This window comes from Ensifer adhaerens, from assembly GCF_001270265.1.
GTDB lineage: Bacteria > Pseudomonadota > Alphaproteobacteria > Rhizobiales > Rhizobiaceae > Ensifer > Ensifer adhaerens_B.
The window spans coordinates 1-55,146 of sequence record NZ_LGAP01000030.1 but is presented as its reverse complement, the minus strand read 5'-3'; the positions used below and the strand labels follow the sequence as shown (position 1 = coordinate 55,146).

The following is a 55,146-nucleotide window of genomic DNA, read 5'->3' as shown; positions in this document are numbered from 1 at the left end:
AAGAGCAGGATGTAGCGGATCGCCGTCGAGATCAGCCGCAGCCTTGCGCGGCGCGCGGCCTGGAGGTCGTTGAAGGTAAAATCGGTCATATGAGATCAGCTCCGCTTGTCGCCGGCGTAGAAAACCCACTTCTTGGAAGACCAGAAGGCTACGAGGGTCAGGGCGGTGACGATGGTGAAGAGCACCCAGGCGATGGACGAGGCGTAGCCCATGTTGAACTTCTTGAAGGCCTCGTCATAGATGTAGAGCGGCAGCAGATAGGTCGCCTTCAGGGGGCCGCCCTGCGTGATGATGTAGGGGCCGTTGAACTCCTGGAATGCCTGAACCATCTGCATGATGAGGTTGAAGAAGATGACCGGCGTCAGCAGTGGCAATGTAATGAAGAAAAAGGTGCGCACCTTGCCCGCACCATCGATGGCCGCCGCCTCGTAAAGCGATTTGTCGATAGACTGCAGCGCGGCGAGGAAGATCACCATGGCTGAGCCGAACTGCCAGCAGCGCAAAAGCGTGATGGTGAAAAGCGCGTTCGTCGGATCACCGAACCAATCCACCGGGGAAGGACCGACCGTCGCCAAGGCCATGTTTGCAAGACCTTCCGTGGCAAAAATGTAGCGCCACAGAACGGCAATGGCGATCGAGCCGCCGAGGATCGAGGGCACGTAGAAGGCGGTCCGAAAGAGGCCGATGAACATCAGTTTGTAATTGAGGATCGCCGCAATGAAGAGCGCGAAGGCGAGCTTCAAAGGCACCGTCAAAAATACATAGAGCAGCGTGACGTTCAGCGACTTGATGAAGGTGCGATCACGCGTGAAGAGCCGTTCGTAGTTGGCAAGCCCCGTCCATCGCGGCTCGCTCATCAGATCATAGCTGGTGAAGCTCAGATAAAGCGACCCGATGAACGGGATTGCAGTGAAGACAAGAAGGCCGACGATGTAGGGGGTAAGATAGCCCAGCCCCAAAAGACGCTGCATCTTCATAGCCTGCCTCCCGGGCAGCACTTGAGCGCAGTGGACTTAGATGCAATTTTGTACAAATCTGGCTCCCAATTCGGTGCAGAAAGGATGAGCGGCCACGCCCTTACCTATCGTGCGGACCGATCTCCTCCCCAGAAGAAGCGGTCGGTGCAGTGACATTTGCCCTTTTTCAGATCAGAATGAATTCACAAAGGGAAGGAAAAAGATGGACGAAATCGAAGGCGGCATTCTATCGGCAATTCCGCCTGCGGCGTTGACACTCAATCTGACGCGAGCGGCGATCCGCATGGAGCACTCGCAAACCTGGAGGATCGACAAATCCAACCCGGTCGACGATCTCATCATCTGCCTTGAGGGTCGCGGCCACTACCTGATCGATGGCGAGCCATGCGTCATGGAGCCGGGCGACGCCATGCTGATAAGTGCCGGCCAGCGCTTCATTGGCTGGAACGAGGGGCGCGAAACCTATATCGGCGTGGCGCAGCATTTTACGCTCGACATTTATGGTCGTCATAACCTGATCGCGCAGATGAACCTGAGACCGAAACTGCGATTGAGCCGTTGGCCGTTTCTCGAGCCGATTGCCCGCCACTATCGTCAGAGCGCACCTCCCTCCTCCGTCTCGCTCGGTCAACATCATCTTTTCATGGTCCTGCTCATCGCCTTCATCGAGGATGCGTTTCTCGGCTGGCGCGATCATGCGACCTATCAGCCGGAGGGGGCAGACGCGATCGACCTTGCAGTGATGAAGGCTGCAACGATGATCTCGGCCAATCCGCTCGATCCGGAGATTGCCGCAAAGGCAGTCGACGCCTCGCCCTACAACGCCGACTATTTCCTGCGCGAGTTCCAGAAGCGGGTGGGCCGCACGCCGCGCAAGTACCAGGAACTCAAGCGCATGGAGCGCGCCATGCATTTTCTCGAGGGAGGCCTTTCAGTGGCGGCCGCGGCGGCGGAAGTCGGCTATGCCGACCCCTATTATTTCTCGCGCATGTTCAAGCGTACGCTCGGCCTCAGCCCGCGCGGTCATATGAACAAGGTCCACCAGAGCCGGCACGGCGATTTGCTGCAGCTCGACGAGCCGGAACAGGAAATCCGCCTCGCCGCCACCCGCGCAATGGAGAGGCAACGGGCGTAGGACGGACTGCGACCGGATTGGGTCCTTCGTCAGGTTCCCGGCATCTTGAATTCGACGAGCGCATTGCGATTGACCTCGATACCGAGACCCGGCCCGTTCGGAATGGCGACGACGCCGTTGACCGCTTCCAGCGGCGTCTTCAGCACTGCCTGGCGGAACGGGTTTTCCGTACGGTCGAATTCCATGATCGGTTCAATCGGGTTGCCGCGGACCGGATCAGGGACCATCGCCGCCATGAACTGCAGCGCGGCGGCGATCTGCACGCCCGTTCCCCAGACATGGGGAACGATGCGGACGCCATGAAGCGTCGCCAGGCTCGCGATCTTCTGCGCTTCGGAAAAGCCGCCGCAACCGCAGAGGTCCGGCTGGAGAATATCGACCGCACGGCTCTCGAGCGCGGACCACATGCCGTAGCGCGTATGCCAGGTCTCGCCTCCGGCGACCGGGATAGGCTGACCGGCGCGTACATCCCGGTAGGCGGAGAGCTGCTCGGGCACCACCGGCTCCTCGAACCAGTCGATGTCGTATTCTGCCGCTGCCTTGCCAAGCCGGATTGCTTCGGTGACGGTGTAGCCGTGGTTGGCATCGATCATCAGCCGCATGTCGGAGCCGATCGCCTCGCGCACTGCCCGTATGACGTCCAGGTCTTCGTTGACGCCGAAACCAATCTTGATCTTGCACGCATGGAACCCCTGCGAACGGCGCTCGGCCATTTCCATGGCGTTGTCGGATATCCGGTCGACGCCGTCGCGCTTGAAGCTGCCGGTCGCATAGGCGCGCACGCTTTCGCGCCAACGCCCGCCGAGCAGCATGGAGATCGAGGCACCATAGTGCTTGCCCTTGATGTCCCACAACGCAATGTCGATGCCTGACAGCGCGGTGATGGTCAGACCGCGCTGTCCCTGATCGCGCAGTGCATTATAGAGCACCGCCCAGATCTTCTCGGTCTGGCGCGGATCCTGACCGATCAGCCAATTGGAATAGGCTGCGACCACCGCCGCATTGGGCCTGGCCGGGCCAAGACATTCGCCCCAGCCTGTCGTTCCGTCATCGCATTCAATCTCCACCAGGACATGGGCGCGCCGGTCAAAGCGCATCGAGGCGCTTTCGAACGGCGTGTCGAGCCGGTGTTCCAGGAGATGTGTGCGAACGGCGGTGATCTTCATCGCGTTCCTCCCAAATTCGCCCTGTCAGGCCTTGCGCTTGTGCGCTCCGATGAGGGTGTCGAGCATGGCATGCTCCTCATCGGTCAGATCCACGAGCGGTGCGCGCACCGGGCCAGCGTCGAAGCCCTGCAGCCGCACACCCGCCTTGATTGCCGAGACGGCGTAGCCCTTGACCCGATTGCGGATAGCCATGAACGGGTAGAAGAAATCCGTCAGGATGCGCGCGCAGGTGGAGCGATCGCCGGCGCGAAGCGCCACGTAGAACTCGTTGGCAAGACCGGGCACGAAGTTGAACACGGCAGACGAATAGGTGGTGACGCCGGCACCGAGGTAGGCTTCGGCGAAGAGCTCGGCCGTGGGCATGCCGCCCAGATACATCAGCCGATCGCCCATCTTGGCGGTTACCTGGCGCAGCAGGCCGATATCGCCCGTGCCGTCCTTGAAGCCGATCAGGTTGGGGCATTCGTCGCAAAGCCGGGCAAGAGTATCGGCCTGCAGCACCGAATTGTCACGGTTATAGACCATGACGCCGATACCCACCGACTGGCAGACTTTCTTGATATGAGCGTAGAGGCCTTCCTGAGGCGCATCGATCAGGTAGTGCGGCAACAGCAGGATGCCGTCGGCTCCGACCTTTTCGACCGAACGGGCGATATCCACGGCGATATCGGTGCCATAGCCACACCCCGACACGATGGCGGTTTCTCCTGCCGCCTCCTTGGCAGCCGCAACCACGCCCGGGATTTCATCCGGCTTCAGCGAGAAGAATTCCCCGGTGCCGCCGGCTGCGAAAAGCACCGGAGCCTCATAGCCGGCAAGCCACTCGACATGCGCCTTGTAGCTTTCCGGCGCGAAGCGCCCTTGGGCATCGAAATGCGTGACCGGGAAGGAGAGAAGACCGGAGCCGAGAGCGGCTTTGATTTGTTCAGGGTTCATTTCAGTTTTCCTTTGTACGTGCTTCGTGCAAACATTTAGCTACACATACGACATATGTCAATAAGTCATCATACAAGTTGTGTGATGACTCTCTATTCAGCAGGTCAGCGCGCCATCCAGCCGCCGTCGACATTGAGAACCGCCCCATGAATGTAATCGGCTGCCGGCGACGACAGGAAGACCGCCGCACCGGCGATGTCCTGCGGACGACCCCAGCGATTGGCCGGAATGCGATCGAGGATTGCCTTGTTGCGGGCAGCGTCGACGCGAAGCGCTTCAGTGTTGTTGGTTTCGATGTAGCCGGGCGCAACCGCGTTGACGTTGATGCCTTTGGCCGCCCATTCGTTTGCAAGCAATTTGGTGAGACCAGCCACGCCGTGTTTCGCAGCTGTGTAGGATGGGACACGGATGCCACCCTGAAAGGAAAGGAGCGAAGCGATATTGACCACCTTTCCTGGCCGCCCCTTGGCCAGCAATTCCTTCGCGAACGCCTGGGTCGTAAAGAAGAGCGCCTTCAGGTTTACATCGATCACCGCATCCCAGTCTTCCTCGGTAAAATCCACCGCATCGGCGCGACGGATGATGCCGGCGTTGTTGACCAGGATGTCGACGCCCTGATCCTGGAACACGTCTCGCGCGGCCATGGGATCGACAAAATCGAGAGAAAGTCCGATCGCCTTGCCGCCTGCCTCGGTGATTAAATCGAGGGTCTCTTCTGGCGGCCTGCGAGCTGCGCAGATCACCTCCGCCCCGGCTGCAGCGAGACCGATGGCGATCGCCTGCCCGAGACCGGTGTTCGAGCCCGTGACTAGCGCCTTATGGCCTTGAAGCGAAAAGGGATTTTTCATTTCAGGTCCTCCGGCTGAATGAAGTCCATGTCGGTGTAATCAACGTTGTCGCCGGCCATGGCCCAGATGAATGTGTAGGAGCCGATACCGGCACCGGAATGGATCGACCAGGGTGGAGAAAGCGCGCCTTCCTCATTCGAGATGAACAGATGACGGGTCTCCTGGGGCTCGCCCATCAGATGCAGAACCCGGGACTTTTCGTCCATGCCGAAGTAGAGATAGGCCTCCATGCGGCGGTCATGGATATGCGAGGGGATGGTGTTCCAGACGGATCCGTCCTCCAGCGTTGTGTAGCCAAGCACCAACTGGCAACTCTCCATCACGAGTGGATGAATGAACTGGTTGATGGTGCGCTTGTTGGAGGTTGCCGACGTCCCCATTTTCACTTCCTTGCTTTCAGAAGCGGTGATGAGGCGTGCCGGCAGACGACGGTGCGCCGGGCACGACGTGATATAGAACCGGCCCTTGCCAGCGAAGGTGACTTCACCCGTTCCGGCACCGAGGTAAAGGACATCGCCGCGGCTCAAGGTGTAGGTTTCACCACCGGCCACCACGGTACCGGTCTCACCGATATTGACGATGCCCATTTCACGCCGATCGAGGAACAGTGGAGTTTTGGTTTCCTCGACCTTGGCCAGCGTCAGGGGCTGATCGCCCGGCACCGCCCCGCCGATCACGAAACGATCGTAATGGGTATAGATCAGCCGGATCTCGCCGGTCCTGAACATGCCCTGAGCCAGGAAATGCCGCCGGAGCCCTGTTGTATCGAGTGTCTTGGCATATTCCGGGTTGACCGCCTGTCTTGTTTCCACAGTCAGCATTAATTCCTCCATCGAGTTGTAGACAACACATAATATATGTTACCGTTATTGTATGATATGTTGCCAGAGGTCAAGATGCCGGAAGGAGCGATGCGGGAATGTGCGTGATTTGGAGTGAAGCGATCATGGGATCATTGGACACGGAGCCATGCGAGGCCGTCGCTCGATTGAACGTCGGTCAAGACCGCAACAAGGATCGGCCTGACGACCCTTACGCTGGGACCGGGGTTTCGCCAGCGTTAACCGCACTTCGCTTCGGTCAGATCGAAGCGCGCGGCAGCGCCGTTCTTGCTGACGGTGTCGTCTGACATGGGGCGCATGCCCGCACGGGGCGGTGCTGCGATTTATAAAAGGAAACCGGAATTGAGACGCCTTCTGCTCACCGGCGCGGCCGGCCAGCTCGGCCAGGTGATGCGCAAACGCCTTGCACCACTCGCCAAGACGATTCGCCTCGCAGATCTTGCTCCTCTCGATTCCCCTGAGGAGAATGAGGAGTGCATATCCTGCGATCTTTCCGACGCGGCCGCAGTGCACGAAATGGTCGCCGGTTGCGACGGCATCGTCCACCTCGGCGGCGTTTCCGTCGAACGGCCGTTCGACCAGATTGTTGGCGGCAACATCGTCGGTCTTTACAATCTCTATGAGGCCGCCCGCGCCCACGGCCGGCCGCGCATCGTCTTTGCCAGTTCCAACCACACCATCGGCTACTACCCACAGACCGAGCGCCTCGGGCCGGACGCGCCCTTTCGCCCTGACGGGCTTTACGGGGTTTCGAAATGCTTCGGCGAGGCGCTGGCTCGTATGTACTTCGAAAAATTCGGGCAGGAGACTGCGCTGGTGCGCATCGGCTCCTGCACACCGGAACCCACCAATTACCGCATGCTGTCGACCTGGCTTTCCCATGACGATTTCACCTCGATGATCGAGGCGATCTTCCGCGCGCCGACACTCGGTTGCCCGGTCATATGGGGCAGCTCGGACAACGACGCCGGTTGGTGGGACAACTCGCATCTCGGCTGGCTGGGCTGGAAGCCCAATGACAATGCCGAGGCCTTCCGCGCGCGCATTGCAACCCACACCCCGAAACCCGACCCGAGCGACCCGATGGTCCGCTTCCAGGGCGGCGGCTTCGTCAACAATCCGATCTTCAAGGAGTAGAGAATGACCTATGTGCCCCATGGCAAGCATCTGGTTGCGGGCGAATGGCTCGCAACGCAGCCCACGTTCCGCAGCGAGCCTTCCCACGGCGATGCCTTCGAATTTTCCGTCGGCACGGTCGAACTGGTGAACAAGGCGGTCGAGGCCGCCGAAGAAGCCTTCTGGTCCTACGGCTATTCCTCCCGGGAGAAACGCGCCGCCTTCCTTGACACCATTGCCGATGAGATCGAGGCCCGTGGTGCCCAAATTACGGAGATCGGCACGTCGGAAACCGGTTTGCCGGCTGCCCGCCTGGAAGGCGAACGCGGCCGTACAACGGGGCAATTGCGCCTCTTTGCTTCGCATATCCGCAAGGGTGAACATCTCGACAGACGCCGTGACGAGGCGTTGCCGAACCGCACACCCCTGCCCCGCCCCGATATACGCCTTATGCAGCGCCCGATCGGCCCCGTCGCCGTCTTCGGCGCGTCCAACTTCCCGCTCGCCTTTTCGACCATGGGCGGCGATACCGCCTCGGCGCTCGCCGCCGGTTGTCCGGTCGTCGTCAAAGGTCACTCCGCCCATCCCGGCACAAGCGAGATCGTGGCGGAAGCCGCCGATGCCGCCATCCGGAAAAACGGGCTCAATCCGGGCGTATTCTCGCTGATTCAGGGCGGCCGCCGCGATGTCGGCACGGCGCTCGTCACACACCCGCTCATCAAGGCGGTCGGCTTTACCGGTTCGCTTGCCGGTGGCCGCGCCCTCTTCGATCTCTGCGTCTCGCGCCCCGAACCCATTCCCTTCTTTGGCGAGCTGGGTTCGGTGAACCCGATGTTCATATTGCCGGAAGCGGCGAAGGCCCGTGGTGCTCAGATCGCCCGGGGATGGGCGAACTCGCTGACGATGGGGGCAGGTCAGTTCTGCACCAATCCAGGCATTGCCGTGATCCTTTCCGACCACGCCGATGCATTTGCCGAGGCGACCCGCGCCGCGCTGAGCGAAGTCGGCCCGCAGGTCATGCTGACAGAGGGCATGGCCAAGGCCTATCGCGAGGGCAGCGTACGCATCGCGGCCGGCGCCGGCGTGCGCGAGGTCCTGAGCACCGCCTGCGATTTGCGCAACGCTACGCCCTACCTTTTCCGTGTTTCCGCCAATGACTGGCTCTCCAACCACGGGCTTGCCGAAGAGGTGTTCGGTCCGCTCGGCCTGATTGTTACGGTCGAGACCATCGAGGAGATGGTCGCCGTTGCGAAAAGCTTTGCCGGTCAGCTCACCGCCACGCTGCATCTCGATGAAGCCGACACACAACTGGCGCGCAGACTGTTGCCAGCCCTCGAGCGCAAGGCAGGTCGCGTGCTGGCCAATGGTTATCCGACCGGCGTCGAAGTCTGCGACGCCATGGTCCACGGCGGCCCTTATCCCGCATCCACCAACTTCGGCGCGACTTCCGTCGGGACCCTCTCGATCCGAAGGTTCCTCAGGCCGGTCGCCTACCAGAACATTCCGGAGGCGTTGCAATGCGAGGACCTCAAATCGATCTAGCAAAAGATTGCGCCATTGCCCGGCAATGGCGTATCCACGATCAACAGCGGATTACCGCCCCACTCACCGAATGGCTAAGTGCATGACAAAAGCGACCGCACAAGATACGGCTCCCCAGCAGGCCACGACGCTGGTGGTAAAGGTCGCAGATGCGCTTCGCGCGCGCATTTCCAAGGGCCATCACAGGCCGGGCGACCGGCTTCCCTCGGAAGCCCAGCTGACGCAGGAATTCGGCGTAAGCCGCACGGTCGTGCGCGAGGCGATCGCCGCCCTTCGATCCGACGGCCTGGTGGAGCCGCGCCAAGGCGCGGGCGTCTTTGTTCTCGACCCTGCCCTGACCGAACGCCGTCCGTTTCAGAATGTCGACCTTGCCCGCGTGTCGTCGCTGATCGAGATGCTCGAACTTCGAACGGCGGTTGAGGGCGATGCTGCGGGCCTTGCCGCGCTGCGGCGCTCGCCGGGGCAGGAAGAAAAGATCATCGAAGCCCTCGACGCTTTCCGCACGAGTTCGGCCGAAGGCCGACCGAGCGCTGAAGCCGATTTCGCCTTTCACATCGCAATTGCCCAGGCGACCAACAATCCGCGCTTCGGCGAATTCCTGCAGATGCTCGGCCCGACGCTAATACCCCGTCGCGCGGTGACCGAGAGCGGCGAGGAGACGGCTCTCCCCCCGGCCGATATCGAGCGGCTCGTGGAGGAACATGAAGCAATCCTCGTTGCCATTCAGAATGGCGACGAAACGGCGGCTCGCGCCGCCATGCGCGCTCACCTGAAGAACAGCCAGGCGCGCTATCGCGCCATACTGCGAACATCTCGCTGAGTACAGGTCAAGACAGCCCTCCCTTGCATTCGGACAGATAACCGATAACATGCCAGACAGGTTCAATGCAGGTGGAACAGAAATGGAAGCCGAGAACAATCACGCCAGAGGCACGTCGCTGGCCGCGAAAATCAGCACCGACCTGCGTCGCGAGCTGGCCGATGGCGTATTCAAACCCGGCGACCGGCTTCCGAGCGAAAGCGCGCTGACCCGCGAGTATTCCGTCAGCCGTACCGTGGTGCGCGAGGCGATCGCAATCCTTCGAGCCGACGGCCTGGTGGAGGCACGCAAGGGTGCGGGCATCTTCGCGCTCGAGACCTCAGAGGGCAAGAAACAGCCGTTCAAGGATCTGACCACCGAACGGATTTCTTCGGTGATCGAGCTTCTGGAACTCAGGACGGTCTTCGAGGTGGAATCGGCGGGACTTGCCGCGTCGCGCCGCTCCGCCGCACAGATTGAAGCGATCCTTGAGGCCCACCATCACGTCGGCGAGTGCCTGGCTGCCGGAAGCCCGACCCGAGATGCGGATTTCGAGCTGCATCTCGCCATCGCGGAAGCCACGCAAAATCGCCGCTTTCCCGAATTTCTCCAGCTGATCCGATCCGGCATCATCCCGCGCGGCGAGCTGCAAGGCTCGGCCCCCGGCTCGCGCCCGAAAGACTACAACCTCCACCTTCAGGAGGAGCACGCCCTGATCGTCGATGCCATCATCGAAGGCAATGCCGAGGCAGCACGCGAGCGTATGCGTGCCCATCTTCGCGGCAGTCTCGATCGCTACAAGGTACTGCTGCGCTCACGCACCCTGGCTCCCGAAGATATAAATCTGTCGTAGCTTGTCATACAGATATAAGTACATGTATGTTAATGATGTCATACATCATTAACGAGGCCTCCATGACCCTTCCCGCCTTTCCCATCACCCCAACCGACACGGGCATCACCCGGCAGGTGCTTTCTCACTCGCCGGAGATCATGGTCGTGTCCTTCCGCTTCGAAAGCGGCGCCGAAGGCAGGCTGCATAGTCATCCGCACGTGCAATCCACTTATGTCGCACGCGGCCGCTTTCGTTTTTTCCGCGGTGGCGAAGCCTATGATTTGAAAGCTGGCGACAGTCTGGTCATCCCGGGCAACACCGAGCACGGCTGCCAATGCCTGGAGGCGGGAGAGCTGATCGACTGCTTTACGCCAAGGCGGGATGACTTCCTCTGAGCGGATTGCCTTGACAGCATCAACAACCTGTGACAGGTTTCATTAAGTTGTCATACAGGATAGGAGCCTGTACCGCCTCACCGTCTGGCGAATGACAAACGGAGGAACCATGTCACACCGTCGCATACGCTTCTACGGCGCGGCCGGGCAGGTCGGGACCATCGCGGTCACGCTGCTCGGCCTGCTTCTCCTGACTTTCTTTATCGGGCGGCTGATGCCCGCCGATCCTGTCCGCGCCATTATCGGCGAAGATGCGACCCGTGAAACCTATGAGCAGGTGTATCGCTCGCTCGGTCTTGACCGTCCGCTCTGGGAACAGTTCGCCTATTACCTCGGCGACGTCTTCACGGGCAATTTCGGCACCTCGATCCGTACCGGCCAGCCCGTCATCCAGGATATTCTGCATGTCATGCCGGCGACCATCGAACTCGCCACGTTCGCCATTCTCATCGGCGCCGGCCTCGGCGTGCCGCTCGGCGTCTTTGCAGCCGTCAACAAGGACCGCTGGCCGGACCATGTCGTGCGCGTCTTCAGCCTCTTCGGCCATTCGATGCCGATTTTCTGGACGGGTATGATCGCGCTTATCGTCTTTTACGCCCACCTCGGACTGGTCGGCGGCAGCGGGCGAATGGACCAGTTCTATATCGGTCTGGTTGAGGAGCGCACCGGTTTCCTCTTGATCGACAGCCTGATCGCCGGCGAAATGGATGTCTTCTGGTCGGCGGTAAACCACATCATCCTGCCGGCGGCGCTGCTTGGCTATTCGTCCTCCGCCTACATCACCCGCATGACCCGCAGCTTCATGCTCGACCAACTCGGCCAGGAGTACGTGACGACAGCCAGGGTGAAGGGGCTTTCGCGCAACCAGACGATCTGGCAGCACGCCTTCGTCAACATCCGCGTCCAGCTCGTTACCATCATCGCTCTTGCCTACGGTTCGCTGCTCGAAGGTGCAGTCCTGATCGAGACCGTCTTTGCTTGGCCGGGCTTCGGCCAGTACCTGACCAACAACCTCATCACCGGCGATATGAATGCCGTCATGACCTGCGTGCTGATCGTCGGCGTCATCTTCATCGGCCTCAATCTCCTGTCCGATGTTCTCTACCGCATCTTCGATCCAAGGACGCGCTGATGTCTACCCGCACCGAAACCACCTTCCGTCTGCCGGCTCCGCTCCTTGCACTGAAGAACATCGTGCTCTTCCTGCTGAAAAGTCCGACCTCGACATTCGGCCTCGCAGTCCTGGCGCTGCTCATCCTGGTCGCTGCCTTCGCGCCGTTGATCGCCACCCACGATCCCTATGCGCAGGACCTTGCCCTGACGCTGCAGGCACCGGGCAATGGACACCTCTTCGGCACCGACGAGCTTGGCCGCGACATTTTCAGCCGTCTCGTCTGGGGCGCCCGCATCACGCTGACGATCATCTTCCTCGTGTCGGTTGTCGTCGGCCCCATCGGCCTCATCATCGGTACCACCGCCGGTTATCTGGGCGGCAAGGTCGATACAGTGATGATGCGCATTACCGACATTTTTCTGTCGTTCCCGAGCCTCATTCTCTCGCTCGCCTTCGTTGCAGCGCTTGGCCCAAGCCTCAACAACGCCATTGTCGCCATTGCGCTCACCTCCTGGCCGCCGATCGCCCGGCTCGCCCGGGCAGAGGCAATGACTTTCCGCAAAGCGGACTACATCTCCGCCGCCAGGCTGCAGGGCGCATCGCCGGCGCGCATCATCGTTAAGTCGATCATGCCCATGTGCCTGCCCTCGGTCCTCATCCGTCTGACGCTCAACATGGCGACCGTCATCCTCACGGCCGCCGGCCTCGGTTTCCTCGGCCTCGGCGCCCAGCCGCCGCTGCCCGAATGGGGCGCGATGATCGCGACCGGTCGCCGCTACATGCTGGACAGCTGGTGGCTCGTCACCTTCCCCGGCATCGCCATCCTGTCAGTCAGCCTCGCATTCAACCTGCTCGGCGATGGCTTGCGCGATGCGCTCGATCCCAAGCAGATGAACCGGAGGTAGGCCCGATGGAAAAGCCCATTCTCGAGGTCGACAATCTCCGTATCCGCTATGGCGGCGCTTCGGCCGAAGCCGTACGTGGGGTCTCCTTCACCCTTGGCCGGGAACGGCTGGGTATCGTCGGCGAATCCGGCTCCGGCAAGTCCACCGTCGGGCGTGCCCTGTTGCGTCTGCTGCCCGGCGCGACGATCACGGCCGACAAGCTGCGCTTTGGAGAGCTCGATCTCCTGACGCTCTCCGAAAAAGAGATGCTGAAAGTCCGCGGCCGGCGCATGTCGATGATCCTTCAGGATCCAAAATTCTCGCTCAACCCGATCCGCCGCGTCGGCGACCAGGTGGCAGAGACCTATCTGCGCCACTTCAGGTGCTCGAAGGCAGAGGCTCGTGACAAGGCGCTCGCTATGCTGGAAGCGGTCAAGATTCGGGACCCGGAGCGCGTCTATGACCAATATCCGCATGAAATATCCGGCGGCATGGGCCAGCGTGTGATGATCGCCATGATGCTGCTGGCGGACCCGGACCTTGTCATCGCCGACGAACCCACCTCCGCGCTCGACGTTACCGTCCGGCTTCAAGTGCTGAACATCCTCGACGGCCTCGTGCGCGACCGTGGCATCGGCCTCATCATGATCAGTCACGACCTGAACCTCGTGCGCAATTTCTGCGACCGCGTGCTCATCATGTATGCGGGTCGCGTGGTCGAAACACTCGCCGCCCGTGACCTCGACAGGGCCGAACACCCCTATACGCGCGGCCTGTTGGCAGCTCAACCGCGGATCGGCGGCGGGCGTGCACCCCTCGCCGTGCTCGACCGCCAACTCGAATGGCTGGAGGAGAAAGCCTGATGTCCGTTTCCGTCGAAACTCGCGATGTGTCCATCACCTTCGGCGCCGGCCCTGCCGCCGTCAGGGTCCTGCCGAGTGTCAGCTTCTCGGTCGGTCCCGGCGAATGCTTCGGCCTCGTCGGCGAAAGCGGCTCGGGCAAGTCCACCGTGTTGCGCTGCATCTCGATGCTGACCGACATCTGGACCGGCGACATTCTCATCGACGGCAAGCCGGTACGCGAGATGCCGCTTATCGAGCGCTGCCGCACGCTGCAGATGGTGTTCCAGGATCCGTACGGCTCGCTGCATCCGCGCCAGTCGGTGCGCACCGTGCTCAGCGAGCCCCTCGCAATCCATAGGCTCGGCGACCGCGAAGAGCGCATGCGCAAGGCGATCACCGATGTCGGCCTGCCCGTTTCCTTCCTCGATCGCTTTCCACACCAGCTTTCCGGTGGCCAGCGGCAGCGGGTCGCCATCGCCCGGGCGCTCATCCTGGAGCCATCGCTCCTGCTTCTGGACGAGCCCACGTCGGCGCTCGATGTCTCGGTGCAGGCAGAGATCCTGAACCTGCTTCAGCGCCTGCGCGAAGAGCGCGGTTTCACCTACATCATGGTGACGCACGATCTGGCCGTGGTCGACCACATGTGCGACCGGTTTGCCGTCATGCTGCACGGCGAGATCACCGAAGTGCTGCCACGCGAAGCGATCCCTGCAAACGGCGCTACCCACCCTTATGCCCGAGAGCTCATCGGCGCCTCGCTTGAATATGAAAGCGCACATTGATCGACCTCACACAGTTCGAGGTCTGGTAATCTTGACGAAGCGCCCTTGAAGCTCCAAGGCGCTTTTTGACGTCCCGGTCAATCCAACGACCTGTCGCTGATACGTGAAGTGACCAGAAGCGGCCGCGTTTGCGGCAACTTTGTCCCCGCTCCCAAGGCAGAGATCGCGGCGCGCTTGCTGGATCACGCGGCCCAACCCGAACGACGAACGAAGTCTAGCACTGGCGTCTGCGCCGAAACGGCTAGCGACGCGATCTTGCAAAACGACTGCCGTCAACGCGGTGCGGGTCGACGGATCCCTTTGACTGGTACCCTCGAGCTCCGGGGCTGTGCCACGGTATTTGACGTGCGCCCCAAGCCAGCATCCTCTCGGCATTGCGGAGCGCGCCCCAAGAGGCCCACCTTGTGCGTCTGTCCTTCTCACGTCGACTTGTCGCAAGTGCGCAGAATGACGCCTGACGTGAATTCGACGCGCCGTTCGTTTCCCCTGCGGACTGTAATTGTGAAGCCAGAGACGAGCGCGCAGCGGCGCTCCGTGGACATGTTCGCTCTCGCTGATGACGGCGGCGATCTTTGTTCTCCGGTGTGCCGACGAGGTGCCGGTTCGGGTTGCTGTCGCAGCTTTTGCCTCGCGAACGTGAAAAGGCGCGTGTTGCCACGCGCCTGTTGCGTACTCGCTGAGAACACCAGGAAGGATCAACGCTCCTTGGCGACGCCCTCGAAGCGGGAAAGCCAGGGACTGACGATCATGCCCTTCACATCGCTTCGGAACGCAGCCGTATCGACCACTTCCGAGAACGGCTGGATCGACATGACGATCTCGTCCATGTAGGCCTGCACGCCTTCATAAAGCTTGGCCTGCTTGGCGGGATCGCGCTCGACCAGCGCCTCCTCGATCAGCTTGTTCAACTTTTCGTCGTGGAAGCTGGTACGCCAGCTCTGGTAGTTGGTAAGCTTCGCATCGTCGGAATTGTCGGGATTGTAGGCGATGGAGCGCAGGTTATTGTCCGGATGCGGTTGCTGACCGCCGCCACCGCGACCAAGCAGCAACTCGAAGTTTCGTTCGCGCATTGCACCATAGATCTGATCACCCGAACCGCTGATGAGCTCCGCCTGGATACCGGCCTGGCCGAGCGTGTTCTGGATCGCGGTCGCCGCCTTCATGAACGGGTCTTCGGAAAGGACCCTGAGCGTGGTTTTAAACCCGTCGGGATAGCCGGCTTCGGCGAGCAGCGCCTTTGCCTTTTCCACGTCCAGCTTATAGCCCTGATCCGGGAGCGCGCCGATAACGCCGGTCGACAGCGGCCGTTGATGCAGCTTGCCGTAATAGGGCATGACTGCCTTGTCGAGGCCTTCATAGTCGATAAGGTAACGCAGCGCCTCGCGTACCTTTTTGTTGGCGAAGCGCTCATCCTTCATCGACACGCTGAGATAGTAGAAGCCCGACCCCGGCGTCGATGCGATGGTAATCGCCTTGTCGGCCTCCAGCGACTTGAGATCCGGCGCCTGAAGGGAATAGGCAACATCGATGTCGCCTTTTTCCAGCAGCAACCGCTGCGACTGGGATTCCGGCAGATGGCGCATCAGAACGCGCTTCATCGCGGCCTTTTCGCCCCAATACTCGTCGTTCCTCGTCAGGATGATGTATTCGTTCGACTTCCACTGCGTCAGTGTGAAAGGACCCGAGCCGGCAGAGTTCAGCGTCAGCCATGCCGCACCGAGGTCGCCGTCCTTTTCGTTCTCGAGTGCCGTCTTGCTGTCCAGAATGGACCCGGGACCATTCTGCCCCAGGATCATCAGCAGCAGGTTCGGGTCATCGGGCTTCGGCGAGTTAATGACGAAGGTGCGATCGTCTTCGGCTACAAGCGCCTTGTCGGCATCCTCGAGCGTGAAGCCGCGTGTCTTGAGGAAGGACGACTGCGCCAGGTTGCGGGCAAGCAGACGCTTCAGGCTCCAGGCAACATCGCCGGCCGTAACGGGATTGCCGGAAGCAAATTTCGCATCACCACGCAGGTGAAAGCGGATCGACTTGCGATCCTCGGCGATCTCCCAGCGCTCGGCAAGGCGCGGCTGGACGCTACGGTCCTGCGGCGAAAGGATGACCAGCGTGTCGTAGATGTTGTTGAGCACTTGCACGGTCTCGCGGCCGGTGATGGCCGCGGGATCGAGCGTCAGAATGTTGCTCATGGTCGTGGCGACGACGAGTTGGTCGGCCGGTGTCTCGGCGAGCACGCCGATCGGCGCGGCCGTGGCGAGAAGCGCGCCGAGCGCGGCTCTTATGAAAAAGTGTCTCATACTTCCTCCTTTTGCGGCCATCCCTGCGGATTGTGGCCTACCAGTTCCACGATCCGCCCGCCTGCTCCTCCGCAAGCGTTGAAACGGATCAGCCAAGAATTGCGCCGACGGGGGCTGCGAGTGCGCGGCCGATGGCTGCAGTCGCGGCCGCTTCCAAATGCACACCGTCGATCTCAGAGCCGCGAGCGACTGCGCCAGCATCGAAGAACGCGTGGCCGAGTTCGCAGGCGAGCTTGCGGTAAAGCGGGGAAAGCCGCTCGGATTCCGCCACGCTTCGCCCCGCCGCCGGGTACCCGCCTGGGCCGGGCGAACATGGCGGCGGTGCGACGATCAGGACCTTCGGCTTCGCCCCGCTCGGTTTGTAAGGAAAGGTGTCTACGATCTGCGCCAGGCGGCGCATGCCGGAAACCGCTCCCTCGGCGCGCCCACCGTGCACCGGCTTGATGTCGTTGGTTCCGAGCATGACGATCACGAGATCGAGCGGCATGTGGCTGGCAAGCGCCACCTCCAACGCCTTGGCGCCATTCCGGCAGGCGGGTCCGGCATGGTCGTCATAGCAGGGGGTGCGCCCGCCGAGCCCTTCCGATACGATCTTTGCCGAGCCGCCAAGTTCCCGGCTGAGAACTTCCGGCCAGCGACTTTCGGGGGGATGGCGCAGACCTGTCGCCGGATCCGCACCCCATGTCAGACTGTCGCCGAAGGCGAGAACTGTCTTCATTGCCCAATTACCTCGCTCGTCACCGCACGCGGTTGTTCTCGATGAAGTCGAAATCGATGTCCTCGCCGAGACCTGGCCGATCTGGCACATGGACGTACCCGTCCCGGTCCATTGGATCGGAGAGCGACTTCAGGTAATCGTGGCCGTCGTCATATTCGAGGAACGGATGCAGCAGGCCGCGCTCGTACCAGCGGCAGTTCTTGGTGGCAGCCACCACATGCAGGTTCATCGCAGTGTTGCCGTGCACCTCGCATTCCATCCCGAAGGCCTCAGCGAGATGCATGGTCTTGAGCGCAGGCGTGATGCCACCGACGTCGTTGACGCCGGTGCGCAGTATGTCGCAGGCGCCGGCCTTGATCCACTCGGCGCGATGCCAATGCTTGCCCGCAGCGCTTTCCGGGCCGACCACGGGGATGTCGAGATTGTCCGCAAGCCACTTGTAGGAAGAGAGCGACTGCTCATCCATCGGCTCCTCGATCCAGTCGAAGCAGAGCTTTTCAAGGCCACGCCCGAGTTCGAGCGCATCCGTGCGGGAATACCAGTGGAAGGCGTCGATCATCAGGCGGATATCCGGCCCTACCGCTTCGCGCACGGCGGCACAGGCCTTGATGTCCATCTTCACGTCAGGCGCCCAACTGACGGGCGGCATCCAGGTGTGTAGCTTGATGCCCTTGTAACCGCGCTTGACCAACGTCTCGGCGAAACGACCGTAATCCTCCGGTGTCGCCAGGCCATTCTCCAACTCATCACCGCACATGATGGAGCCATAGGCCAGCACCTTGTCGCGGTAACCGCCGATCAACTTGTATACAGGTTGATTGAGTGTTCTTCCTGCAAGATCCCACAAAGCACAATCGACAACCGCAAGCGTACGATCGGTAAGTTGCGCGGCCGACCCGCGCTGCCAGTGAGCAAGATCCTGCCACAGCCGTTCACGATCGCGATGGTCCTCACCGACGAGAACCTTCTTCACGAACTTCTCGATCAGATGCGGTCGAACGATTTCCGGCGCGGTAAAGGAGTGCCCTTCCTGACCATCTTCCGTGCGAACGGTCAGCATTGCTTGCTCGACCTGATGCGGCGGGCCTGGATGTGCGTGACCGGCACTATCAGAATGGCGGCGCGTGGTCGTGCGGAAGACCCGCACGTCGACGTCGGTGATGATCATTGTTCCTCCGGTATGCGAAAATGGCCGGCTCCCCGCCATCCTGTATGACACATACTTAGACAGATGCGCGCAAACTTGTCAAATCTGTATAACAGGTTTATTTAAATAACTGACAAGCTCCTGCCAGCGTTCAACCAAAAGACATGGACCAGTGGAGGGTGCCCACACCAAGGATGCCCGGGGGATGCCGGACCTGCGCCATCCGATCTGGCGGCAGCGTTTGCACGCTGAGGAGAGTGGGAAGATAGGACGGTCGCCGGGACACCAGCCATGAGGATGTGCCATCGCCGTGCGTTGTCGATTACGCCGCGTCCTCGTCGGCAACCTTGCTTTCAAAAATCGCTCTAGCGGCCGCAGCTAACAGATCGGTCTGAGAGATTAGCCCCAGGACATGGCTGTTTTCATCGACGATGATGACCGCGTGTATCCTGCCGCTCGTCAAGGCAGGCAGAAGGCTCATGGCCCGGTCCTGCGGACCGGCGGTTACCGGCACCGCGAGACTGTTGGAAAGCGTCGTACCGGCTTGTGAGAGCTCTCTCAGCCCAACTGTGCCCACGAGCCGATCTTCCCCGTCCTTGACCGGCAGAATGCGAACATTGTGCTTGAGCAGAAGCGAGCGCGCCAATTCACTGTTGTCTTCATCACGCACGCTGATGACGTCGCGCGACATGATATCCCGGCACAGAATATTTGGTGTCGCGCGGATCGCAGCTTGCAATTCCACCTGCCGCAACAGCCGATCGAGGTCGTCGCGACTAATGTCGAAAGTCTCCTCGAGCGCCTCGAGTGCCGCGTCGACGTCAGCACTCGTAAAACCGACACGTCGATCAGACGGTGGGTCAACTGTCTGATGGGCATTCGAAACAGGCGCTGCGACATGAGGGTAGTTGCGTCTGGCGAGCTTGTGAAACAGGACGCCGAGCGCAACCAGCAGGCACGAATTGAGTGCAACGGGCACCAGGGGGAACCAAAGGCCCCAATTTGCAACGACCGGACCCCCAAGCACCGCAGTCAAGGCGGCAGCGCCGCCTGGCGGATGGAGGCAGCGGGCAAACGACATGGCAGCGATTGCAAGCGCGACGCCGATACCGGTCGCAATTAGCGGGTCCGGTATAAGCATCGCTGACAGGACGCCGATAAATGCCGAGATCGTATTGCCCCCGATGATTGACCAGGGCTGAGCAAGTGGACTGGCCGGCACAGCGAACAGGAGGACTGCGGATGCACCCATGGGCGCCACGATCAGCGGAAGGCTGGCACCAGCGCCGAAAAAGCTGCCGCTAATCATACCGGTCAACAGGATGCCAACCAGTGCCCCGAGGCACCCGAGCAGACGCTCGCGCAATGTGGCTCCGGCAAGGATTGGCACAAAGAAACGCCGGGGCGGCCCTGCGGGCGGCATGATATTGGGTGAATCGACCATGGGGTTTTCCGTTACTGGCGGCGCGTTCGAAATCGAGATAGCCGATTGCTGGTTCGAGAAATCAGCGTGCGGACGGGCCGGGATTGGCCAGCATCGCCTGATGCAGGATCTCGACCGCCGGGGAGCGACTGCCCTTGCGGCAGACAAGCAGTGTCTGGACAGCGCGCAACGGGTGTATCCTGACCGCACCCGGCCAATCCATGAGATCAAACACGGATCTCGGCATCACACCGATCGCGTCGCCGGCTGCGACGCTTGCCAGTATCGCGTGGTAGGACGAGACTTCCGTGGTCCTAATCGACCCGGCTGGCCTGGTCCAAGTTTCCGCCACGCGCCGATAGGTGCAGCCGGGCTCAAGCGCTGCCAAGGAAGTGACCCGCACGTCGGCAACCGTCGTGATCGGCGGGTGGGACGCGGGCAATACGATGAGCACCTCCTCCTCATAGATCGGCTCGGCATCAAGATCATCGAGCATCTCTGACCGTGCATCGACAATGTCGGCTGGCATCCGTGCGATCAAGGCGCAGTCGATTTCCTCGGCAAGGACAGCCCGGGTCAATTCCTCTGACGAACCCATTGTCAATCGCACGGCGATATCCGGATGGGCCAGATTGAATGCCTGCAGTACCAGTGGCAGACGTGTGGCGGCGGTACTTTCCATGCTGCCTACTCGCAGCATGTTGGGCATCGCCGAAGGCTTGAGCGCGTCGCGCGCTTCCTTGCCTAGCGCGAGCAGACGGCTGGCATAGGACCGAAACGTTCGACCATCGCGCGTCAAGGTCATCTTCTTGCCTTGGCGACTGAAGAGTTCGACGCCGAGTTCCTCCTCAAGGGCACGAACGCGGTTCGTCACATTGGATGGTGCGCGACCCGCCGCAGTGGCTGCCCGCGTCACGCTGGCATGCTCGGCGACTGCCAGAAAGATTTCGAGACTCGTGAAATCCATTATTAGCCTGCAAGAAGAATGAAACTGCCTTATTGTTCTCGATATCGGAATGACAATCAAGGCGGCCGCAGGAATTGGATTTCGAAACTTCGCCGGATCAAGAGAAAGGCAGACGATCATGAACGGAAACAATGAGGACGACATTCCGCCAACCTATTCGTCGCCGCCATGTCTCATGAACGAGGTGGATCCTGTCTATATGGGTCTCGAAGTGGCCAAACCGAACTCGACCTACGAATGGCGCAAACAGTTGCGTCAAGCGCTGATCAATTCGAGACGGGCCACACTTGCTGCGGAACGCGCAGTGTGGACACAGGCGATCCAGGCGGCGATCGATCCACTCGTGCCTGACGTCGAGGGCAAGGCGATTGCTCTTTACTGGCCGTTTCGTGGCGAACCGGACCTGCGCCCCTGGATGAACGCGCTCGTTGAACGCGGAGCCCTCTGTCTGTTGCCGGTCGTTGTTGCAAAAGCGCAGCCGTTGAGTTTTCGATCGTGGCGACCGGGCGAACCGCTAGAAAGAGGCGTCTGGGGCATCCCGGTGCCGGCCGCCGGACAGCCTGTCGAACCATCGGTCGTCGTTGCACCTGTGGTGGGTTTCGACAAGGACGGTTTTCGCCTGGGCTACGGCGGCGGCTATTATGACCGCACGCTGGCCGTTCTCAGGCCAAAACCATTTGTAATCGGAGTGGGTTTCGAACGGCAGAAGATCGAGAGCATTCGTCCGCAATGGCACGACATTGCCATGGACGCGATCGTCACCGAACTGCGGACACGGTTGCGAACATGAGGCCAGTGGACGGGCCTGCGCCGGTTCTCCGGCCAGCGGTCAAACGGTTGAAACCAACGGTCCCCCTAGCTGCAAATAGAAGCAGAGAGCCACAGTCGAGATGACGAGCGAGACCGTCTGCGAAACCAGTCTGGCAACCACGAACGAAAGCCCGATTCCGAGTAACACCGCCGCAACGCCAAGCCAGAGACCCTGATAGCTGAACACCAGTCCGAGCGCGGTCAAGCCGACGGATGTGGCGACCGTTGCCCGCACCGCATTGCCGCGCACCTCCTCAACGTGTTCGCTCAAGCCGGAAGTAACTCCCTTGAAACTGAACCCCATCGAAACGCTCAGCAACAGGGATAGCAATAATCCATTCCACATCGTCTGCCCAACCCTCGAGTTCGTGCTTCAGACAGAGGAAAGCAAAAGCCGGGCCATCCGGTAACACCCCGGCTTCGGCGCGTTCGAACCTATGCGAGGAGAACGATTTGCAGGAAAATCCGGCACGCGGCCGGGCAGATTGCCCGTTCGTTGTGCAGATCAAGCAATCGCAGCGAGGGCTTCCGCAAGATCATCCCTCAGATCCCGCTCGCTCTCCAACCCGACGAACATGCGCAGCAACCCATCACCGATCCCTGCAGTTTTACGCGCTTCCACGCCCATCGATGCGTGGGTCATGGTGGCGGGATACCCGCCGTATTCGACCTTGCTTCAGGTTGCCGATTTGATTGCGTTTTGAAATTGTGCGAGCAACGCAATCACACTTGAGGATGTAAAACAATGCCATCCATCACAATCCGCAACGTTCCAGACGAGGTGCATCGCGCCATCCGCTTCCGGGCGGCACTGCACGGCCGCAGCCCCGAAGCTGAAATCCGCAGCATTCTGGAACAAGCCGCCAAGCCCGAAGGCCGTTTAAAGCTCGGCGCATTACTGACGTCCATTGCCCGCGAAGCGGGCGGGCTGACCGATGCCGAAGTGGAGCGCTTCAACCAGCTACGCGACAAGATCCCGGTCGAACCGATGAGCTTTGATCGTTCTCGATACCAACGTGATTTCCGAGCTGTGGAAGGTCGAGCCAGATTCCAGCGTGCTGACCTGGATCGACACGCAAATAGTCGAAACCCTCTATCTGTCCACGATCACCATCGCCGAACTAGACGCCTGATTGGCTATGCGCGCGTCTCCACAGACGAGCAAGCGACAGAAGCGCAAGAGATCAAGCTGCGCGCGGCCGGTTGCGCTCCGATCGTGCAGGAACACGGCTCCGGCGCCTCTCGTGCTCGTCCCGCCCTTGCAAAGCTTGTCTGAGATATTGGCGCCGGCGACACCCTCGTGGCCGTGCGCCTCGACCGTCTGGCGCGCTCGGTCAGCCACCTACAGTACGATCGGAGCTTGTCGGTGATCATGGCGCGTGGTGGGTGCCCTTGGCTCTTGAGCAGCTTTCGCATCAAACGCTTTGCAGCCCTGGCATTGCGACGGCTCTGGACCAGGACCTCAAGCACGAAGCCGTCCTGGTCGACGGCGCGCCACAGCCAATGTTTCTTGCCGGCGATGGTGATGATAGCCTCATCGAGGTGCCATTTATCGCCGAGCCTGCCCGCCGATCGCTTCCGAATATCTTTGGCGAAATGCCTGCCGAATTTCTCCGCCCAGAGCCTCACCGTTTGGTGAGAGACTAGGATGCCACGGCCGCCAGCATATCCTCGACCATCCGCAGACTGAGCGGGACCGGAAATACAGCCAAACGGCATGGGCAATCACGTCCACTGAAAGTCGATGACGACGACATAGAGGATCACGGGCAAGTCTGGTCATGCCGCCAGATCCCACATCTTGATCGATGACCGGTTAACTTGACGGTGCCGTCATGAGGGCGGCGCGGCGCCCTCATCTTCCCCAAGGTAGGAGAAACGAGGAAACAGAACCTTGTTTTCCAGATGCATATGCGTGACCAGGTCGTCTGAAAATTTTCGAAGGCCAACGTAAAGTGCCGTCCAAGAACGGCATGCATCGCCCGGAAGCGTAAAGCCGTGCGTCAGATGCTCGATGGTGGCGAGGCTTTCGCCTTCGCATACATGATCGTCTCGCATTCTGCCTATCAAGTGTTCGATATCCGGGTCGGGCTCGTTACGCATCATCGGAAATAGGGCGAGCTCCTCGCGAGCCATATGGGGGACAAGCTGGTCTTGAAGATCGACAAGTGCCTTTGCAAGGCCGAGTGGCGCGTCCGGATGCGCAGCGTGAACGTGCTCGACTTTCTGCGCCAGCGGGATCAGCCATTCGAGGTCATTTCGGTGTGTTTGATGATACCGCTCCAGTATATGAGCGATAAGCTCGTTTGTGCCGTCCGGCGCATCGCGCCTTGCCGCCTGCTCGAGCGCCTGAAGGCGCTCGAGCAGATCTCTCGCGACAATCCCGACTTCCACCGCCGCATCCGCTAGCGAAACATCGCCGTCACAACAAAAGCCGATGCCATGCTGCCGGAAGAGTTCCGCCGCACCTGGAAGTTCGCATGCGATCGCGCCCACGGTCGTGTCCAAGTTCAGTTTAGTCAAATGTGCTCTCCTTGATGCAGAGAGGCCATGATCCGCGAGAGAAGTTGACGCGAAACCGATTCATGACCCGTTGATCAAGTGAGAAGCTATGCAATTCACCTGAGCGTTCTTTGTTGGAACGCAAGTTCAATTCGGCAAGATCGCGACCACTGCCGCTTTTCCGCCCGCTCTGGCACAGATGCACTGCAGACAATGGATCGCCGCTGCTGCAAAGGCTTGAGCGCGTTGACGCAGATGCTCTTCGCGCTCGCGCTCGGAAAGGTGAGGTATCGCTCAATCAGGAATTCGCAGAGCACCGCTGCCGAAATTGTCTGGTAGCGGCACGAGCACCGACGGCGCGGTGAAGAGAATATCGGTCGTCTCGCCAATGGCGAACGCTTCTGGACCCATGCCTTCGAATAAACGCGTGGCGTTGTTGCGGATGACGCAGTGAGCGCGGATGCATTGTCGACCGCCCTCTGCCTCATGCAACCGACAGAGATAAGCAGCTTGATCGAAACACGGGCAGATCTCGGCGTCGACATTTTGAGTCAGACGGGCAATCGGGTACGCTTCGGTCTCGGGGCGCTGGAACCGGGCGCAACGGAAGTCAAGGCGACGTTGGCGGTCGTCAGCGACCCGAACCGTGGATACCGTGACGGCGGCGCCAACTGGCCAGACGCTCGCGATCAAACGAGAAAACTTCGTCCATCACCATTCCGTCGGCAGAAACCGTCGCGGTCCAGAGGCGACCGCCGCATCGCAACGTCAGTCTGAATGTTCCAGAGTGCTCACCTTGACCGATCTCGACCTGGCTTTTGACTTCCCCGCGGCTCAGGCGGTTCTTCAACTCCGTCGGCGGCAGGCGAAGTGCTGACGACATCGTTGCTGCCGGAACGGAAAAATCACCGCCGGCATCGCGCTCGACACGTAAAACTCGCCTGTTTGTCAACGTCAGCATCGGACTGCTCTTCCTGAGGATGCGGCTCTCTCGATGAGGCGCAAAGCGCCGGTGATCGCCCTCTTCGAGGTTTCGATTTTCGCGCTACCAGCCAAGCCAATGCAATAGCGAATGGTCGTAAAAAAGGATCTCAGGCCTGTTTCCACCGATGAAGGACTGTTGTGACGAATAAGGGTGCGCGGGCATCCATCCTGATCACCAGGGTCATCACGGCATGCGAGCTCACAGATTACAACAATACGGATTCCGGCCATCAGAAGGTCGTCGCCGAAGGTGACGACTGTAACCGTGGCCCGTTGACGGGTCGCTGCAGAAGGTCGCGTGACGCTTCGAGGCGATGCGCTAGGAGATCGAGCAATTGCCCATCAGTGGCGGCCGATGGCGCGCCAGCAAACAGCTCGGCGATCTCCACCGCACTGGCGCACAACGTTGCATCCCTCGTCTCTGTCTTGATCATCTCTTGAACCTTGGCTGCGTCAGATAGCGATGCAGAGAGGAGCTCTGCGGGAAACCTGTTTGATCCTTGGTAGGCTCGAGATGTCGTCTCCTCGTTGCGCCAACGCAAGCTGCGGAAGATAGGCCTAGTTTGGTTTGGCGCAGGCCAACACGACACGATGCCGCATGGCTACGGATTTACAGCGTTGCTCCCGTCGCCTAATGAATGCCCAATCAGAATGCATCGATGGAAACATCATGAGTGCGACACTGCTCCCCACCACCATATCCGAAGAACTGCTCAAGGCGATCGTTCACGACTTTTACGGCCGCATCCGACGCGCCCCCCTGCTCGGGCCGATCTTCAACGCGCGCATCGGCGAGCATTGGGATCTGCACCTTTCGACGCTGGTCGACTTCTGGTCATCCATTGCGCTGAGATCTGGGCGCTACGGCGGGAAGCCGCACGTCGTCCATCAGGGCCTCGACCTCTCGCCCGAACACTTCCAGCACTGGCTTGTAATGTTCGAAGCGACCGTCTTCGAACATTGCGCCGGTGAGGCGGCAAATTTCCTGCTCGACCGCGCGAGGCGTATCGCCGACAGCCTGCAGATTGGCCTCAACATCGGACCGAATGCGCTAAGCCTGCCGCCGAAGCAGCCCGCGAGGCAGTTTTAACGAGCACGCCTTCATAAGCGCCGCGGCTGCTTACCGACAGGTGCCTCCTCGGCGCGGATGGCTGGGTTGCGAGATATCTTAGCATTGAACCGCTGGCCCATCCGCTCTCCCCTTTATCCGTCACCCCACCGCCTGCGCGCCGGTTATCTCCACCAGCGAACCGCACATGAAAGCAGCTTCTTCGGAGGCCAGAAACGCCACCAGCGCGGCGACCTCGTCCGGTTTGCCGATGCGGCCGAAGGGGACGAGTTTGTCGAGGTCGGCGATGGTGCGGCCGGAGCGTTTCACACCGGCCTCGAGCATCGGCGTGTGTATCTCGCCGGGGCACACGGCATTGACTCGGATCTTGTCCGGCGCGTAGTCGCGGGCGAGGTTCTGCGTGAACGCAGCCACTGCCGCCTTCGTTGTGTTGTAGGCAATATGGTTCGGGGCAGGATAAAGGCCCCATTGCGAGGCGGTGTTGACGATGGCGCCGCCGCCGGCTGCGATCATGTGGGGAAGGACCGCGCGGCACAGATGAAACATCGAATCCAGGTTGACGGTGAAGCTCACATCCCAGTCCTCGTCGGAAAGCGACAGGAGATTGCCGCGCCGGTTGATGCCGGCATTGTTGACCAGCACGTCAATCCTGCCCTGAAGCGCGAAAGCCTGTTCGATGAGACCAAAGCAAGCGTCTTTTTTCGCCATATCCGCGGCGATCGCTTTCGCCTTGCCGCCGCCCGTCACGATATCGCTGACGACCTGTGCGGCGGCCTCGCCGTTGACGTCGGTCACGACGACCAGCGCGCCCTCCTCCGCCAGACGCCGGGCAATGGCGGAGCCGATGCCGCCGCCCGCACCGGTGACGATGGCGACCTTGTGCTCAAAACGTTTCATGGACATCTCCTCCTTGCATTAACGGATATAGCTGCCGCCGTTGACGTCGAGCGTGGCGCCGTTCAGCGAGGCCTGCGAGGGGCGCAGCACGAAGGCGACGAGTTCGGCCACTTCGCACGGCGCCGCCATCTCGCCGATCGGAATATCGGCCACGGCGGCCTGTTTGCCGTGCGCGGCGATGAAGTCCTCGGCCATGTCCGTCCGCACCCAGCCCGGCGCTATCGCAACCGCGGTCACGCCATCGCCGCCGAACGAGCGTGCTATCGACTTCGTCAGGTTCACCAAAGCTGCCTTCGTGGCGCCGTAGGGCATGGCGTCGGCGGCATAGCCGCGCTGCCCGGCACGGCTCGCCATGTTGACGATCCGCCCACCGCCTTGCGCTTTGAAATGCCGGATCGCTTCCTTGCAGAGATCGGCAGCAGCGAAGACATTGACCTGGAACTCCCTTTGCCATGCAGCCTTCCAATCGTCGGCCGGGGCCTCGATGGAAATCTCGGTGCGTGTGCCCGCATTGTTGACGAGGGCGTGAATGCGGCCCGCCGCACCCACGGCCCTCTCCCACAGTTCGAAGGCGCCTTCGGCTGCCGAAAGATCGGCCTGCACGATCAGACCGTTGCCGCCGATGCGCGCAAGCAGGGCCTCGGCACTTGTCTTGTCTCGCCCATAGTGAATGATCGGGCGCGCGCCCTCGGCGGCAAGGCACTCGACGATGGCGGCGCCTATGCCGCCCGAGGCTCCGGTAACGAGAACAGTTTGCCCTTGCAGTGACCTGTTCATCTCTCCCCCTATCTCAAAAGATTGACCTGCGGGCCCCATGTGTCGGACAGCGCAAAACCGGCCTTGAATGGATCTTCCCGGTCGAGGCGCAGTTCCGTGCGACCATAGACGTATGCACTACCCGTGATGCGCGGCAGCACGGCCTTGCGGCTGCCGACCTCCGTTTCGCCGATGGCCTCGGCGCGAAACTCCCCGCCAATAATCGAGCGCGAAACGCGCGTGTCGCCTACCGACAGGAGTCCACGCGCATGGAGTGTCGCCAGATTGGCGGAGCTGCCCGTGCCGCAGGGCGATCGATCGACCCGACCTGGCTGCAGCGTCGTGCACGTACGCACGGCCCCGTCCGGCTCATGATCCCGGAACATGACGTAGGCGATCCCCTCCACACCGGGCAGCGTCGGGTGCCGGACCTTCACCTGGTCGACCAGCAATCGTTTGAGCTCGATGCCGGCTTCGGCGAGCGCCCGCGCATTCGCCGGCTCGATGGCAAGCCCGATCTGCTCCACATCAACCAGTGCATAATAGACACCACCGAAGGCGATATCGACCTTGATGCGGCCCCATTGCGGCGTGTCGATCTCGTGATCCAGCAGCTCCGCAAAGCTCGGCACATTGTCGAGGCTGACCGAAAGGCAACGCCCATTTTCGCACCGCGCCCGCGCCACGATCAGGCCGGCCGGCGTATCGAGCCGCACCATTGTTTCCGGCTCCCGTATTGCCACGCGCCCGCTTTCAAGCAGGGCGGTGACGACGCAGATGCAGTTGCTGCCGGACATCGGATGCGCGCGGTCAGCCTGCAGCACGATGAATCCGGCATCCGCATCGGCGCGCGTCGGCGCGAGCAGGAGGTTCACCGACATGGCAACATGCGCGCGCGGTTCGAAAGTGACGAAGCGGCGCAGGCTGTCGTCCACCTCGTTGATGTGGTTCATCTTGTCGAGCATGGTGCTGCCGGGCAGCTCCGGCGCGCCGCCCACCAGCACATGTCCGAGTTCGCCTTGGCAATGGACGAGTAGCAATTCCAGCGACTTTTCGAAACGCATCGCACCGGCTCCTACTTGATGTACCAGCCCCAGGGATCTTCGCTCATGTATTTCGTGATCTGCTTGGTCTCCAGGTAGTTGTTCAGACCCCAGCGGCCGAGTTCACGGCCGATCCCGGATTCCTTGTAGCCACCCCAGGGCGCTTCGGTGAAGGTGGGCTGCGAGCAGTTGATCCAGACGATGCCGGCGCGGAACGCCTTCGCCACGCGCTCTGCGCGCGTGTCGTCCCTGGACATGACGGCAGCTGCAAGGCCGAAGCGGGTATCGTTGGCAAGTGCGACCGCCTCCTCCTCCGTCTTGAAGGGGCGCACGCAGACGACCGGGCCGAAGATTTCCTCGACCCAGGCGGCGCTGTCGAGCGGTACATCGGTGAGGACCGTGGGGCGCAAGTAATAGCCCCTGTCAAAACCCTCCGGACGCGTGCCCCCGCAGGCGACCGTCGCGCCGGCCGAGTTGGCGGCATCGATGGCTGCGACAACCTGTTCATATTGCCTTTTCGAGACGAGCGGGCCGAGCAGCACGCCCTCGTCAAGGCCGTCACCGATACGGATCTTGTTTGCCTCCTCGATCAGCCGTTTCAGCAACGCACCATAGATCCCGTCCTGCACCAGAACACGCGAGGTTGCCGAGCAGACCTGACCCTGGTTCCAGAAGATGCCGAACAGGATCCACTCGACCGCCTTTTCGATGTCCGCATCGTCGAACACGACGAAGGGCGACTTGCCGCCGAGTTCGAGGCTGACCCGCTTGATGTCGCGAGCGGCTGCAGCCATGATCTTCGAGCCGACAGGGCCGGACCCGGTAAAGGCGAGTTTGTCGACTTGGCTGTGGTCGATGATCGCCTGGCCGGCGACAGAACCCGCTCCCGGGACGATGTTGAGCACGCCCGGTGGCAGGCCGATCTCGTCAGCGATGGCTGCGAGTTCCAGCGCCGTCAGCGAGGTCACTTCGGCAGGCTTCAGCACCACAGTACAGCCGGCGGCAAGCGCCGGCGCGACCTTCCATGAGGCCATGAGGAGCGGGTAGTTCCACGGGATGATGGCGCCTGCGACGCCGATCGGTTCGCGCACGGCCTTTGAAGTGAAGCGATCGTCCGCAAGTGCAATCGCTTCTTCCGGATCGTTGTCGAGTTGTTCGGCAAGGCCCGCGTAGAAATCGAAACAGCCGGCTGCATCGGCGATGTCCCAGTCAGCTTCAGGGAGCGGCTTGCCATTGTCGAGCACCTCGAGGCGGGCGATTTCCGCCTGCCGGGCGCGGATGCCTGCCGCGATGGCACGTAGATATCGAGCGCGCTGGGCACCGGTCAGCTTCGGCCAGCCATCCCTGTCGAAAGCACGCCGAGCGGCCTTGACGGCGCTGTCGACATCCTTGGCGGTCGCTGCCGAGATCCGGTGGATGACCTCTTCCGTTGCCGGGTTGACGACTTCAAACGTCTTGCCGTCGGACGCGGCGGTCCACTTGCCGTCGATATAGAGTTCGCTTCGCATGGTTTTTCTTTCCGTTTGCCCTGCGCCAATCTCAGAAACGGTCGACGCGGTAGGGTTTAAGATCGATGGGCGGGGTTGCGCCCATCATGAGGTCGACGATCAGGCGGCCGGTCGTGGCAGCATAGGTGAGACCGAGATGGCCGTGGCCGGTGGCATAAAAGACGTTCTTGCGCTTGGCCGAGGGGCCGATGACGGGAACCGTGTCCGGCAGAGCAGGACGATGCCCCATCCATTCACTCGTCTGTTCGACTTTTAGGGCGGGCAGCGCTTCGATTGCCCGCTTCACCAGCACCTTCGCGCGGCGATAGTCAGGGGCTGCATCAAGCCCCGCCATCTCCACGGTCCCGCCAACGCGGATGCCACCCGCCGTCGGCGTCACCATAAAGGCGCGCGCCGGCCAGATGATGGAATGGTCCAAGGAAATGCCGGGCGCCATGATCTGCGTGTGATAGCCGCGCTCGGTTTCGAGCGGGATCGGCTCGCCGATCAGACGCGACAGCCGGCCGGTAAACGCGCCGGCCGCCAGGACCACGCGATCCGTCGCCAACCGGCGTCCGTCGGCAAAGCGCAGCGCCGAAACGCCGCCCTCGCCTTCCTCGAAGCTGACGACCTCGCCGGACTGAATGCGGCCGCCGAGCGCCTGTAACTTCTCGGCAAGCGCCGCCACCAGAAGGTAAGGGTTGGCCACTGAACGATTGTCGGGAAGCAGCACGGCCTTGGTGATCTTCCTGGTCAAGGCAGGCTCGATATCGCGGATGGCGTTGCCGGCGAGGATTTCATGGCGGAAGCCAAAGCGCTTCAGAACTTCGATGTGGTCGCGGTCGGCGTGAAACTCCGCCTCGTCGGCATAGAGGCTAAGGCAACCTTTTGCGCTCAACATGGAAGTGAGCCGCGTTTCCTGCAGCAACGCATCGAGGTCCTCATGCACGCGGCCACAAAGGGCAGCCCCCGCCGCCTCCAGTTCACGCAGCTTCGAGGGCCGGCTGGCGGCAAGAAAACGCACGAACCAGGGGATCAGCTTCGGTATGTAGGCCGGCCGGATGCGAACAGGCCCTTGCGGATCGATCAGCCATTTCGGCATCTGCGCCCAGACGCTGGGGCGCGAGGCCGGCATGAACTCCGTGACGGCGATGCTCGCCATGTTGCCATAGGATGCGCCCCTACCCGGCGCATCGCGATCGATCAGCGTCACCGTGAAGCCGCAGCGCTGAAGTCGGTAGGCGATTGTTGTGCCGATGATGCCGGCGCCGACGACGGCGATGGATGACACGGGGGCTGCTCCTCGAAAGCTCGGGGAGCCGGAGGGAAAAGCCTCCGGCTCAGTCCTGTCAGTTCAAGATCGGCGCGACCGCCGCGCGGAAGTCTGCCTTCTCCTGCTCGGTCAACTCACCGAGCGGCGCACGGCACATGCCGACCGGTGTGCCCTGAAGCTCGCAGCCGTATTTGATCTTCTGCACGAACTTCCCGCTTTCGAGGATGTTCATCGCCCGATAGAGCGTCGTCATCTGCTCGCGGGCCTTGGCGAGATCGCCGGAACGGAACGTGCGGTCGAGATCAACGCAGGCCTTGGCCATGCAGTTGGCCGGGCCGCAGATCCAGCAGTCGGCACCCCAGAACATAAAGTCGAGGGCAATGTCGTCGGAGCCGGAAATCAGGTCGATTCGACCGTGATAGCGCGCATGGATGTCGACGGCGCGCTGTAGAATACCCGAGCTTTCCTTGATTCCGATTACGCGCGGATCATCTGCGAGTGCATCCAGCAATTCGAAGGATATCTCGATGCCGTCCTTCGGCGGATAGTTGTAGAGCACGAGGTTGACGTTTGTCGCATCAAGTACGGCTTGGTAATGGGCAAGCAGTTCCTCCTGCGTCGGGCGGGTATAGAAGGGGGTCGCCAGCAGCACGGTGTCGTAGCCGATTTCTTTCGCCCGTACTGTGTTCTCGATCACCTCGCGGGTGGCCGGCGCATTTGTGCCGGCGATCAGCGCCTCGCCTTCGTTGGCAAAATCCTTGACGAACTTCAGCACGTCCTCACGTTCTGCGTTCGACATGGAGAAATATTCCCCGGTCGATCCCATCGGCACCCAGCCGGTGACGCCGGCCGCGCGAAGCGCCGTCATGTGCTTTTCCAAAGCTTTGAAATCGACCCGGTTGTTCGCGTCGAAGGGAGTGACGAGGGCCGGCATGACGCCTGAGAGTTTCATGAGTGTCTCCTGTCTTGGGATTCGGATCAGATGGCGAGTTTCTTGAGGATGCGGCCTTCGACGAGCGTGACGGCCCGTGTCAGCGGAAAAGCGATGGCGAAGTAGATGAGGGCGACGATCGTCAGCACCTCGACGGGCCGGGCCGTGTTGTTGGAAATGTTCTGGCCGACGAACATCAGATCGGCCATGCCCACGGCCGAGACCAGCGCACTTTCCTTGAACAGGCTGATGCAATTGGACAAAAGCGTCGGCGCGGCACGAAGCACCGCCTGCGGCAGGATCACATTCGTCACCTGAACCCGTCGCGGTAGGCCGAGCGCGATGCAGGCATCCATCTGCTCGCGCCCGACGGATTTGAGCGACGCGCGAAACGTCTCGCTGGTTATCGCGCCCATGTAGAGCGTCAGCGCGATGACGCCGGAGGCCAGATTGGAGAGTTCCACGCCGAGCACCAGCGGCAGGCAGAAAAAGATCCAGAAGAGCTGGATCAGCACCGGCGTCCCGCGGAAGAACTCCACATAGATACTGGCAATGCCGCGCACGATCGCACTCGGCGACGTTCTGGAAAGACCGACGAGGAAGCCGAGCGAGCACCCCAGCACGATGCAGATGAGCGTCAGCTTCACGGTCGTCCACAGACCAAGCGCGAGCGCTTCCTGGAAGCGCAGGAGAACTGAGAAATCGAGCGACATTGGCTGCCTCCTAGCTCGTCATGACCTGACGGCGGCGTTCGAGATGACCGACGATCTGCGTGACCGGGAAAGATACCGCGAAGTAGATGAGCGCAGCGATGGTGAAGGTTTCGATCGGCCGGTAGGTTTCGGTCGCCAGCGTCTTTGCCTGGTACATCAGGTCCTGCACGGCAACGATTGCAACCAGGGCGCTTTGCTGGAAGATGACGATGCCGTTGGTCAGCAGCACCGGGACGGAGGCGCGCAGCGCATTGGGCAGCACGATGTAAAGGACGCGCTGGAGCGGATTAAGCCCAAGAGCAATGCCGGCATCGACCTGCTCGCGCGGGACCGCCTGGATCGAGGCGCGATAGGCCTCCGCATTGAAAGCCATAAGGTTCAGGCCGAGCGCCAGGATGCCCATGGTCGTTGATCCGAGGAACACGTTGAAGAGCATCGGCACGCAATAAAAAAACCAGACGATCTGAACGATGGCCGGCGTGCAGCGGAAGAACTCGACGAACAGCATCGCCGGCATGCGGATGGCCGAAACACGGCTCATGATGAGCAGTGCCAAGGGGAAGCCGAGCACGACGCCGATGATGTTGGCGGCGACCGTCAGTTTCAGGGTGACTATCAGCCCATCTAAAAGCGGACCGAGGGAAACGGCGTTGAAGTCGAACGTATAGTTCACCGCCATCTCCTATTGCTTGATGTGAAAGACGCGGTCGATGAAATCGCGCGTTCGTTCCTCGCGCGGCGAGCCCAGAACCTGTTCCGGTGGGCCGTCCTCCACGACCACCCCGCCGGCGCAGAATATGACGCGGGAGGCGATGTTCTTCGCGAACCACATGTCATGGGTGACGATCATCATCGGCAGGTTTTGCTCGGCGAGCTGGAGGATCACCTGCTCGACTTCGGCCACGAGCTCCGGATCGAGCGCCGAGGTCACTTCGTCAAACAGCATCAATTTCGGATCGAGCATCAGGGCGCGGGCGATCGCGACCCGTTGCTTCTGCCCGCCGGAGAGCTGGGCCGGAAAAGCGTTCGCCTTGCCGCCAAGGCCGAAGCGTTCAAGCAGGGCCTGCGCCCGCTGTGTGGCGCTCGCCTTCTTCTCGCCGCGCACCTTGCAGGGGGCGAGCACGAGGTTCTGGATGACGCTGAGATGCGGAAACAGCGTATAATGTTGGAACACCATGCCGATGGAACGGCGGACGTCGGTGTTGATGGCGGTCTTCGCGTCAGCGTTCGCGGACGAGATATAGGGCTTTCCGCCAAAGGTGATCGAGCCGCTGTCGATCTTTTCGAGGCCCATCATCACGCGCAGAAGCGTCGACTTGCCACCGCCCGAGGGCCCGATGACGACCACGCGCTCGCCGGGCTTCATCTCGATATCGAGCCCCTTGAGCACCTGAATATGCGGACCGTAGCTCTTGTGAAGCGAGCGGATCGAGACGAGCGGAGCGGATGCGGACGTCATGACATTCCTCCTTGGCCGACAAGTGGTGTAGAGCCGGGACATCCGCCCGGCTCCGTCATCGTTCAGTTCGACGCTTTCAAGACGTCGTCGACGGCCTTGCGGATCAGGTCCTGCACGTGACCGGTGGCGACCTTCTCCTCGAGGAAGATGTTGACCACTTCGACATCGGCCGCCGAAAGCTGGTGCGGTAGCCCGAAGGCAACGCCTTGCTTGGCAAGTGCCGGGGTAGGGTTCAAAGCGACCGCCCAATCCGGGTTGGACTGCGTGAAGAGCTGATTGGTATCCGAAGCATCGACGAGGATGTCGGCGCGGCGGGAGACGACGGCCAGACGAGTTTCGTCGTTGCCGGGGAGCCGAAGGATCGTTGCATTCTTGATTGCCGCCGAGATGGCCTTGTCCTGTGCCGTTCCCGACATGACCGCAAGCGTGACGTCGGCCTTGTCGATATCGGCGACTGCGGCCGCACCAGCCGGGATCTTCGGGTTGTCCTTGTTGTAGGCAAGTGAGATCTGATACTCCATCGCCGGAACGGAGAACTGAACGGCCATGGCCCGTGCCGGTGTGCGGTTGAGCGCCAGCGACACGTCCCATTTGCCGGCCTGAAGTCCGGCGACGATATTGTCCCAGGTCGTGTCGACGAATTCGGGCTTCACCTTCAGGACTTCCGCGAATTCCCGGCAGAGGTCGGCGAAGAAGCCGGAATACCCCCCGCTTGCCGGACCACGCATGACATAGGGCGGGCCCCCCGCCGCTCCGCAACGCAGCGTCCCGGTCTTCTGGACGCCCTGCCAATATCCTTCTGCGGTCTCAGCCGATGCGGCCGTAGGAGAAAGGCTCGCCACCAGGACGAGCGCCGCCGTCGCCCGCAGCGCGGACGTCATCACTCTCGAAAGCATGTGCATACCCCATTTTTGCGCGCGTTATGCGCTGTTCCACCGGTCGGCTGCGGCCGTTCTTTTGTCTTTTTGTGTCGGCTACGTGTCGACTGACAAATTTATGTCGTCTCCGTGTCGACAAAGTCAAGCGGAAATTTTACAATTGCTGCGCGGTCGTTTTTCTGGCCCAATGCCGGTGAAATACGGAAAGGGACGTAAGTGTCTGACGAAATTGAATCGAAACGGGTGCGCGGCACCGGCTGGAAAAGCGTCTATGACACGCTGCGAAACGAAATCCTCGCCCTCGCCCTGCCCCCGGGCCAGCTCCTGGATGAGACGACGCTTGCCGAACGCTTCGACATGTCCCGTTCGCCCGTGCGCGAGGCGCTGATCCGGCTGGCGGGCGAGGATCTGGTGGTTACGCTTTCCAATCGCAGTACGATCGTCGCCCCGATCGAGGTCGCCAGCTTTCCAAAGTATGTCGAGGCGCTCGATGTCGCCCAGCGCATGAACACGCGGCTTGCCGCAGCGCTTCGGACCGATGCGGATCTGAAGATCATCGCCAAACGCCAGAAGGAATTCGAGGCCGCGGTCAGGACCGGCCTTCACCTGAAGATGTCGGAGGCCAACAAGCAATTCCACATGGCCGTCGCCTACGCCGGGAAGAACACCTATCTCGCCTCCTTTTACGAGCGGCTGCTCAACCAGGGTCAGCGCATGCTGCACCTGCATTTCGAGTATCTCGAGCGCACGGGCGACGGCTATCTCTTGACCGACGAGCATGAACTGATGCTGGAGGCGATCCGGGAAAAGAACGTCGAGCGCGCCGATGAACTGGCGCATGCCCATACCCGTCAATTCCAGGACAACTTCATCGCGTTCCTGCGCGAAAACTACACGACCGACGTCGCTTTCGGTCCCCTCGCGGCTGCGGAATAGACCATGCCCCTCCCTCAGAAGATCGGATTCATCGGAACCGGCACGATCACCGACGCAATGGTGCGTGGCCTTCTCGCCAAGCCAGTCGCCGTGTCGCAGGTCATGCTTTCGTCGCGCAATGCGGAAATTTCCGCAAAACTCGCCGCCGATCTCCCCAACGTTGTCGTCTCAGTCGACAATCAGACGATCATCGATGAGTGCGATACCGTCGTCCTTGCGATCCGGCCGCAGATCGCCGAAGCGGTCATCCGCCCCCTCCGGTTCCGCGACGGCCAGAAGGTAATCAGCGTCATCGCAGCAACCGGCCGACCCACGCTATCGGACTGGATCGGGGCGGACGTGCACCTGACCCAGGCTATTCCACTGCCTTTTGTGTCCAGGCGGAAAGGTGTCACGGCCGTCTATCCGCCGGATCATCAAACCGCTGCGATCTTCAATGCGCTCGGCAACGCCGTGGAATGCGATACCAGGGAAGAATACGATCTCCTCGCAGCGGCGAGCGCCCTGATGGGCACCTATTTCGGGATCATGCAGCGCACGACGGAGTGGCTCGCCGATCGAGGGCTGCCGGAAGAAAAAGCCCGCGCCTATCTCGCTCCGCTGTTTGCGGAGCTGTCGCAAACGGCGGCTGCGGCGGGCGAGGATGTTGCGTTCATCGAGCTCAGCCGCGAGTTTTCCACCAAGGGTGGATTGAATGAGCAAGCTTTCCGGGACTTCGAACAAGAGGGCGGATCAGACGCCTTGGCGCGAGCGCTTACCAATGTACATGCGCGAATTAAGGGTTAGTTTTCGAGAGGATCGCCTTTATCGCCGCGAGCGATGATCCGGAAAAATCCTGTGTCGTCCGCCTTTCACAGTTGAACTGCTTTGCCTAGCATCCGCCGAGCGCGTGCCTTTGCATATCGGGCCAATGCGATCTTGATGCCGACCAGCACCGGGGCGGCAACCAAGAAAAGCAGTGCGACTGCGGTGAATGCAGTGTCGAAGGCAATCACTGTCGACTGACCTGTCACGACCCGGCCCAAAAGGCTTGTCGCTGCCCGGCTTGCGGCGGCTCCTTCCATCCCTTTCGCCATCAGCATGGCCGTCGTGGTCTTCAGCCGTTCGAGGACCGCAATCTCCCCTGCGGTCACGTCGGCGGCAAGCACTGCGACATTGGCGGCGACGTTATGATCGATCAATGTCTGGAGGCCTGCGACCCCGATTAGTCCGCCAAGCTGGCGACCCGTATTGAAGAGGCCGATCCCAGAAGCAAGGTTTCGGCTGTTGAGGTTGCTGAAGGCAATCAGGGTAATCGATAGAAACAGGAAGCCAAGACCCAGACCGCGCAACAGGATCGCTGCCATCATGTCGTCCGCACCACTCTCGCTGGTCGAACCGGACAGCATCCACATCGCCACCATGATCATCAGGATTCCAAAAGGTACCGTGGCGAAGGGCGGAAGATGGCGAGCCTGCATCAGATAGGCCGCAAGGAGGAGTGCGCCGATGAACAGTGCGCCGCTCGGCAACAGGAGCTGCCCGGCGTCGGTGGGCGTGAACGCGAGAACGGACACGGCAAATGACGGAATGAGGAAAGCGCTGCCGAACAAGGCGGCGCCGGCGACGAAACTGACGATGAAGGCGAAGCTGAAATCCTCCGACCTAAACAGGGTAAAGTCGAGCATGCCCCGCCCTTTTGCCAGCACCTGTTGGCCGAGAAACGCCAGCAGAGTGACCATACCGATCACCGTCAACCACAGTATGCGGGGCTCCTCGAACCAATCCCATCGGCTGCCCTGGCTGAGGACATAAGTGAAACAGGAGAGCGCGACGGACATTAGTGCGAAGCCAATCCAGTCAAACGGGCGATGCGCCGTTTTCGCGGGCATTGGCCCGTCTGCGATCAGCAGAAGGCCCGCAGCCGCAAGCGCCACCGGGACAATGCTGAAGAAGATCCACATCCAGGATTGGCTGTCCAGCAACCATCCCTGAAGCGCCGGGGCGATCGTCGCCGGCGCGACGACGGCTCCGATGGCGAACAATGCTTGCAGCACCGGTTGATGGGTTCGTGGATAGGCGAAGAAGATAATCGCCTGGCCGCTAACCAGCAGGGTGCCGCCGGACAAGCCCTGAATCAGACGAAGCACGACCAGCAGGTCCAAGCGAGCAACTGCGGCGGCAATGCCGCACGCCATGCCCATGGCAAGTGTTGAGGCAATGATCAGGTGGAGCGGATTGATCCGGCTTAGCAGCCAAGGGGCCACCATGAACCCGATGAGTTTGAAACTGGTGTATCCGACATCCAGCCAGGCGAACTGATCTGGCGTCGCATATGTGTCGCCGATGATATCACCACGCCCGAGCGACAGGACGGTGCTGGCGATCGCCTCCGTCAGTGCGGCAAGCACGATGCCCGCGACAAGAAGGGCCCCCGCCGTCGATCTCTCACGGCTCGGGACCGCAGTGACGGCCGTGGTCATGATCCCCTCCCCAGATCGATCGCGACGCGCGCGGAAAGGCCCGGAACCAGACGACCGAGCAGCGGATTGCCGGCAAGCCGGATCTTCACCGGGACGCGCTGGACGACACGAACGAAGTTGCCCGTCGCATTGTCGGTGGGGAGCAGGCTGAAGGCAGACCCGCTGCCAGGCGCAAAACTGTCGACTACGCCCTCAAGGGCATCGTTGGGATAACCGTCGATGCGAATGCGTACACGCTGGCCGGGCTGGATATGTTCGAGCTGGGTCTCCTTGAAGTTCGCCACGACCCACACACCGGCGACCGGAACGATATCGAGCAAGGCGTTGCCCGGCGCAACAAGCCTGCCGACGCGAACCTGACGGTTGCCGACAACACCGGCAACAGGCGCGCGAACCACGGTGCTTTCGAGATCGATCTGGGCCAGATCGCGGGCGGCCTCCGCCTGTGCCACGGCGGCGACGGCAGCATCGCGCTGGGCGCCAAGGACGGCGATGCGTTGCTGTTGAGCCTCGACCGTCGCGGAGGCGGCCGATACGCTCGCCTCGGCCCTCGACCGTGCCGCGTCACTTTCATCGACATGCGCCTGGCTGATCGTGTTGCTGCGGATCAGTTCGCGCCGGCGGCCAGAGGCCTTGGTCGCCAGATCCATCTCGGCGACAGCCGAACGTTTCTGTGCCTCGGCCTGTCGAATGAGGGCGTGCTGAAGCTCTGTCTCTGCGTCGACATTGATGAGGCGGGCTTGAGCAGCTTCCACATTCGCAACCGCCTGGGCAAGCCGTGCCCTGTAATCTCGATCATCGATCCGGAACAGCACCTGTCCTGCGCTTACGGTTTGGTTGTCGTCGACCTCAACCGCCATGACATAGCCTGCGACCTTTGGGGCAAGCGAGGTCACATCACCGCGCACATAGGCATTGTCGGTCGACGCCTCGCCGCTCGGACGAGCCCAGGCCCATCCGCCGGCAACGGCGATCACGGCACCGAGGCACAAAAGCAGACCGACGACCTTTTTCTTTTTGCCTTGCGTCGCGGCGCCACCAGTTGCGGAGCCTTCAACGAAAGCCAGCTTGTCCTCGAGCGAATCCATTTTCTCAGTTCCTGTTGAATGAAAGTGACCGCGGGCAGCCCTGGACTTGCGTCCAGGGCTGCATACGCCGAAACGCGTTCAATGCGTCACTCGCCGATAGGCGTCGTCAGTTCCTTCTCGTCGGTGTCGACGATGAACACCGCGAGCAGTCGCGCCGGCTTCGTGTCGCTGGCGTTCGCGCTGACGCCGTGACGGGCGCCGGGCTCCTCGTAGAAATTGTCGCCGGCCTCGTAGACCCTTTCCGGCGACCCGTTGACGCTGCTGCGGATCGAGCCTTCAAGCACGGTTGCATAGATGAAGGATGAGTCCGGGTGCGTATGGCCGGGCGATGCGCCACCCGGCCCGTATTCAACGAGCACGCCCTTCATGCTCTTGCCGGGGACGTTGGGAAGGGCGTGGTCGAAGACGATCGTGATCTTGCCCTCGGGCCGGTCGGCGGCCGACGCCGCGGTGATCGAGAGCGCGGTCAGGGCAAAGGCCTGAAGCAACCGTGTAAGCATTGTCATTCTCCTTCGAGAGTATTTGTCGGGAAATGGTGCCAGGTCCCGGGCGAGACTTTTCTGTTTTGCCGGCGCAAACCTCAATGTGCGGCTTGCTGGCCGAGCCAGTCCTCGAAGCGGATCCTGCCGAGGCGCGGTTTCTCGCCTGGTGTCAGCGACTGATCGTTAAGCACGGCGCCGAAGTAGCGTGCGTGAACGTCGGGCACGACCTTGCGCGTGTCGCGCTTTGCCAAGAGGAAGCGCCTCACCAGCTCATCGAGCGGAACAGCTTCCGGGCCGGCGACTTCGACCGTGCCGTTGACCGGCGGTGCGAGTGCGACATCGGTGAGCGCGGCCGCCACGTCGTCGGACGCGATCGGCTGGAAGAGCGCCGGCGACAGGCGGATCTCGCCATCGACGGTGGCCGATTGCGCAATGCCGTCGACAAACTCGAAGAACTGCGTGGCGCGCAGGATGGTGTAGGGAATGCCGGACGCCTTGATAAGGTTTTCCTGTGCGATCTTCGCCCGGAAGTAGCCATTGTCCGGAAGCCGTTCGCTGCCGACGATCGACAGGGCAATGTGGTGGCGAACGCCCGCCGCAGCTTCGGCCGCCAACAGGTTACGACCCGAGGTCTCGAAAAACTCCAGCACGGCCTTGTCTTCCCAAACCGGCGCATTCGCCACGTCGACGACGATCTCGGCGCCATCCATCGCTCCTGCGAGGCCCTCGCGGGTAATGGTATTCACGCCCGTGTTGGGAGAGGCAGCGAGTACGTCATGACCGCGCTCGCGCAGGTTCTTCACAAGTTTCGATCCGATGAGGCCGGTGCCTCCGATGACGACGATCTTCATGGGCTTTCTCCGCTTTTCTCGACCGCAACCATTGCCGTCTATGCAAATGGAGAGTACCTGCGGGTTTGCGGGAAGTCCTTGCGGCAAGCTTGAATTGCCCTTGGAGGATGCTTGAATATATGTCCAAGACGCCTGCCTGGCCGACGCCCTTTCAGGCGGGTGGGCGGTCCAGGCGTTCGCGATCGATGTCAGATATTTTTCGTCAGTTGCCTCGGCCACCAGCCGATGGCACTCGGTCAGGGATACCGGCCTTGCAGTTCATGTTTGGAGACTACGTGCTCGATCAGGAGCGCAGGGAACTGACCTTGCACGGGCAAGTCGTGGGCGTTGGACCGCAGGTCTTCGACCTTCTGCTGCACCTCGTGGCGAACAGCAACCGGGTCGTCAGCAAGGACGACCTGCTGGAGGCGGTGTGGGGCGGCCGGGTGGTCTCGGAATCGACGATCACCAGCCACATCAACGCGGTTCGCAAGGCCATCGGAGACAGCGGCGAGGAGCAGCGCCTGGTTCGCACGATCGCGCGCAAGGGCTTCCGCTTCGTGGGCGACATCGCGGCCGGTGAGACCGGACAGGCACGCCGGCCTGGCGGGGCTGGCGCCACTGAACACGACTCCGACAGATTGAAGGAGCAACCGTCTGCGCTCGTACTTCCGGACAAGCCATCCATAACCGTGCTGCCGTTCCAGAACCTGAGCGGCGATCCGGAGCAGGAGTATTTCGCCGACGGCGTGGTCGAAGACATCATCACAGCGTTGTCGCGCATCCGCTGGCTGTTCGTCATCGCGCGCAACTCGAGCTTTACCTACAAGGGCCGGGCGGTGGATGTGAAGGAAGTCGGCCGAGAACTGGGCGTGCGCTATGTGCTCGAAGGCAGCCTGCGCAAGGCCGGCAACCAGGTGCGCATCACCGGGCAACTGATAGACGCCACGACCGGGGCGCATCTGTGGGCAGAGCGCTTCGAGGGCGCGCTCGACAACATCTTTGAACTTCAGGACCAGATTTCGGCAAGCGTCGTCGGCGCGATCTCGCCGCAACTCGAACGGGCGGAAATCGAACGCGCCAAGCGCAAGCCGACGGAAAGCCTGGATGCCTACGACTACTACCTGCGCGGCATGGCGAAGCTGCATATCGGCACCCGCGAAGCGATCGAGACCGCACTCACCCTGTTCTACAAGGCAATCGAGCTCGACCCCGAATTTGCATCAGCCTATGGCGGGGCGGCCTGGTGTTATTTCTGGCGCAAGCTGAACGGCTGGATGGTCGACCGCCCCCGCGAGATCGCCGAAGGCGTGCGGCTGGCCCGGCTGGCCGTGGAACTTGGCCGGGATGATGCGGTCGCGCTGACACGAGGCGGGCACGCGCTCGGGCATCTTGCCGGCGATCTTGACGGCGGCATCGCGCTCATCGACAGGGCACGGCTGCTCAATCCCAATTTCGCCCCCGCCTGGTTCCTTGGTGCGGCCCTGCGCGTTTTCCGTGGTGAAACGGGTGGCGCGATCGAGGATCTCGGCCATGCCGTTCGTTTGAGCCCATTGGATCCAGAAATGTTTCGCATGCAGGCGGCGACGTCTCTCGCGCATTTTTTCGCCGGGCGCTTCGATTCCGCCTCTGCCTGGGCGGAAATGGCGCTCGGGAACTTGCCAAGCCTCCTTGTAGCAGCCGCTCTGTTGGCGTCGAGCCAAGCGCTTGCGGGAAGACAAGAGGAAGCGCGGCAGGCGATGCAGCGCCTGCGCACCCTCGACCCATCCTTGCGCATCTCCAACCTCAAGGACTGGCTTCCGATCCATCGCTCGGAGGATTTTGCGCGGTTCGCCGATGGCCTGCGCCGGGCGGGGTTGCCCGAGTGACCACGGCGCGATTTCTCCCCCCCCCGACGCTTCGCGGATCACGGTCCCCCGCCCGCGCGCAAGTCAGAACTTGAGCCGGTGTTGCAGCATGTGCACCAAAAACCGCACTACGGCACCTTGATCTCGCTTTCGCTGGCACCGGCGTCGGCAGCGCGCATGGGGTTTCCGTGGATCGCCGTGTGCGGACCACCGTGCTGGTGTTCCGCCTCAAGAACGCGATCAGCGCATCGTGCTTCCCGGGTTGGCCTTCAGCAGATTGATCAAAATAACGGACTCGTCGGACATGATGGCAACTGCCGTTCAGAAGATCGCCTTGTCGTCCTCGTGCGACATTCCCTTCAACAAGCTGGTGCTCAGCCAGTCGAACGTCCACTTGGCACTTGGGTTTTGCTAAGCCGATGTTATGGTTAGCAGGATCTCGTCGACGATGCCGTCAAGAGCCTTGTCGATATCGACGGTTATCGCGCTTTCGTCCGGGGTTGGCGGTTCGAGGGCTTCGAACTGGCTGTCGATCAGGATCGTGGGCATGAAGTGGCCCGCGCGGGCGGCCATGCGAGCGGAGATCAGCTCCTTCGAGCCGGAAAGGTGGACGAAGGTGACGGGACCTTCCGCCTCCTTGCGAATATGGTCGCGATAGCGGCGCTTGAGCGCCGAGCAACCGATGATGAGGATACCGTGCGAAGACGCGAGCCTTTGCCCGACGAGCGTGAGCCAGGGCCAGCGGTCGTCGTCGGTGAGCGGTTCGCCGCGGCTCATCTTCGCGATGTTTTCCGGTGGATGCAGATCGTCGCCATCAAGATAGTGCACACCGAGCCGCGTCGCGAGCGCCGCACCCACTGCGGACTTGCCGCAACCGGCGACGCCCATCAGGACGATGCGGCCTCGACCGGAATGAGGGCGCGCCTCAGAGAGAAGCCGTGATCCCGCCGTCGACATAGAGCACGTGTCCGTTCACAAAAGAGGAAGCATCCGAAGACAGGAAGATGCAGGCGCCGACGAGTTCCTCGACCTTGCCCCAGCGTCCGGCCGGCGTGCGCTTTTCCAGCCAGGCGGAAAAGGCCGGATCGGCGACGAGCGCGGCGTTCAGCGGCGTGTCGAAATAGCCAGGCGCGATGGCGTTGCATTGCAGACCGTACTTCGCCCAGTCGGTCGCCATGCCCTTGGTCAGATTGCCGACCGCGCCCTTTGTGGCCGTATAGGGCGCAATGCCGGGGCGAGCGAGCGCCGTCTGCACGCTGGCGATGTTGATGATCTTGCCGGAACCGCGCTTTATCATGTGGCGGGCAACCGCCTGACCGACGTTGAAGACAGTCGAAACATTGGTCTTCAAGAGCCGCTCGAAGGCATCAGCCGGAAAGTCCTCCAGCGGCGTGCGGTGCTGCATTCCGGCATTGTTGACGAGAATGTCGATTGCGCCGACTTCAGCTTCGAACGCGTCGATGGCAATGCGCACCGCATCATGATCGGTGGCGTCGAAGGCGAGTGTATGCCTTGCTCCGAGGCTTTCGGCCGCCGCCTTCAGCTTTTCCTCATCGCGCCCATTGATGATGACCTCGGCGCCTGCCTCGGCCAGGCCGCGCGCCAGCGCAAGGCCTATGCCCTGCGACGAGCCGGTGATAAGGGCGCGTTTGCCCGTCAGGTCGAAGAGTTGGATGCTCATGTTCCTCCCGGAGCGGTTTGTCGCTTCGCATATCAGCTGAAATCGATCTGCGCCTTCATCGATTGTCCCTTGTCGGAGGCAATCTCGAAAGCCCTGAGCGCATCCGACAGTGGCAAGGTATGGGTGATCAGCGGCTTGACGTCGATCAGGCCACCCTGCATCAGCTTGACGGCGACAGCAAACTCCTCATGGAACCGGAAGGAGCCGCGAAGATCCAGTTCCTTCGCCGTGATCGCCATCATCGGGATGCTCATGTCGCCGCCAAGACCGAGCTGGACGACGACCCCACGCGGCCGAAGGGCCTCAATGCCGGCAACAAGCGCCGGGGCGGCGCCTGAGCATTCGTAGAGCACATCGAAATAGCCCTTGTTCTGGCTGTAGGCGACAAGCCCGTCCGATGCCTCCGACAGGTTGATCGTCCGATCGGCGCCGACGGCACGGGCGAAGCCGAGCGCCTTTTGCGAAAGATCCGCCGCAACGATCTCGGCCGCCCCCGCACGGCGGGCGGCAAGGATCGAGAGCGTCCCGATCGGGCCGCAGCCGGTGACGAGGACGCGCTTGCCGAGCATCTCTCCGGCCCGGCGCGTGGCGTGCAGGGTCACCGAAAGCGGCTCCGCCATCGCCGCCTCACCAGCGCTTAAGCCCTCCGCCTTCACGCACTGACTTGCCTTGGCGACGAGCCGTTGACGAAAGGCGCCCTGGATGTGCGGAAAGGGCATGGCCGAGCCGTAGAAGCGCATGTTGAAACAATGGTTCGGCAGACCCTTGTGGCAGTATTCGCAAGAGCCGCAGGGGCGCGAGGGTGAGACGGCGACAAGATCGCCGATCGCGAGATCCGACACGCCTTCGCCCAACGCCGCGACATGGCCGGAGACTTCATGGCCGAGGATCATCGGCTCCTTGAGCCGTACCGTGCCGAAGCCGCCGTGGTTGTAGTAGTGAAGGTCCGAACCGCAGATGCCGCCGGCGGCAAGGCGGATCTCGACCTCCCCCGCGCCGGGCGCCTCGAGGCTACTCTCCTCGATACGCAAGTCCTTGGCCGCATGAATGACGATCGCTTTCATCGGGCCGCCCTCACAGAACCGCGGTCGGCAGCGCGCGGCCGTCGAAATGGGCCGACAGGTTGTCGAAGACCAGCGCGCCCATCGCCTTGCGGGTCTCGACCGTGCCCGACGCCATATGCGGCTGGAGCAGGACATTGTCGAGCGCCAGGAAGCGCGGGTTGAGGTTCGGTTCGCCCTCGAAAACATCAAGGGCGGCAGAACCGAGGCTCCTGGCCTCCAGCGCGTCGAGCAGGGCTTCCTCGTCGATGTTGGAAGCGCGCGAGATGTTGATCAGCATGCCCTCCGGTCCGAGCGCCTCGAGGACCTTGCGGCCGACGATATGACGGGTCTCGACCGAGGCGGCGAGCGTCACGAAGAGGAAGTCGGAACGGGCGGCAAGCTCGACCGGGTCGGCGACGAAGGTCCAGTCTTTCGCATAGTCCTTCGGGCCGGTGTCGCTATAGGCGACTTCCAGGTCGAAACCGGCAAGGCGTCTGGCGACCTCGAAGCCGATGCGGCCGAGACCGAGGACGCCAGCCCGCTTGCCGTGGACGCGCGTCTTCAGCGGATAAAGGCCCTTTTTCGCCCAGTCGCCGCTCTTTACCCATGTCTCGCCGCCGATGACGCCGCGCGCCTGCGCCAACATCATGGCGACGCCGAGATCGGCAACGTCCTTGGTCAAGACATCAGGCGTGTTGGTGACGCGGATGCCCCGTTCGCGCGCCGCCGAAAGATCCACCGCGTCATACCCGACACCGTAGACCGAAATGATCTCCAGCTTCGGCAGCGCCTCGATCATCGCCCGGCTCGCCCCAAGCTCGCCCCGCGTCGCAATACCCCGGATGCCACCGCCATGCTTTGCCAGAAACGCCGCCTTGTCCGACGCCTGGAAATAGGGGTGCATGGTGAAACTCGCGTTCAGGCGTTCCTCGTCCCACGCGGGATAAGGGCCGACCTGAAGGATTTCGATCTTGCTCATGATATTTCTCCGACAGTATTCAGGGCATGCGGCATCGACGCCCAAGCCCGCGCGGTTGCGCGGGAGGTCGGCACCCATGCCAGATGTGCTCCACACTCACGCCTCGACGACGAGGCCTTTCGCCTTCAGCACCGCTTCGAGATTGCTGACTTCGATGACTGATTTGCCCGCCTTGTATGCCGCAATGTACTCGGCTTCGGCCGCTTCGCGCGCCTCCGACAACCTTGCCACTTCATGGGCCTCTTCCCGCCTGACAACGACCAGGCCGTCGGCATCGCCAACGATGATGTCGCCGGGATGAATGAGCTCGCCTCCGACCACGACGGGCTCGTTGGTGGCGGTCAGTGTCTCCTTGACGGTTCCCTTGATGCAGACGCTGAGCGAAAAGACCGGGAAGCCGAGGTCGCGCAATTGCAGCGTGTCGCGCACGCCGCTGTCCGTCACCAGTCCGCCGATGCCTTTTGCCAGGCAGGCATTGGCGAGCACGTCCCCGAAGGAGCCCGCTTCCTCATATTCGCCGGCTGAGACGACGATGATGTCGCCGGGCTTGGCGTAGTTGATCGCAAGCTGGAGCATGATGTTGTCGCGCGGCGCGCAGCGGACCGTGAAGGCCGGACCACAAAGCTTCATGCGATAGTCGACCGGCTTGATGCGGGACGACAGCGCGCCCCGCCGGCCTTGAGCCTCATGGATCGTTGCCGGCGAGAATTTGGCAACCGCTTCAACTTCGGCGGCCGTCGGGCGTTTAGAAACCTGTTTGATGTGGCTCATGGTGACCTTCGAATGTTCTTGAGTTGCTGCGTTCAATGGATCGAGGACAGAAAGCCCCGCACATCCGGGTGGGTATTGCTGGAGAAGAAAAGGTCGGGCTTGGCCTCGAACGTCAGTTCTCCGTTCCTGAGAAACCAGATGCGATCGGATACCTCGCGGGCAAAGCCCATCTCGTGGGTCACGCACATCATGGTGATGCCCTCGCTCGACAGTTCGCGCAGGAGCTTCAGGACCTCCCCCACCATCTCGGGATCAAGCGCGCTAGTCGGCTCATCCAGGATCAAGACCTGAGGTTTCAGGATCAGAGACCGGGCAATGGCCACCCGCTGGGACTGGCCGCCGGAAATGTCGGCCGGAAGGGCGTTGGCCTTGTCCGCGAGGCCGACGCGCTCGAGCATCAAGAGCGCGGTCGGCAAGGCTTCCTTGCGCGATTGCTGGCGGATCCGCTGCAACGGCAGCATGACATTGTCGACGACGCTCAGGTGCGGAAAAAGATTGAACTGCTGGAAGACGAAGCCGATTCCGGTCCTCAACGCATTCACGTTCATCGATTTGGCGTGAATGTCCGTGCCATCGATCTTGATCGTGCCTTCCTGGATCGGCTCCAGCCGGTTAACCGTGCGCGCCAGCGTCGACTTTCCCGAGCCTGACGGACCGCAAAGGACGATGGTCTCTCCCTTTTCGACCTTCGCGGAAATGTTCCTGAGGACCCTGACGGCCCCGTACCACTTCGAGACACCATCAAATTCGATCATGCCACGGCCTCCACGACCACGCGCCCTGTCCGCTTGCTTGCGATGCCCCGTTCCAGCCAGCTCGTTGCCTGGCTGAGCGCGAAGCACAGGATGAAGTAGGTGGCGGCCAGGATCCCGAAGATCTGCAGCGGCTTGGTCACCTCGTTCGAATTGACCTGCAACATCACATAGGAAAGCTCGGAGACTGCGATGATCGAACCGAGCGACGATTCCTTGATGATGGTCGTTAGCTGATTGACGATGCCCGGAATGACATTGAACAGCGCCTGCGGCAGGATTACGCGAAAGGTTGTCGGGATATAGCCGAGGCCGAGCGCCTTGGCGGCCTCCATCTGTCCCTTCGATAGACCTTCGATCCCCGCCGCGATGATCTCGCCGAGATAGGCGGCCTGATAGATGACGATTGCCAGGATCAGCGTGTAGGTGGCGTCGATCGGAAAGCCGATGACGATCGGGAGCGCAAAATAAGCCCAGAAGATCAGCATCAGAAGCGGTACGGCGCGCACACAATGAACGAAGCCGCTTGCAACCGCCTTGAAAGGACGAGACTGGCCGGTTCGCGCCAGCGCGATCATGACCGCGCAGGGAAAAGTAATGACAAGGCTGGCGATCGAGATGATCAGGGTCAGGGCCAGGCCGCCGAGCTTGCCATGCGGATATTCGCCGACCAGCAGCATGAGACCGTATTCGCGAAGGATCTCGAGCATTATTTCACCCTCAGCCGGAAGCGCTTGGAGAGAGCCGAGGAAAGCCACATGATCGCGAAGGAAATCAGCATGTAGATGGCCGTTGCGATGCCGTAGGCCTCGAATATCCGGAAGGATTGTTCCTCGATGTAGCGTGCCTGATAGCTCAACTCCGCAACGCCGATACCCGCGGCAAGGCTCGTGCCCTTGAAGAGAATGAGCGTCTGGCCAAGAAGGGCCGGCAGCGCCAGGCGCCATGCCTGAGGCAGGATGACCCAGCGCATCGCGCCGAGATACGTCAAGCCGATCGAGCGTGCCGCCTCCATCTGCGCGGGGTGGATCGATCGCATGCCGCTGCGGAAATCTTCCGACATATATGCGGCCTTGTTCAGCGCCAGAGCCACGATCGCATAACCGATCTCCGCCCCGATATCGTTCAGATAGTCGTTGACGACGTCGGGCAGCACGACCGCGAGCCCGAAATACCAGACGAACAGCTGGATGAGCACCGGAACATTCCGGTGATATTCGACGAAGGCCGCGACGAGTAATTGCGTCGGCCGAAACTCGATCGCCCGAACGACGGTCAGGACGATCGCGAGCACCAGCCCGAAAATCCACGACAGCACGAAAAGTACCATTGTGGTCTGAACCCCCTGCAGGATGAGTTCGAGATACTCACCCTGCAGGACTTTACCAAAATCGAGCTGGTAGCCCATGTTCTTGCAAGCCCACGCCGTTCCTCAGGATCAGTTCGCGAACCACGTCTTTTGCGGCTTGCCGAAATCGAATTTCCGCGTTGCCTTCAGATCGGAATCCTTGCCAAGCCACTTGTCATAGAGCTTCTGTCCCTCTCCGTTCTTCTCGATGCTTGCCAGGAATTCGTCCGCGGCTTTCACGAGTTCAGGAGATCCCTTGCGGAAGGCAAAGCCCGACGGCATCGACAGGAGCGGCTCGTCGAGGAAACGCAGGCCCTTGATGTCGTCACCCGCGTTTCGCTGGACCGCCTTGCCCTCGGAATAACGATAGACGGTCGCCTTGACCTTGCCCTGCTGGAGGGCGAGGAAGGATGCGGCGCTCGTCTCGAACGACAGCACCCGTGCGTCGGGAAGCCTCTTTTCCGTCAACGGGATGAGTACCGATCCCTTGACGAGACCGATGCGCTGGTCCGACAGATCATCGACTGACTTGATGTCCGAGGCATCGAGAACGACAAAATTGAAATCTTCCGCGATGTAGGCGCCGCTGAAATCAACCTGCTCCGCGCGCTCCTTGCTGTAACTAAGGAGCGACGCCAGAATATCGACGCGGCCCTGGGTCAATTCCGCCATCCGGGTCTGCGGCGAAACCGGAGTGAGCTTGGGCTTGACGCCGATATATTCGGCGAACATGCCGCAAAGATCGATCTCATAGCCAGAAGGCTCACGTGTATTGGGGTCCTGGAAACCGAGTGGCGGCGAGTTGGTCAGAACACCACAATTCAGGGCACCAGCGGCCTTGATGTCATCAAGCTGGCCGGCAGACGCGATCGTGGTGTGGGAAGCTGCGGCGGCAAAAAGCGCAGCAACCAGGAATAGCTTCAGCTTCATATTCTCCTCCTCGGCAGCGCATCCTCACGCTGTCAGGCTTTTTTAGATTTGAAGGGCAATTCAAACAAATATATATTGAAGATATTGGCTATATCGATTCGGTATAGATTTTCCTGGAGCACGCCTTGGCTCTCGACCTTCTGAAAATGCGCTATTTCGCGAAGATTGCCGAGCTCGGATCGTTTACACGTGCCTCCAGCGAGCTCGGTGTCGCGCAGCCGGCACTTAGCCTGCATATGCGTGGGCTCGAGGAACAGCTGGGCGTGCAGCTCCTGAACCGGACGCCTCGGGGCGTGACCGCCACCGAGGCGGGACAAACACTGCTTTCCCACGCCCAGGCCATTCTTCGTGCTCTCGATCAGGCGGAAGCCGCCACGAAGGAACAGGCGAAATATCCGACTGGCGACGTCTCGCTTGGCATCTTGAGTTCGATCTGTCCGACGCTTTCGGTCCCTGTGATCGAAGAATGCTCCCGTCGATTTCCGAAGATACGCCTGACGGTCAGCGAGGGTGACAGCCAGGCGCTTCGCGCGGCCATCGATACGCGTGTCCACGATCTCGCGGTCACCTTGGACAGTGTCGCCAAAGCGACCTCCGTGCCCCTCTTCGATGAAACGCTTTATCTGGTCGGCCCTTTCGGGCAGCTTTCTCCCGATGCCGAGGTGACGGTGGAGCAGGTGCTCGGCATGCCGCTGATCATGCCCACCCGCCGCCACGGAATCCGCATTCTTCTTGAACGGCAGGCGCTGATATTCGGACGAGAGATGAACGTCGTGCGCGAAATTGAAGGAGTGGCAAGCACGAAGGCGGCAATCCGCGCCGGTCTTGGCCTATCGATCCTTGGCCGGGGTGCCGTCCATGACGATCGGGCAAAGGGGACCCTGTCGGCCGTCGTCCTGACGCGTCCCGGCCTCACCCGCCGACTTGTCCTCGACATGCCGGTCAACCATCCGCCGACGCGGGCGGCGATTGAGGTACAGAAAATCTTGCTCGCTGTCGTCAGGAAGCTCGGCGCGGAAGGACATTGGTCCTGTACACTGCGCGCAACTTGAACGTCGCACCAGGGATGTCGCAGAAGAAGTCTCTGCGTGCTTAAGCTCGTCGTTCACCTTAAGGCGCGAATGGACCATGAACGATAGGCGCTCGAAATAATCGGCCTTCCCGGCCTTGCGCTCCGCTGACGATGTCCGATTCCTGGCGAAGAGTTTTTCAATCATCGGCAACTCCGGTCTGTAAGGGATGGATGAGCCTATCTGTTTTTGCCTGACCGGATCGGGACTGCGACGCTTTGGCACTTTCAGGGCAGCGGTCCTCGCGCTAAAAGTGACATCTGAAATACCTCTTTAATGCACCTTCGAAAAGCCGGATTTGCCGATGCGAATGACGCTCCACACGGACTATGCCCTGCGCATGCTGATCTACGTCGCCGCGCGACAGAATGGCGTGTGCACCGTGAACGACGTGGCGAAGGCCTACGGGCTTTCGCGCAATCACCTCCTCAAAGTGGCGCAGACCCTGCGCGACCTCGGGCTGGTCGAGACGACACGCGGCCGGGCGGGCGGCATCCGGCTTGCCAAGCCGCCGGCTGAGATCGCCATCGGCGCGCTGGTGCGCGCAACGGAAGAGGATTTCTCACTGGCCGAATGCATGCAGGCGAATGGCCGGGCCTGCGCGATATCGCCGGCCTGCCGGCTCAAGGGCATGCTGCACGAAGCGCTCGCAGCCTTTCTTACAGTTCTCGACAAATACACGCTCGCCGACATCATCCAGAACAAGGCTGTTCTCGGTTCGCTCTTGCGCATCGACGCGCAGGCAGCGTGAAACGCAAAAAGGAAAACGACACCGATTAGACCTGGATCAGAGCGCCCCTCAGCGGGTCGCCGGTGTGACGGCGTCGCGCTGATCCCGCTCTTGCAAGCCCCCCTAAACCGACCGCGCTAATTGCCCAAAGTCGGGCCAGAAGCGCATGCGAAAAGGAGAAATCCCATGCTGACGCAAAAAACCAAGGATATCGTCAAGGCAACGGCACCCGTATTGGCCGAGCATGGATACGCCATCGTCCAGCATTTCTATAAGCGCCTCTTCCAGGCACATCCCGAATTGAAGAACATCTTCAACATGGCGCACCAGGAACGAGGCGAACAACAGCAGGCGCTGGCCCGGGCGGTCTATGCCTATGCGGCAAATATCGAGAATCCCGAAAGCCTTTCGGCTGTGCTGAAAGACATCGCCAACAAGCATGCGAGTCTCGGCGTGCGGCCGGAGCACTATCCGATCGTCGGCGAAAACCTGCTTGCAGCCATCAAGGAGGTGCTCGGGGCAGCCGCGACGGACGAGATCATTTCGGCCTGGGCCCAGGCGTACGGAAACCTGGCGGACATCCTGGCCGGCATGGAAAGCGAACTTTATGAGCGTTCCGCGGAGCGATCGGGCGGATGGACTGGCTGGCGCAGGTTCGTCGTCCGCGACAAGCGACCCGAAAGCGACGTCATCACCTCGTTCGTCTTGGAGCCGGTTGACGGCGAGCCGGTTGCGAGCTTCGAACCGGGCCAGTACATCAGCGTCGCGGTCCAGGTCCCGCAACTCGGCTTGCAGCAGATCCGGCAGTACAGCCTGTCAGACGCGCCGAATGGCCGGAGCTACCGCATTTCGGTAAAGCGCGAAGATGGCGGGCCGACTACGCCTGGCTATGTCTCCTGTCTGTTGCACGATCAGGTCAAGGTTGGCGACGAAATCAATCTCGCCGCTCCGTACGGCAGCTTCTTCATCGATGTCAGCGCCAGCACGCCGATTGTCCTGATCAGCGGCGGTGTCGGCCTCACTCCCATGATCAGCATGCTCAAGAAGGCCTTGCAGCATCCGCCCCGGCAGGTGGTGTTTGTCCATGGAGCGCGCAACAGCGCCGTGCATGCCATGCGCGACCGATTGCGCGACGCGGCGCAGAGCTACGACAATCTGAGGCTGTTCGTGTTTTACAACGAACCGCTGCCGCAAGATGTTCAGGGGCGAGACTATGACTGGTCCGGCCTTGTCGACATCAAGCGGATTGAAAAGGAGATCCTGCTCGAGGGCGCCGACTACTACATCTGTGGCCCGATCCCCTTCATGCGGATGCAGCATGACGCCTTGCTGAGCCTTGGCATTCCCGAATCGCGCATCCACTACGAGGTGTTCGGACCCGATCTGTTCGCCGAATGACATTTCCGCTTCCGTCGTGGTCGCCCACACCCGCTCCGGCGGACACGATGGATACTACACTGCAGATTTGAACGGACGCTGCGGAAAGTCAGGCATTCCGCAGCGTCTGAACCGGCATCAGTTCTCGATCGACAGATGCTGCCGTCCCATTTGAGCAGGAAGACTTCGTTGCGGAGCTTGCCCTAACTGTCTTCGCCGCTGACGAAGAGAACACCGCCGGGCACGGCAAATGAAACTCCAGAGGCCAGCCCGCGCGGCAGTTTGCCCACCTGCTTCCAGCCGTTGCCGTCGAAGGTATACACCTAATCGCGCCGGCCAAAGCGTTGAAGGACGCGCTGAGCAAATAAACGCTGCCCGAGCCCGCAGCCGCCGCGCCGACGGCCAAGCGCGCTTGCGCCGGGTTCAATTCCGAGTACGAAGACCTTTGCTGCGGCAGGAATTTCCACGCCGACTTGGTGCCACATGAACCGCACCACTCGTTGTGCGCGCCTCAAACGTTCGCGTACGTTTGCCATGCTGTTGCCAAGCGATAGATCCTGTCGCTACCGTTTACCCCTACCGACACTCTCCCCCTCACTCCTCGCGGAAGGCCCGCAGCATCTGGTCGGTGAATGGTTTTGTCAGGTATGAGATCGCGGTTCTCTCGTCGGTCTGGACGAAGACCTCGACCGGCATGCCGGGCATCAGCTTGCGGCTGCCGAGCTTGTCGAGCGGCTCGGTGATCTCGACTGTTGCGAGATAGAACGGCTGTCCGGTGTTGCGGTCGAGCGTGGTGGCGGCGGCGACGACGTCGATGCGGCCGTCGAGTTCGGGGGTGGTGCGCTGGTTGAAGACGGTAAAGCGCATGCGGCTCGGCTGGCCGGGGGCGATGCGGTCGATGTCGGCCGGCGGGATGCGGATCTCGACCGTCAGGTCCTCGCCCTCGGGCACGATCGACATGGCGGTGGCGCCGGGGGCGATGATGCCGCCGATGGTGTGGAGCTGCAGGTCGTAGACGAGACCGTCGACGGGGGCGCGCACGTCCATGCGCGACAGCCGGTCCTTGGCCGCCACCGCGCGTTCGCTCAGTTCGGCGATCTTGGCCTCGATGCCGACGATCTGGCCTTGCGTTTCCTTGCGGTTGTTCTGGTCGATCGACATCAGCTTGATGCGCAACTCGCTGATCTGCCCGAGCGCCTCGGCGATGCGGGCCAAGAGTTCGCCCTTGGAGCCGTCGATGCGGGCCATCTGCCGCA

The 55,146-nt window shown here is 61.5% G+C and carries 59 protein-coding genes and 4 pseudogenes (1 of these 63 only partly in view); 20 read left to right on the top strand and 43 right to left on the bottom strand.

Translation table 11 applies throughout. The annotated features are described in order from the left end of the window. On the bottom strand, positions 1-89 hold the 5' portion of the coding sequence (locus tag AC244_RS28635; protein ID WP_053252223.1) for a carbohydrate ABC transporter permease. The gene continues 793 nt to the left of window position 1, outside the view; only the first 89 of its 882 coding nucleotides appear in the window; its start codon is at positions 87-89; its stop codon lies off the left edge, out of view. A gap of 6 nt (positions 90-95) precedes the next feature. Next, entirely contained in the window at positions 96-977 is an 882-nt protein-coding gene (locus tag AC244_RS28630; protein WP_053252222.1) for a carbohydrate ABC transporter permease, read from the bottom strand. 202 nt (positions 978-1,179) lie between these two features. Here AC244_RS28630 and AC244_RS28625 point away from each other — a divergent pair, with 202 nt between their 5' ends. Then, positions 1,180-2,112: a helix-turn-helix transcriptional regulator gene (locus tag AC244_RS28625; protein WP_053252221.1), complete on the top strand. Its 933-nt coding sequence runs from the start codon at positions 1,180-1,182 to the stop codon at positions 2,110-2,112. Positions 2,113-2,141: 29 nt separating this feature from the next. Here AC244_RS28625 and AC244_RS28620 read toward each other — a convergent pair whose 3' ends face one another. The 4 genes from AC244_RS28620 to kduI form a co-directional block, all read right to left on the bottom strand. Beyond that, complete coding sequence (locus AC244_RS28620; protein ID WP_053252220.1) at positions 2,142-3,278, bottom strand: mandelate racemase/muconate lactonizing enzyme family protein; 1,137 nt, start codon at positions 3,276-3,278, stop codon at positions 2,142-2,144. A gap of 24 nt (positions 3,279-3,302) precedes the next feature. Beyond that, entirely contained in the window at positions 3,303-4,214 is a 912-nt protein-coding gene (kdgD, locus tag AC244_RS28615; protein WP_053252219.1) for a 5-dehydro-4-deoxyglucarate dehydratase, read from the bottom strand. A 104-nt stretch (positions 4,215-4,318) separates the two neighbouring features. After that, positions 4,319-5,062, bottom strand: coding sequence for a 2-dehydro-3-deoxy-D-gluconate 5-dehydrogenase KduD (gene kduD / locus AC244_RS28610; protein WP_053252218.1), 744 nt, complete (start codon positions 5,060-5,062; stop codon positions 4,319-4,321). After that, positions 5,059-5,883, bottom strand: a complete 825-nt coding sequence (gene kduI / locus AC244_RS28605) for a 5-dehydro-4-deoxy-D-glucuronate isomerase (RefSeq protein WP_053252217.1) — start codon at positions 5,881-5,883, stop codon at positions 5,059-5,061. Before kduI ends, kduD begins: the two co-directional genes overlap by 4 nt. Positions 5,884-6,246: 363 nt before the next feature. Here kduI and AC244_RS28595 point away from each other — a divergent pair, with 363 nt between their 5' ends. The 9 genes from AC244_RS28595 (at position 6,247) to AC244_RS28555 (ending at position 14,213) form a co-directional block, all read left to right on the top strand. Further along, positions 6,247-7,041: an NAD-dependent epimerase/dehydratase family protein gene (locus AC244_RS28595; protein ID WP_053252215.1), complete on the top strand. Its 795-nt coding sequence runs from the start codon at positions 6,247-6,249 to the stop codon at positions 7,039-7,041. A gap of 3 nt (positions 7,042-7,044) precedes the next feature. Continuing rightward, positions 7,045-8,562 carry an aldehyde dehydrogenase (NADP(+)) gene (locus AC244_RS28590; RefSeq protein WP_053252214.1) on the top strand — a complete coding sequence of 506 codons (1,518 nt, stop codon included), beginning with the start codon at positions 7,045-7,047 and terminating at the stop codon, positions 8,560-8,562. An 82-nt stretch (positions 8,563-8,644) separates the two neighbouring features. Next, positions 8,645-9,382, top strand: a complete 738-nt coding sequence (locus AC244_RS28585) for a FadR/GntR family transcriptional regulator (protein ID WP_053252213.1) — start codon at positions 8,645-8,647, stop codon at positions 9,380-9,382. 82 nt (positions 9,383-9,464) lie between these two features. Further along, the gene (locus AC244_RS28580) at positions 9,465-10,214 is read left to right on the top strand and encodes a FadR/GntR family transcriptional regulator (RefSeq protein WP_053252212.1); all 750 of its coding nucleotides are present in this window, start codon (positions 9,465-9,467) and stop codon (positions 10,212-10,214) included. A gap of 62 nt (positions 10,215-10,276) precedes the next feature. Then, a complete protein-coding gene (locus AC244_RS28575) occupies positions 10,277-10,591 on the top strand; it encodes a cupin domain-containing protein (protein WP_053252211.1) in 315 nt (104 codons plus the stop codon). A gap of 109 nt (positions 10,592-10,700) precedes the next feature. Next, entirely contained in the window at positions 10,701-11,723 is a 1,023-nt protein-coding gene (locus AC244_RS28570; protein ID WP_053252210.1) for an ABC transporter permease, read from the top strand. Beyond that, positions 11,723-12,610 carry an ABC transporter permease gene (locus tag AC244_RS28565; protein WP_053252209.1) on the top strand — a complete coding sequence of 296 codons (888 nt, stop codon included), beginning with the start codon at positions 11,723-11,725 and terminating at the stop codon, positions 12,608-12,610. The genes AC244_RS28570 and AC244_RS28565 overlap by 1 nt, the downstream gene beginning before the upstream one ends. Before the next feature lie 5 nt (positions 12,611-12,615). Continuing rightward, entirely contained in the window at positions 12,616-13,452 is an 837-nt protein-coding gene (locus AC244_RS28560) for an ABC transporter ATP-binding protein (RefSeq protein WP_053252208.1), read from the top strand. After that, the gene (locus AC244_RS28555; RefSeq protein ID WP_053252207.1) at positions 13,452-14,213 is read left to right on the top strand and encodes an ABC transporter ATP-binding protein; all 762 of its coding nucleotides are present in this window, start codon (positions 13,452-13,454) and stop codon (positions 14,211-14,213) included. The genes AC244_RS28560 and AC244_RS28555 overlap by 1 nt, the downstream gene beginning before the upstream one ends. Positions 14,214-14,908: 695 nt before the next feature. On the opposite strand, the gene AC244_RS28550 is transcribed toward AC244_RS28555, so the two are convergent. The 5 genes from AC244_RS28550 to AC244_RS28530 all read right to left on the bottom strand — a co-directional run bounded on the left by AC244_RS28550 (position 14,909) and on the right by AC244_RS28530 (position 20,762). Further along, positions 14,909-16,507: an ABC transporter substrate-binding protein gene (locus AC244_RS28550; protein WP_053252206.1), complete on the bottom strand. Its 1,599-nt coding sequence runs from the start codon at positions 16,505-16,507 to the stop codon at positions 14,909-14,911. 88 nt (positions 16,508-16,595) lie between these two features. Beyond that, a complete protein-coding gene (locus AC244_RS28545; RefSeq protein WP_053252205.1) occupies positions 16,596-17,225 on the bottom strand; it encodes an SGNH/GDSL hydrolase family protein in 630 nt (209 codons plus the stop codon). A gap of 19 nt (positions 17,226-17,244) precedes the next feature. Beyond that, positions 17,245-18,393, bottom strand: coding sequence for a mandelate racemase family protein (locus AC244_RS28540; RefSeq protein ID WP_053252204.1), 1,149 nt, complete (start codon positions 18,391-18,393; stop codon positions 17,245-17,247). Between the two features lie 301 nt (positions 18,394-18,694). Further along, positions 18,695-19,816, bottom strand: a complete 1,122-nt coding sequence (locus AC244_RS28535; protein ID WP_053252203.1) for an HPP family protein — start codon at positions 19,814-19,816, stop codon at positions 18,695-18,697. Between the two features lie 61 nt (positions 19,817-19,877). Then, positions 19,878-20,762 (bottom strand): LysR substrate-binding domain-containing protein, encoded by an 885-nt coding sequence (locus AC244_RS28530; protein WP_053252202.1) that lies wholly within the window; start codon positions 20,760-20,762, stop codon positions 19,878-19,880. A 118-nt stretch (positions 20,763-20,880) separates the two neighbouring features. Here AC244_RS28530 and AC244_RS28525 point away from each other — a divergent pair, with 118 nt between their 5' ends. Continuing rightward, positions 20,881-21,552 (top strand): 5-formyltetrahydrofolate cyclo-ligase, encoded by a 672-nt coding sequence (locus tag AC244_RS28525; protein ID WP_053252257.1) that lies wholly within the window; start codon positions 20,881-20,883, stop codon positions 21,550-21,552. 39 nt (positions 21,553-21,591) lie between these two features. Here the strand turns inward: AC244_RS28525 and AC244_RS28520 are convergent, their stop codons facing one another. Then, positions 21,592-21,843 carry a hypothetical protein gene (locus tag AC244_RS28520; RefSeq protein ID WP_152976146.1) on the bottom strand — a complete coding sequence of 84 codons (252 nt, stop codon included), beginning with the start codon at positions 21,841-21,843 and terminating at the stop codon, positions 21,592-21,594. A 234-nt stretch (positions 21,844-22,077) separates the two neighbouring features. Then, entirely contained in the window at positions 22,078-22,215 is a 138-nt protein-coding gene (locus AC244_RS35795) for a PLP-dependent transferase (RefSeq protein WP_082367225.1), read from the bottom strand. 102 nt (positions 22,216-22,317) lie between these two features. Here AC244_RS35795 and AC244_RS36830 point away from each other — a divergent pair. Both AC244_RS36830 and AC244_RS36820 read left to right on the top strand, forming a co-directional pair. Then, positions 22,318-22,572, top strand: a pseudogene (locus AC244_RS36830) (FitA-like ribbon-helix-helix domain-containing protein); the annotation flags it as partial. 129 nt (positions 22,573-22,701) lie between these two features. After that, positions 22,702-22,917: pseudogene (locus AC244_RS36820) on the top strand (recombinase family protein); the annotation flags it as partial. Positions 22,918-22,919: 2 nt separating this feature from the next. On the opposite strand, the pseudogene AC244_RS35785 reads toward AC244_RS36820, so the two are convergent. The 5 genes and pseudogenes from AC244_RS35785 to AC244_RS36810 form a co-directional block, all read right to left on the bottom strand. After that, positions 22,920-23,355 (bottom strand): annotated as a pseudogene (locus AC244_RS35785) (IS6 family transposase); the annotation flags it as partial. Between the two features lie 50 nt (positions 23,356-23,405). Further along, positions 23,406-24,095, bottom strand: a complete 690-nt coding sequence (gene ric, locus AC244_RS28505; protein WP_053252198.1) for an iron-sulfur cluster repair di-iron protein — start codon at positions 24,093-24,095, stop codon at positions 23,406-23,408. 273 nt (positions 24,096-24,368) lie between these two features. Next, the gene (locus AC244_RS36815) at positions 24,369-24,767 is read right to left on the bottom strand and encodes a hypothetical protein (protein ID WP_152976145.1); all 399 of its coding nucleotides are present in this window, start codon (positions 24,765-24,767) and stop codon (positions 24,369-24,371) included. Further along, entirely contained in the window at positions 24,706-24,957 is a 252-nt protein-coding gene (locus AC244_RS38945) for a DUF6522 family protein (RefSeq protein ID WP_414735961.1), read from the bottom strand. The genes AC244_RS36815 and AC244_RS38945 overlap by 62 nt, the downstream gene beginning before the upstream one ends. A gap of 331 nt (positions 24,958-25,288) precedes the next feature. Continuing rightward, positions 25,289-25,492, bottom strand: a complete 204-nt coding sequence (locus AC244_RS36810; protein WP_152976144.1) for a hypothetical protein — start codon at positions 25,490-25,492, stop codon at positions 25,289-25,291. 236 nt (positions 25,493-25,728) lie between these two features. Between AC244_RS36810 and AC244_RS28495 the strand changes: the two genes are divergently transcribed. Then, entirely contained in the window at positions 25,729-26,148 is a 420-nt protein-coding gene (locus AC244_RS28495; RefSeq protein WP_053252196.1) for a group III truncated hemoglobin, read from the top strand. Between the two features lie 120 nt (positions 26,149-26,268). Here AC244_RS28495 and AC244_RS28490 read toward each other — a convergent pair whose 3' ends face one another. From AC244_RS28490 to AC244_RS28445, 10 genes are all read right to left on the bottom strand, one after another. Then, the gene (locus tag AC244_RS28490; protein WP_053252195.1) at positions 26,269-27,024 is read right to left on the bottom strand and encodes an SDR family NAD(P)-dependent oxidoreductase; all 756 of its coding nucleotides are present in this window, start codon (positions 27,022-27,024) and stop codon (positions 26,269-26,271) included. 18 nt (positions 27,025-27,042) lie between these two features. After that, positions 27,043-27,801, bottom strand: a complete 759-nt coding sequence (locus tag AC244_RS28485) for an SDR family NAD(P)-dependent oxidoreductase (RefSeq protein WP_053252194.1) — start codon at positions 27,799-27,801, stop codon at positions 27,043-27,045. An 8-nt stretch (positions 27,802-27,809) separates the two neighbouring features. Then, positions 27,810-28,844 carry a proline racemase family protein gene (locus AC244_RS28480; RefSeq protein WP_053252193.1) on the bottom strand — a complete coding sequence of 345 codons (1,035 nt, stop codon included), beginning with the start codon at positions 28,842-28,844 and terminating at the stop codon, positions 27,810-27,812. A gap of 11 nt (positions 28,845-28,855) precedes the next feature. Next, on the bottom strand, positions 28,856-30,331 hold the full coding sequence (locus tag AC244_RS28475; RefSeq protein WP_053252192.1) for an aldehyde dehydrogenase family protein: 1,476 nt from the start codon (positions 30,329-30,331) through the stop codon (positions 28,856-28,858). Positions 30,332-30,362: 31 nt separating this feature from the next. Then, positions 30,363-31,601 (bottom strand): NAD(P)/FAD-dependent oxidoreductase, encoded by a 1,239-nt coding sequence (locus AC244_RS28470; protein ID WP_053252191.1) that lies wholly within the window; start codon positions 31,599-31,601, stop codon positions 30,363-30,365. A 58-nt stretch (positions 31,602-31,659) separates the two neighbouring features. Continuing rightward, on the bottom strand, positions 31,660-32,535 hold the full coding sequence (gene dapA, locus AC244_RS28465) for a 4-hydroxy-tetrahydrodipicolinate synthase (protein WP_053252190.1): 876 nt from the start codon (positions 32,533-32,535) through the stop codon (positions 31,660-31,662). Positions 32,536-32,561: 26 nt separating this feature from the next. After that, the gene (locus AC244_RS28460) at positions 32,562-33,227 is read right to left on the bottom strand and encodes an amino acid ABC transporter permease (RefSeq protein ID WP_053252189.1); all 666 of its coding nucleotides are present in this window, start codon (positions 33,225-33,227) and stop codon (positions 32,562-32,564) included. Positions 33,228-33,237: 10 nt separating this feature from the next. Beyond that, entirely contained in the window at positions 33,238-33,900 is a 663-nt protein-coding gene (locus AC244_RS28455) for an amino acid ABC transporter permease (RefSeq protein WP_053252256.1), read from the bottom strand. 9 nt (positions 33,901-33,909) lie between these two features. Continuing rightward, on the bottom strand, positions 33,910-34,686 hold the full coding sequence (locus tag AC244_RS28450; RefSeq protein ID WP_053252188.1) for an amino acid ABC transporter ATP-binding protein: 777 nt from the start codon (positions 34,684-34,686) through the stop codon (positions 33,910-33,912). Positions 34,687-34,748: 62 nt separating this feature from the next. Further along, entirely contained in the window at positions 34,749-35,582 is an 834-nt protein-coding gene (locus tag AC244_RS28445) for a substrate-binding periplasmic protein (RefSeq protein WP_053252255.1), read from the bottom strand. Between the two features lie 198 nt (positions 35,583-35,780). On the opposite strand from AC244_RS28445, the gene AC244_RS28440 reads away from it, so the two are divergent. After that, entirely contained in the window at positions 35,781-36,500 is a 720-nt protein-coding gene (locus tag AC244_RS28440) for a GntR family transcriptional regulator (protein WP_053252187.1), read from the top strand. Between the two features lie 3 nt (positions 36,501-36,503). Next, positions 36,504-37,286, top strand: coding sequence for a pyrroline-5-carboxylate reductase (locus AC244_RS28435; RefSeq protein ID WP_053252186.1), 783 nt, complete (start codon positions 36,504-36,506; stop codon positions 37,284-37,286). 65 nt (positions 37,287-37,351) lie between these two features. Here AC244_RS28435 and AC244_RS28430 read toward each other — a convergent pair whose 3' ends face one another. The 4 genes from AC244_RS28430 to AC244_RS28415 all read right to left on the bottom strand — a co-directional run bounded on the left by AC244_RS28430 (position 37,352) and on the right by AC244_RS28415 (position 41,383). Beyond that, a complete protein-coding gene (locus AC244_RS28430) occupies positions 37,352-38,962 on the bottom strand; it encodes a DHA2 family efflux MFS transporter permease subunit (protein WP_053252185.1) in 1,611 nt (536 codons plus the stop codon). Further along, the gene (locus tag AC244_RS28425; RefSeq protein WP_053252184.1) at positions 38,959-40,050 is read right to left on the bottom strand and encodes an HlyD family secretion protein; all 1,092 of its coding nucleotides are present in this window, start codon (positions 40,048-40,050) and stop codon (positions 38,959-38,961) included. The genes AC244_RS28430 and AC244_RS28425 overlap by 4 nt, the downstream gene beginning before the upstream one ends. A gap of 86 nt (positions 40,051-40,136) precedes the next feature. Further along, the gene (locus AC244_RS28420) at positions 40,137-40,550 is read right to left on the bottom strand and encodes a cupin domain-containing protein (RefSeq protein ID WP_053252183.1); all 414 of its coding nucleotides are present in this window, start codon (positions 40,548-40,550) and stop codon (positions 40,137-40,139) included. Positions 40,551-40,630: 80 nt separating this feature from the next. Further along, complete coding sequence (locus tag AC244_RS28415; RefSeq protein ID WP_053252182.1) at positions 40,631-41,383, bottom strand: SDR family oxidoreductase; 753 nt, start codon at positions 41,381-41,383, stop codon at positions 40,631-40,633. A gap of 251 nt (positions 41,384-41,634) precedes the next feature. Between AC244_RS28415 and AC244_RS28410 the strand changes: the two genes are divergently transcribed. Continuing rightward, positions 41,635-43,230: a winged helix-turn-helix domain-containing tetratricopeptide repeat protein gene (locus AC244_RS28410; RefSeq protein WP_053252181.1), complete on the top strand. Its 1,596-nt coding sequence runs from the start codon at positions 41,635-41,637 to the stop codon at positions 43,228-43,230. A 390-nt stretch (positions 43,231-43,620) separates the two neighbouring features. On the opposite strand, the gene AC244_RS28405 is transcribed toward AC244_RS28410, so the two are convergent. From AC244_RS28405 to AC244_RS28365, 9 genes are all read right to left on the bottom strand, one after another. Continuing rightward, positions 43,621-44,166, bottom strand: a complete 546-nt coding sequence (locus AC244_RS28405) for a gluconokinase, GntK/IdnK-type (RefSeq protein ID WP_082367221.1) — start codon at positions 44,164-44,166, stop codon at positions 43,621-43,623. Beyond that, a complete protein-coding gene (locus AC244_RS28400) occupies positions 44,135-44,890 on the bottom strand; it encodes an SDR family oxidoreductase (RefSeq protein WP_053252180.1) in 756 nt (251 codons plus the stop codon). Before AC244_RS28400 ends, AC244_RS28405 begins: the two co-directional genes overlap by 32 nt. A 32-nt stretch (positions 44,891-44,922) precedes the next feature. Further along, the gene (locus AC244_RS28395) at positions 44,923-45,954 is read right to left on the bottom strand and encodes an L-idonate 5-dehydrogenase (RefSeq protein WP_053252179.1); all 1,032 of its coding nucleotides are present in this window, start codon (positions 45,952-45,954) and stop codon (positions 44,923-44,925) included. Positions 45,955-45,964: 10 nt separating this feature from the next. Next, entirely contained in the window at positions 45,965-46,912 is a 948-nt protein-coding gene (locus tag AC244_RS28390) for a 2-hydroxyacid dehydrogenase (protein ID WP_053252178.1), read from the bottom strand. A gap of 96 nt (positions 46,913-47,008) precedes the next feature. Next, entirely contained in the window at positions 47,009-47,683 is a 675-nt protein-coding gene (locus AC244_RS28385; protein ID WP_053252177.1) for a 4-carboxy-4-hydroxy-2-oxoadipate aldolase/oxaloacetate decarboxylase, read from the bottom strand. A 32-nt stretch (positions 47,684-47,715) separates the two neighbouring features. Then, on the bottom strand, positions 47,716-48,438 hold the full coding sequence (locus tag AC244_RS28380; RefSeq protein WP_053252176.1) for an amino acid ABC transporter ATP-binding protein: 723 nt from the start codon (positions 48,436-48,438) through the stop codon (positions 47,716-47,718). Further along, positions 48,435-49,145: an amino acid ABC transporter permease gene (locus tag AC244_RS28375; protein ID WP_053252175.1), complete on the bottom strand. Its 711-nt coding sequence runs from the start codon at positions 49,143-49,145 to the stop codon at positions 48,435-48,437. The genes AC244_RS28380 and AC244_RS28375 overlap by 4 nt, the downstream gene beginning before the upstream one ends. Beyond that, positions 49,145-49,843 (bottom strand): amino acid ABC transporter permease, encoded by a 699-nt coding sequence (locus AC244_RS28370; protein ID WP_053252174.1) that lies wholly within the window; start codon positions 49,841-49,843, stop codon positions 49,145-49,147. Before AC244_RS28370 ends, AC244_RS28375 begins: the two co-directional genes overlap by 1 nt. Positions 49,844-49,873: 30 nt before the next feature. Next, on the bottom strand, positions 49,874-50,713 hold the full coding sequence (locus AC244_RS28365) for a transporter substrate-binding domain-containing protein (RefSeq protein ID WP_053252173.1): 840 nt from the start codon (positions 50,711-50,713) through the stop codon (positions 49,874-49,876). A 125-nt stretch (positions 50,714-50,838) separates the two neighbouring features. Between AC244_RS28365 and AC244_RS28360 the strand changes: the two genes are divergently transcribed. The 3 genes from AC244_RS28360 to hmpA all read left to right on the top strand — a co-directional run bounded on the left by AC244_RS28360 (position 50,839) and on the right by hmpA (position 53,911). After that, a complete protein-coding gene (locus AC244_RS28360) occupies positions 50,839-51,765 on the top strand; it encodes a LysR family transcriptional regulator (protein WP_053252172.1) in 927 nt (308 codons plus the stop codon). Between the two features lie 328 nt (positions 51,766-52,093). Continuing rightward, positions 52,094-52,534 (top strand): Rrf2 family transcriptional regulator, encoded by a 441-nt coding sequence (locus AC244_RS28355; RefSeq protein ID WP_321166239.1) that lies wholly within the window; start codon positions 52,094-52,096, stop codon positions 52,532-52,534. Positions 52,535-52,699: 165 nt separating this feature from the next. Beyond that, the gene (gene hmpA / locus AC244_RS28350) at positions 52,700-53,911 is read left to right on the top strand and encodes an NO-inducible flavohemoprotein (RefSeq protein ID WP_053252170.1); all 1,212 of its coding nucleotides are present in this window, start codon (positions 52,700-52,702) and stop codon (positions 53,909-53,911) included. Positions 53,912-54,096: 185 nt separating this feature from the next. On the opposite strand, the pseudogene AC244_RS38350 reads toward hmpA, so the two are convergent. Together AC244_RS38350 and AC244_RS28345 are read right to left on the bottom strand one after the other, a co-directional pair. Continuing rightward, positions 54,097-54,213 (bottom strand): annotated as a pseudogene (locus AC244_RS38350) (N-acetylneuraminic acid mutarotase); the annotation flags it as partial. 271 nt (positions 54,214-54,484) lie between these two features. Then, a partial coding sequence (locus AC244_RS28345) for an HlyD family efflux transporter periplasmic adaptor subunit (RefSeq protein WP_152976142.1) occupies positions 54,485-55,146 on the bottom strand: 662 nt, incomplete at its 5' end.

Coding starts and splice junctions, on each gene's coding strand:
- AC244_RS28630 (WP_053252222.1), bottom strand. CDS start 977: ATGAAGATGCAGCGTCTTTTGGGGCTGGGCTATCTTACCCCCTACATC.
- AC244_RS28625 (WP_053252221.1), top strand. CDS start 1,180: ATGGACGAAATCGAAGGCGGCATTCTATCGGCAATTCCGCCTGCGGCG.
- AC244_RS28620 (WP_053252220.1), bottom strand. CDS start 3,278: ATGAAGATCACCGCCGTTCGCACACATCTCCTGGAACACCGGCTCGAC.
- kdgD (WP_053252219.1), bottom strand. CDS start 4,214: ATGAACCCTGAACAAATCAAAGCCGCTCTCGGCTCCGGTCTTCTCTCC.
- kduD (WP_053252218.1), bottom strand. CDS start 5,062: ATGAAAAATCCCTTTTCGCTTCAAGGCCATAAGGCGCTAGTCACGGGC.
- kduI (WP_053252217.1), bottom strand. CDS start 5,883: ATGCTGACTGTGGAAACAAGACAGGCGGTCAACCCGGAATATGCCAAG.
- AC244_RS28590 (WP_053252214.1), top strand. CDS start 7,045: ATGACCTATGTGCCCCATGGCAAGCATCTGGTTGCGGGCGAATGGCTC.
- AC244_RS28585 (WP_053252213.1), top strand. CDS start 8,645: ATGACAAAAGCGACCGCACAAGATACGGCTCCCCAGCAGGCCACGACG.
- AC244_RS28580 (WP_053252212.1), top strand. CDS start 9,465: ATGGAAGCCGAGAACAATCACGCCAGAGGCACGTCGCTGGCCGCGAAA.
- AC244_RS28575 (WP_053252211.1), top strand. CDS start 10,277: ATGACCCTTCCCGCCTTTCCCATCACCCCAACCGACACGGGCATCACC.
- AC244_RS28570 (WP_053252210.1), top strand. CDS start 10,701: ATGTCACACCGTCGCATACGCTTCTACGGCGCGGCCGGGCAGGTCGGG.
- AC244_RS28565 (WP_053252209.1), top strand. CDS start 11,723: ATGTCTACCCGCACCGAAACCACCTTCCGTCTGCCGGCTCCGCTCCTT.
- AC244_RS28560 (WP_053252208.1), top strand. CDS start 12,616: ATGGAAAAGCCCATTCTCGAGGTCGACAATCTCCGTATCCGCTATGGC.
- AC244_RS28555 (WP_053252207.1), top strand. CDS start 13,452: ATGTCCGTTTCCGTCGAAACTCGCGATGTGTCCATCACCTTCGGCGCC.
- AC244_RS28550 (WP_053252206.1), bottom strand. CDS start 16,507: ATGAGACACTTTTTCATAAGAGCCGCGCTCGGCGCGCTTCTCGCCACG.
- AC244_RS28545 (WP_053252205.1), bottom strand. CDS start 17,225: ATGAAGACAGTTCTCGCCTTCGGCGACAGTCTGACATGGGGTGCGGAT.
- AC244_RS28540 (WP_053252204.1), bottom strand. CDS start 18,393: ATGATCATCACCGACGTCGACGTGCGGGTCTTCCGCACGACCACGCGC.
- AC244_RS28535 (WP_053252203.1), bottom strand. CDS start 19,816: ATGGTCGATTCACCCAATATCATGCCGCCCGCAGGGCCGCCCCGGCGT.
- AC244_RS28530 (WP_053252202.1), bottom strand. CDS start 20,762: ATGGATTTCACGAGTCTCGAAATCTTTCTGGCAGTCGCCGAGCATGCC.
- AC244_RS28525 (WP_053252257.1), top strand. CDS start 20,881: ATGAACGGAAACAATGAGGACGACATTCCGCCAACCTATTCGTCGCCG.
- AC244_RS35795 (WP_082367225.1), bottom strand. CDS start 22,215: ATGACCCACGCATCGATGGGCGTGGAAGCGCGTAAAACTGCAGGGATC.
- AC244_RS38945 (WP_414735961.1), bottom strand. CDS start 24,957: ATGTCGTCAGCACTTCGCCTGCCGCCGACGGAGTTGAAGAACCGCCTG.
- AC244_RS36810 (WP_152976144.1), bottom strand. CDS start 25,492: ATGATCAAGACAGAGACGAGGGATGCAACGTTGTGCGCCAGTGCGGTG.
- AC244_RS28495 (WP_053252196.1), top strand. CDS start 25,729: ATGAGTGCGACACTGCTCCCCACCACCATATCCGAAGAACTGCTCAAG.
- AC244_RS28490 (WP_053252195.1), bottom strand. CDS start 27,024: ATGAAACGTTTTGAGCACAAGGTCGCCATCGTCACCGGTGCGGGCGGC.
- AC244_RS28485 (WP_053252194.1), bottom strand. CDS start 27,801: ATGAACAGGTCACTGCAAGGGCAAACTGTTCTCGTTACCGGAGCCTCG.
- AC244_RS28480 (WP_053252193.1), bottom strand. CDS start 28,844: ATGCGTTTCGAAAAGTCGCTGGAATTGCTACTCGTCCATTGCCAAGGC.
- AC244_RS28475 (WP_053252192.1), bottom strand. CDS start 30,331: ATGCGAAGCGAACTCTATATCGACGGCAAGTGGACCGCCGCGTCCGAC.
- dapA (WP_053252190.1), bottom strand. CDS start 32,535: ATGAAACTCTCAGGCGTCATGCCGGCCCTCGTCACTCCCTTCGACGCG.
- AC244_RS28460 (WP_053252189.1), bottom strand. CDS start 33,227: ATGTCGCTCGATTTCTCAGTTCTCCTGCGCTTCCAGGAAGCGCTCGCG.
- AC244_RS28450 (WP_053252188.1), bottom strand. CDS start 34,686: ATGACGTCCGCATCCGCTCCGCTCGTCTCGATCCGCTCGCTTCACAAG.
- AC244_RS28445 (WP_053252255.1), bottom strand. CDS start 35,582: ATGCTTTCGAGAGTGATGACGTCCGCGCTGCGGGCGACGGCGGCGCTC.
- AC244_RS28435 (WP_053252186.1), top strand. CDS start 36,504: ATGCCCCTCCCTCAGAAGATCGGATTCATCGGAACCGGCACGATCACC.
- AC244_RS28430 (WP_053252185.1), bottom strand. CDS start 38,962: ATGACCACGGCCGTCACTGCGGTCCCGAGCCGTGAGAGATCGACGGCG.
- AC244_RS28425 (WP_053252184.1), bottom strand. CDS start 40,050: ATGGATTCGCTCGAGGACAAGCTGGCTTTCGTTGAAGGCTCCGCAACT.
- AC244_RS28420 (WP_053252183.1), bottom strand. CDS start 40,550: ATGCTTACACGGTTGCTTCAGGCCTTTGCCCTGACCGCGCTCTCGATC.
- AC244_RS28415 (WP_053252182.1), bottom strand. CDS start 41,383: ATGAAGATCGTCGTCATCGGAGGCACCGGCCTCATCGGATCGAAACTT.
- AC244_RS28405 (WP_082367221.1), bottom strand. CDS start 44,166: ATGTCGACGGCGGGATCACGGCTTCTCTCTGAGGCGCGCCCTCATTCC.
- AC244_RS28400 (WP_053252180.1), bottom strand. CDS start 44,890: ATGAGCATCCAACTCTTCGACCTGACGGGCAAACGCGCCCTTATCACC.
- AC244_RS28395 (WP_053252179.1), bottom strand. CDS start 45,954: ATGAAAGCGATCGTCATTCATGCGGCCAAGGACTTGCGTATCGAGGAG.
- AC244_RS28390 (WP_053252178.1), bottom strand. CDS start 46,912: ATGAGCAAGATCGAAATCCTTCAGGTCGGCCCTTATCCCGCGTGGGAC.
- AC244_RS28385 (WP_053252177.1), bottom strand. CDS start 47,683: ATGAGCCACATCAAACAGGTTTCTAAACGCCCGACGGCCGCCGAAGTT.
- AC244_RS28380 (WP_053252176.1), bottom strand. CDS start 48,438: ATGATCGAATTTGATGGTGTCTCGAAGTGGTACGGGGCCGTCAGGGTC.
- AC244_RS28375 (WP_053252175.1), bottom strand. CDS start 49,145: ATGCTCGAGATCCTTCGCGAATACGGTCTCATGCTGCTGGTCGGCGAA.
- AC244_RS28370 (WP_053252174.1), bottom strand. CDS start 49,843: ATGGGCTACCAGCTCGATTTTGGTAAAGTCCTGCAGGGTGAGTATCTC.
- AC244_RS28365 (WP_053252173.1), bottom strand. CDS start 50,713: ATGAAGCTGAAGCTATTCCTGGTTGCTGCGCTTTTTGCCGCCGCAGCT.
- AC244_RS28355 (WP_321166239.1), top strand. CDS start 52,094: ATGACGCTCCACACGGACTATGCCCTGCGCATGCTGATCTACGTCGCC.
- hmpA (WP_053252170.1), top strand. CDS start 52,700: ATGCTGACGCAAAAAACCAAGGATATCGTCAAGGCAACGGCACCCGTA.